The 48515-nt window shown below is 53.0% G+C and carries 48 protein-coding genes; 10 read left to right on the forward strand and 38 right to left on the reverse strand.

Annotated features, from left to right (window positions below; translation table 11 throughout):
• Positions 1-68 precede the first annotated feature (68 nt).
• The 20 genes from ftsZ to DEP07_RS21215 all read right to left on the reverse strand — a co-directional run bounded on the left by ftsZ (position 69) and on the right by DEP07_RS21215 (position 23020).
• A complete protein-coding gene (ftsZ, locus tag DEP07_RS21120) occupies positions 69-1217 on the reverse strand; it encodes a cell division protein FtsZ (protein ID WP_122965013.1) in 1149 nt (382 codons plus the stop codon).
• A 147-nt stretch (positions 1218-1364) separates the two neighbouring features.
• The gene (gene ftsA, locus DEP07_RS21125) at positions 1365-2618 is read right to left on the reverse strand and encodes a cell division protein FtsA (protein WP_122965012.1); all 1254 of its coding nucleotides are present in this window, start codon (positions 2616-2618) and stop codon (positions 1365-1367) included.
• A 140-nt stretch (positions 2619-2758) separates the two neighbouring features.
• Positions 2759-3106: a small basic family protein gene (locus DEP07_RS21130; protein ID WP_005832967.1), complete on the reverse strand. Its 348-nt coding sequence runs from the start codon at positions 3104-3106 to the stop codon at positions 2759-2761.
• Between the two features lie 2 nt (positions 3107-3108).
• The gene (locus DEP07_RS21135; protein WP_122965011.1) at positions 3109-3855 is read right to left on the reverse strand and encodes a DUF881 domain-containing protein; all 747 of its coding nucleotides are present in this window, start codon (positions 3853-3855) and stop codon (positions 3109-3111) included.
• A 24-nt stretch (positions 3856-3879) separates the two neighbouring features.
• Positions 3880-4590, reverse strand: coding sequence for a DUF881 domain-containing protein (locus tag DEP07_RS21140; RefSeq protein ID WP_063230397.1), 711 nt, complete (start codon positions 4588-4590; stop codon positions 3880-3882).
• 21 nt (positions 4591-4611) lie between these two features.
• A complete protein-coding gene (locus DEP07_RS21145) occupies positions 4612-5406 on the reverse strand; it encodes a cell division protein FtsQ/DivIB (RefSeq protein WP_122965010.1) in 795 nt (264 codons plus the stop codon).
• 143 nt (positions 5407-5549) lie between these two features.
• Positions 5550-6806 (reverse strand): UDP-N-acetylglucosamine 1-carboxyvinyltransferase, encoded by a 1257-nt coding sequence (murA, locus tag DEP07_RS21150; protein WP_122965009.1) that lies wholly within the window; start codon positions 6804-6806, stop codon positions 5550-5552.
• A gap of 15 nt (positions 6807-6821) precedes the next feature.
• Complete coding sequence (gene murB, locus DEP07_RS21155; RefSeq protein WP_287102984.1) at positions 6822-7727, reverse strand: UDP-N-acetylmuramate dehydrogenase; 906 nt, start codon at positions 7725-7727, stop codon at positions 6822-6824.
• 105 nt (positions 7728-7832) lie between these two features.
• Positions 7833-8936 carry an undecaprenyldiphospho-muramoylpentapeptide beta-N-acetylglucosaminyltransferase gene (gene murG, locus DEP07_RS21160; protein WP_287102985.1) on the reverse strand — a complete coding sequence of 368 codons (1104 nt, stop codon included), beginning with the start codon at positions 8934-8936 and terminating at the stop codon, positions 7833-7835.
• A gap of 75 nt (positions 8937-9011) precedes the next feature.
• Positions 9012-10109 (reverse strand): stage V sporulation protein E, encoded by a 1098-nt coding sequence (spoVE, locus tag DEP07_RS21165; protein ID WP_122965006.1) that lies wholly within the window; start codon positions 10107-10109, stop codon positions 9012-9014.
• Between the two features lie 66 nt (positions 10110-10175).
• The gene (gene murD / locus DEP07_RS21170) at positions 10176-11540 is read right to left on the reverse strand and encodes a UDP-N-acetylmuramoyl-L-alanine--D-glutamate ligase (RefSeq protein ID WP_122965005.1); all 1365 of its coding nucleotides are present in this window, start codon (positions 11538-11540) and stop codon (positions 10176-10178) included.
• Complete coding sequence (gene mraY / locus DEP07_RS21175; protein ID WP_122965004.1) at positions 11537-12508, reverse strand: phospho-N-acetylmuramoyl-pentapeptide-transferase; 972 nt, start codon at positions 12506-12508, stop codon at positions 11537-11539. The genes murD and mraY overlap by 4 nt, the downstream gene beginning before the upstream one ends.
• Positions 12509-12552: 44 nt before the next feature.
• Entirely contained in the window at positions 12553-14031 is a 1479-nt protein-coding gene (locus DEP07_RS21180) for a UDP-N-acetylmuramoyl-L-alanyl-D-glutamate--2,6-diaminopimelate ligase (protein ID WP_122965003.1), read from the reverse strand.
• Between the two features lie 147 nt (positions 14032-14178).
• Complete coding sequence (locus DEP07_RS21185) at positions 14179-16107, reverse strand: stage V sporulation protein D (RefSeq protein WP_122965002.1); 1929 nt, start codon at positions 16105-16107, stop codon at positions 14179-14181.
• Positions 16108-16171: 64 nt separating this feature from the next.
• Complete coding sequence (locus tag DEP07_RS21190) at positions 16172-18628, reverse strand: penicillin-binding protein (protein ID WP_173599290.1); 2457 nt, start codon at positions 18626-18628, stop codon at positions 16172-16174.
• Positions 18629-18704: 76 nt separating this feature from the next.
• Complete coding sequence (gene ftsL, locus DEP07_RS21195) at positions 18705-19115, reverse strand: cell division protein FtsL (RefSeq protein WP_122965000.1); 411 nt, start codon at positions 19113-19115, stop codon at positions 18705-18707.
• Positions 19116-19154: 39 nt separating this feature from the next.
• Positions 19155-20099, reverse strand: a complete 945-nt coding sequence (gene rsmH / locus DEP07_RS21200) for a 16S rRNA (cytosine(1402)-N(4))-methyltransferase RsmH (RefSeq protein ID WP_122964999.1) — start codon at positions 20097-20099, stop codon at positions 19155-19157.
• 17 nt (positions 20100-20116) lie between these two features.
• Positions 20117-20548, reverse strand: a complete 432-nt coding sequence (mraZ, locus tag DEP07_RS21205) for a division/cell wall cluster transcriptional repressor MraZ (RefSeq protein WP_063230384.1) — start codon at positions 20546-20548, stop codon at positions 20117-20119.
• 151 nt (positions 20549-20699) lie between these two features.
• On the reverse strand, positions 20700-21959 hold the full coding sequence (locus DEP07_RS21210) for an adenosylhomocysteinase (RefSeq protein ID WP_122964998.1): 1260 nt from the start codon (positions 21957-21959) through the stop codon (positions 20700-20702).
• Between the two features lie 134 nt (positions 21960-22093).
• The gene (locus DEP07_RS21215; RefSeq protein ID WP_122964997.1) at positions 22094-23020 is read right to left on the reverse strand and encodes a LysR family transcriptional regulator; all 927 of its coding nucleotides are present in this window, start codon (positions 23018-23020) and stop codon (positions 22094-22096) included.
• 126 nt (positions 23021-23146) lie between these two features.
• Here DEP07_RS21215 and DEP07_RS21220 point away from each other — a divergent pair, with 126 nt between their 5' ends.
• From DEP07_RS21220 to DEP07_RS21235, 4 genes are all read left to right on the forward strand, one after another.
• Positions 23147-24415, forward strand: a complete 1269-nt coding sequence (locus tag DEP07_RS21220; RefSeq protein ID WP_122964996.1) for an APC family permease — start codon at positions 23147-23149, stop codon at positions 24413-24415.
• A gap of 176 nt (positions 24416-24591) precedes the next feature.
• Positions 24592-25293 carry a FadR/GntR family transcriptional regulator gene (locus DEP07_RS21225; protein WP_287102986.1) on the forward strand — a complete coding sequence of 234 codons (702 nt, stop codon included), beginning with the start codon at positions 24592-24594 and terminating at the stop codon, positions 25291-25293.
• Positions 25290-26501, forward strand: a complete 1212-nt coding sequence (locus DEP07_RS21230; protein WP_173597033.1) for a CynX/NimT family MFS transporter — start codon at positions 25290-25292, stop codon at positions 26499-26501. Before DEP07_RS21225 ends, DEP07_RS21230 begins: the two co-directional genes overlap by 4 nt.
• Positions 26502-26636: 135 nt before the next feature.
• Entirely contained in the window at positions 26637-27218 is a 582-nt protein-coding gene (locus DEP07_RS21235) for a hypothetical protein (protein ID WP_122964993.1), read from the forward strand.
• An 81-nt stretch (positions 27219-27299) separates the two neighbouring features.
• Here the strand turns inward: DEP07_RS21235 and DEP07_RS21240 are convergent, their stop codons facing one another.
• The 10 genes from DEP07_RS21240 to DEP07_RS21285 form a co-directional block, all read right to left on the reverse strand.
• The gene (locus DEP07_RS21240; protein ID WP_173597032.1) at positions 27300-28355 is read right to left on the reverse strand and encodes an S-layer homology domain-containing protein; all 1056 of its coding nucleotides are present in this window, start codon (positions 28353-28355) and stop codon (positions 27300-27302) included.
• Positions 28356-28596: 241 nt separating this feature from the next.
• A complete protein-coding gene (gene bshC, locus DEP07_RS21245; protein ID WP_280648424.1) occupies positions 28597-30216 on the reverse strand; it encodes a bacillithiol biosynthesis cysteine-adding enzyme BshC in 1620 nt (539 codons plus the stop codon).
• Between the two features lie 114 nt (positions 30217-30330).
• The gene (locus tag DEP07_RS21250) at positions 30331-30888 is read right to left on the reverse strand and encodes a helix-turn-helix domain-containing protein (protein WP_122964990.1); all 558 of its coding nucleotides are present in this window, start codon (positions 30886-30888) and stop codon (positions 30331-30333) included.
• Between the two features lie 53 nt (positions 30889-30941).
• Positions 30942-31340 carry a DUF3397 family protein gene (locus DEP07_RS21255; protein ID WP_063230374.1) on the reverse strand — a complete coding sequence of 133 codons (399 nt, stop codon included), beginning with the start codon at positions 31338-31340 and terminating at the stop codon, positions 30942-30944.
• Entirely contained in the window at positions 31341-32303 is a 963-nt protein-coding gene (locus DEP07_RS21260) for a ketopantoate reductase family protein (protein ID WP_173599294.1), read from the reverse strand. It abuts the gene before it with no gap.
• A 203-nt stretch (positions 32304-32506) separates the two neighbouring features.
• Positions 32507-34045 carry an acyl-CoA carboxylase subunit beta gene (locus DEP07_RS21265; RefSeq protein WP_122964987.1) on the reverse strand — a complete coding sequence of 513 codons (1539 nt, stop codon included), beginning with the start codon at positions 34043-34045 and terminating at the stop codon, positions 32507-32509.
• 16 nt (positions 34046-34061) lie between these two features.
• On the reverse strand, positions 34062-34835 hold the full coding sequence (locus tag DEP07_RS21270; RefSeq protein ID WP_173599295.1) for an enoyl-CoA hydratase-related protein: 774 nt from the start codon (positions 34833-34835) through the stop codon (positions 34062-34064).
• 14 nt (positions 34836-34849) lie between these two features.
• Positions 34850-35764: a hydroxymethylglutaryl-CoA lyase gene (locus DEP07_RS21275; protein WP_122964985.1), complete on the reverse strand. Its 915-nt coding sequence runs from the start codon at positions 35762-35764 to the stop codon at positions 34850-34852.
• 49 nt (positions 35765-35813) lie between these two features.
• Positions 35814-36026 (reverse strand): biotin/lipoyl-containing protein, encoded by a 213-nt coding sequence (locus DEP07_RS21280; RefSeq protein ID WP_122964984.1) that lies wholly within the window; start codon positions 36024-36026, stop codon positions 35814-35816.
• A gap of 14 nt (positions 36027-36040) precedes the next feature.
• Positions 36041-37390 (reverse strand): acetyl-CoA carboxylase biotin carboxylase subunit, encoded by a 1350-nt coding sequence (locus tag DEP07_RS21285; RefSeq protein ID WP_280648423.1) that lies wholly within the window; start codon positions 37388-37390, stop codon positions 36041-36043.
• A 275-nt stretch (positions 37391-37665) separates the two neighbouring features.
• Between DEP07_RS21285 and DEP07_RS21290 the strand changes: the two genes are divergently transcribed.
• Positions 37666-38133 (forward strand): N-acetyltransferase, encoded by a 468-nt coding sequence (locus DEP07_RS21290; protein ID WP_063230368.1) that lies wholly within the window; start codon positions 37666-37668, stop codon positions 38131-38133.
• A gap of 71 nt (positions 38134-38204) precedes the next feature.
• Here the strand turns inward: DEP07_RS21290 and DEP07_RS21295 are convergent, their stop codons facing one another.
• The 3 genes from DEP07_RS21295 to DEP07_RS21305 all read right to left on the reverse strand — a co-directional run bounded on the left by DEP07_RS21295 (position 38205) and on the right by DEP07_RS21305 (position 40243).
• The gene (locus DEP07_RS21295; RefSeq protein WP_217021548.1) at positions 38205-38849 is read right to left on the reverse strand and encodes an RsfA family transcriptional regulator; all 645 of its coding nucleotides are present in this window, start codon (positions 38847-38849) and stop codon (positions 38205-38207) included.
• Between the two features lie 140 nt (positions 38850-38989).
• Positions 38990-39748, reverse strand: a complete 759-nt coding sequence (locus tag DEP07_RS21300; protein ID WP_122964980.1) for an enoyl-CoA hydratase/isomerase family protein — start codon at positions 39746-39748, stop codon at positions 38990-38992.
• A 117-nt stretch (positions 39749-39865) separates the two neighbouring features.
• The gene (locus DEP07_RS21305) at positions 39866-40243 is read right to left on the reverse strand and encodes a Spx/MgsR family RNA polymerase-binding regulatory protein (protein WP_063229687.1); all 378 of its coding nucleotides are present in this window, start codon (positions 40241-40243) and stop codon (positions 39866-39868) included.
• A gap of 338 nt (positions 40244-40581) precedes the next feature.
• On the opposite strand from DEP07_RS21305, the gene DEP07_RS21310 reads away from it, so the two are divergent.
• Together DEP07_RS21310 and DEP07_RS21315 are read left to right on the forward strand one after the other, a co-directional pair.
• Positions 40582-41280 (forward strand): helix-turn-helix transcriptional regulator, encoded by a 699-nt coding sequence (locus DEP07_RS21310; protein WP_122964979.1) that lies wholly within the window; start codon positions 40582-40584, stop codon positions 41278-41280.
• A 150-nt stretch (positions 41281-41430) separates the two neighbouring features.
• The gene (locus tag DEP07_RS21315; RefSeq protein ID WP_063229689.1) at positions 41431-41697 is read left to right on the forward strand and encodes a DUF2626 domain-containing protein; all 267 of its coding nucleotides are present in this window, start codon (positions 41431-41433) and stop codon (positions 41695-41697) included.
• A gap of 33 nt (positions 41698-41730) precedes the next feature.
• Here the strand turns inward: DEP07_RS21315 and DEP07_RS21320 are convergent, their stop codons facing one another.
• Positions 41731-42870 (reverse strand): class I SAM-dependent methyltransferase, encoded by a 1140-nt coding sequence (locus tag DEP07_RS21320; RefSeq protein ID WP_242770956.1) that lies wholly within the window; start codon positions 42868-42870, stop codon positions 41731-41733.
• A gap of 111 nt (positions 42871-42981) precedes the next feature.
• Here DEP07_RS21320 and DEP07_RS21325 point away from each other — a divergent pair, with 111 nt between their 5' ends.
• Positions 42982-44055 carry a hypothetical protein gene (locus DEP07_RS21325; protein WP_173597026.1) on the forward strand — a complete coding sequence of 358 codons (1074 nt, stop codon included), beginning with the start codon at positions 42982-42984 and terminating at the stop codon, positions 44053-44055.
• A 13-nt stretch (positions 44056-44068) separates the two neighbouring features.
• Here the strand turns inward: DEP07_RS21325 and DEP07_RS21330 are convergent, their stop codons facing one another.
• The gene (locus DEP07_RS21330) at positions 44069-45355 is read right to left on the reverse strand and encodes a CapA family protein (protein ID WP_287102987.1); all 1287 of its coding nucleotides are present in this window, start codon (positions 45353-45355) and stop codon (positions 44069-44071) included.
• A gap of 96 nt (positions 45356-45451) precedes the next feature.
• The gene (locus DEP07_RS21335) at positions 45452-46099 is read right to left on the reverse strand and encodes an MBL fold metallo-hydrolase (RefSeq protein WP_217021552.1); all 648 of its coding nucleotides are present in this window, start codon (positions 46097-46099) and stop codon (positions 45452-45454) included.
• A 65-nt stretch (positions 46100-46164) separates the two neighbouring features.
• On the opposite strand from DEP07_RS21335, the gene DEP07_RS21340 reads away from it, so the two are divergent.
• Positions 46165-46665: a hypothetical protein gene (locus DEP07_RS21340; protein ID WP_122964974.1), complete on the forward strand. Its 501-nt coding sequence runs from the start codon at positions 46165-46167 to the stop codon at positions 46663-46665.
• Positions 46666-46740: 75 nt separating this feature from the next.
• Here the strand turns inward: DEP07_RS21340 and DEP07_RS21345 are convergent, their stop codons facing one another.
• Together DEP07_RS21345 and DEP07_RS21350 are read right to left on the reverse strand one after the other, a co-directional pair.
• Entirely contained in the window at positions 46741-47277 is a 537-nt protein-coding gene (locus DEP07_RS21345; RefSeq protein WP_122964973.1) for a hypothetical protein, read from the reverse strand.
• A gap of 75 nt (positions 47278-47352) precedes the next feature.
• Positions 47353-47799 carry a hypothetical protein gene (locus DEP07_RS21350; protein ID WP_122964971.1) on the reverse strand — a complete coding sequence of 149 codons (447 nt, stop codon included), beginning with the start codon at positions 47797-47799 and terminating at the stop codon, positions 47353-47355.
• Positions 47800-47933: 134 nt separating this feature from the next.
• On the opposite strand from DEP07_RS21350, the gene DEP07_RS21355 reads away from it, so the two are divergent.
• Positions 47934-48413 carry a DinB family protein gene (locus tag DEP07_RS21355; RefSeq protein ID WP_122964969.1) on the forward strand — a complete coding sequence of 160 codons (480 nt, stop codon included), beginning with the start codon at positions 47934-47936 and terminating at the stop codon, positions 48411-48413.
• The last annotated feature ends 102 nt before the right edge of the window (positions 48414-48515 follow it).

Below are 48515 nucleotides of genomic sequence, written 5' to 3' on the forward strand. Positions count from 1 at the left end.
TATTACAATCCTTCACAAAAAAAAGCCTTGTCTCCGAAAAGAGAACAAGGCTTTTCCACTTTTGTGGCCTATTTTTTGTTGCGACGACGATTTCGCAGGAATGCTGGAATATCGAGGTTGTCGAGATTGCTCATGGAGAAGAAGGACTTGTCATCCTCTTCTTCTTTGGCACGGCCCGTATTCGTGTTGGAAATCGGTGTCGGACGGTTGCCAGCGGTATTGATCGGTTGTTGCTGGCGGCGCGGTGCTTCCGGTACGCGCTGGGAATGCTCGAATCCCGTTGCAATGACCGTAACTACCAGTTCATTTTTCAAATCTTCGTTGATGACCGCACCGAAGATCATGTTTACATCTGGGTCTGCTGCCGAAGAAACGATATCTGCTGCTTCGTTTACTTCGTACAAGCTCAAGTTGGTGCCGCCTGTGATGTTCATCAGAACGCCGCGAGCACCGTCAATCGATGTTTCCAAGAGCGGGCTGGAAATGGCACGGCGAGCTGCTTCAGCCGCACGGTTTTCCCCGCTGCCTACGCCGATCCCCATCAAAGCGGAGCCGCGCTCGGTCATGATCGTCTTCACGTCTGCAAAGTCCAAGTTGATCAGACCCGGTACAGCGATCAGGTCGGAAATCCCTTGAACCCCTTGGCGCAAAATGTTGTCCGCTTCACGGAACGCTTCGAGCATAGGTGTGTTTTTATCTACGATTTCCAGCAAACGATCGTTAGGAATGACGATCAGCGTATCCACTTTTTCCTTGAGTGCCGCGATACCAGCCTCACCGTGCTGGGAACGCTTGCGCCCCTCGAAAGAGAAAGGACGAGTCACGACACCCACCGTAAGAGCGCCCATCTCCTTGGCGATCTCAGCGACAACAGGGGCTGCACCAGTACCGGTTCCTCCGCCCATTCCCGCCGTAACGAATACCATATCTGCACCGCGCAGAGCATTTTCAATCAAATCGCGGCTCTCTTCCGCCGCCTTTTTGCCGATTTCCGGATTCGCACCTGCTCCGAGACCGCGTGTCAGCTTTTCCCCGATTTGCAGTTTAATCTCGGCACTGGACAATTGGAGCGCCTGTGCATCGGTGTTCAGGGTGATAAATTCTACCCCTTTCACGCCGCCTGCAATCATGCGGTTTACGGCATTGCTGCCGCCGCCGCCGCACCCAATTACTTTAATTCGTGCAAAGGATTCCATGTCCATATCAAATTCCAGCATATTGCTAGTCCTCCCCAATTCAACATAAAAACTTGTGGCCCAAGAAGCCGATTGACAAACGAATGGGACATCCCGTTATTCTCTTCCATGATTTCAAAAGAACGAAACGTTCCAATTTTCGCCATTGTGCTAACTACGGCAAAGCGACTAAATAAATTCGCTAAACCAGTTTTTCACTTTTTCCATCAAACCGCCGCCTTCTTTTGGCTGCTTGGCAACGGTTTGCTTCTGAGTGCCCTTGAATGAGGGGGTGACGCGTACGCTGCGGCGCTCCATCAACTGCAAGGCATATTGAATCAAACCTACCCCTGTGGTGTAGGCAGGATCCCGCACTCCGATGTAATCAGGAATTGCGATGCGAACAGGTGCGTCCAATTCTTCTTTTGCCAATTCCAGCATGCCAGGCATTGCTACTGTACCGCCAGTCAGGACGTAGCCGCCTGCAATCTCGTCGCGGAAGCCCATCTTGTAGACAGCATCCTCGACTAATTGGAATATTTCTGCAGCGCGCGGCTCAATGATATTGGCCAAGTCTACTTGGGTAAACTGCTTTTCTACTTCACTGCCAATCCGGTTCACCTTGAATTTCACATCTTCAGAAGCTTCATCGATCAACGCACAACCGTTTTTTATTTTCACGCGGTCTGCCACATCCGTATGGGTACGCAATCCTAGTGAAATGTCGCTTGTGATATGGTCGCCACCGATGCCGATCACGGTGGTAGCGGCCAGCTTACCTTGCTCGAATACACCGATCGTGGTAGAACCCGCACCGATGTCGACAAGAACGACACCCATATTTTTGTCATCTTTGGATAGGGCAACCGTGCTAGCCGCAAGCGGTTGCAAGAAAATTCCAGCTACACGCAGATTGGTTCGTTGAGCACAGCGAACGATGTTATGTACAACCGTTTTCAATCCGGTTACAATGGTCCCTTCCATTTCCAGTCGGACACCAATCATCCCGCGAGGGTCTTTGATACTACCCTGCCCATCTACGATATACTCCTTTGGAACTACCTCGATGATTTCACGGTCCGGCGGAATCGCTACAACCTTCGCTGCCTGAATGACGCGTTGGATATCTTCTTCTCGTATCTCACGGTCTTCGCTGGATACAGCGACAACCCCTTGGGTTTCATGCAACTCGATATGGTTTCCAGTGATCCCCACATACACTTCTTCGATAGAAACGCCAACCATGCGTTCAGCATGATCGACTGCTTCCCGGATGGCATGCACGGTTTGGTCGATGTCAACAATCACGCCCTTCTTGATGCCTTCTGAGTGTGATTGTCCGACGCCGATGATGTTGATGGAACCGTTGTTGATCTCGCCGATCATGACGCGTACTTTGGATGTTCCAATGTCTAGGCTGACGATGAGTTCATTACTTACCAAACCTGTGACACCTCCCCTGCTACGTCTTTTGTCTTGCTAAAATGAGAACACCTGCATAAATTATTCCACACAGGACAACCATTCCCTTTTTTTCATCTAGAATTTTTGTAAAAAAATGACCATCTTCCCATTTGTTCGGGCTATTCTTGCTGATTGATCCAACGGGATAGAACTATTCTCCTAATCACAGCCAGGTTATTGAAGAGACGCACCCCGAAAGCCACGATGGCTGCCAGGTACAGATCAATCCCGAGGAAACCTCCGATGAAGGCCAGCCCAGCTGCAAAGAGCGTATTGAAAAAGAATCCGGACATGAAGATCCGAACGTTGAAGGTGCGTTCCAAGAAGGAGCGAATCCCCCCAAAGATCGTATCCAATCCAGCCAACAGAGCTATGGAAAGATAGCTGCTATACTCCTGGGGCACGCGCCAATCCAGAAGGAAGCCGACAGCGAGACCGACAATCAGTCCGATAAGCGGGAGCCACATGGTTACGAATCTCCTTTTTCTTTAACAGGTTTCATAAATTGGATGACACGTGTTTCTTTGTTTGCGGAAATCAACAGCTTGTCCCGTTTTTCGGCCAACACTTTTTTGTTCGCCAGCTGAAAGTTCTCTTCGACACCCTCCAGCTTCATCGCGGACAAAAGCACGTCAGGCTCTCCCAATGCTTTTATTTCATATGGAGGCTGTATCGTCCTCGTATCAATCTGGATGACAGCCCCTACATTGCGGATCGCGGAAGTGGCAATCAACCGATGATCGTTAATGGACACCGCTTGCGCTCCGTTCGCAAACAGGATATTGACCAGCCAACGCAAATCTTCATCGTCAATCGTGTATTCACCTACAACAGGCACCTGCATGTGTTCGTCCAGAATCGGCTCTGTAGGCGTGTGGGCATCGACAACTTCCAGCACGATGCCTTCCCCCTCGACCTCTACCATTCCAGCCATTCGACGGTTTCGCTCCAGCTCTTCCTTCATGACCGAAATGCTCTCGTCTTCACTTAATGCGGTTTCGTATTGGTAGTACAGCTGATTGTACTTGGAAATATCTGCAAGCAGGTTTTTGTGTTTCTCCAGCTCTTTTTGCAGCGTGGTCCGGAGTTCCGCAATGCTGCGAGACTCCTTATGTACCGGATGGAGGCTGCTGCGCAATTGCACAGCCAACATCACACCTATGATAGCACTAATAATGGCAAGAATAAACGTGATTTTACGGCTTTTTTGTAACATAGGGCAAACGCATCCTTTTACCTTTTAGGAGTGTTTCGTTTTGGCGTCACCAACGAAGGCCGGGAGCTGCACCTTCTCTTTTTTCGCCAAGTCGATTTGAACAAAGTCTTGCAGAGATTGCAATACTCCTCCTGGCAAATGGAGGGCACTCTCCATCGTCTCCGGATTGCCGATTGCCGAGATGACAAAAGGAGCGGCAGACTTGATTCCGTTGACGATGATCGTCGGACCGACACAGCGGATGGAAGAGTTGCTTACCAGTCTCTGGCCGTTGATGCTGATCGCCTCGGCTCCCGCTGCGCGCAGTTCATTGACGACCAGACGCACATCTTGCTCATGCACGATGTAATTGGCGATGTCCGAGCTGCTTGCTGCCGATTGGCTGTCCTGCATCGTGATGACAAGACCAGGGCCTTCTACAGCGACCACGCCGGAGAGCATACGCGCAGCCTCCAGCTGGGCGAGTGTGTCGGCTGCCTCAGATTTTTGCTGAGCCATCGCTTCCTCGACTTTGCCTACCTGGCGCTGCAAATCAATCAGCTGGTTTTCCAAATGCCTGTTTTGTTCTTTTTCGGATAAAATCCGGTCATTCAATTGCGTTTCCTGCTGGAACAGCTGATCATTCAACCGCTCTTTGCGCGTGAGCTTGGTAGTCTCAAACGAGGTTGCTACCAGAAAGCCTGTACAAAGCGTCACGACGGTTAAATAAAGATGAAATTTGCGGCGACGACTCATTGTCTGCTACCCCTTTTTTCTTTACTGCGGCTTTTCTGTCTGCTCCTGGCTGCCTGCTATCGGAATGGCATCACTTCCCGCACCGTACGGAACAAACCACGGCTGCTCGAACATGGAGAGCACCCCTTTTGTTCCTGCCGGCAGCTCTGCCACGATCGCCGGATACCAGTTCAGCATTTTATCCAGCTTGTAGACCACGCTGCGCACTTCGTTTCCGTCGCGCATGTACAAGGTTACCCGCTGCTTATCGTACACCGTTGGCGTCAGAGTTATGTCCGAAATTTCGGCGAGCACATTCGGTGTGAGGCGAGACAACGCTTTGGCGAGATTGGGGAGCAGCTCAGGCGCTGCCCAGGAGCTGATCAAGGGCCTGTCCACCACGCGATCGGCAAAATTCACCTGCTTCAGCACCTTGCCGTTTTCGAGCAGCGGATAGCGGCTGCCGTCTTGTCCATTCCAGAAGGCGACGCGCTTTTGCTCCGTTACGTGCAGCCGGATCACTCCCGGAAAAGAACGGCTGACCGTCACGTTCTTGACGCCCTCAAGCGGCGCCAGATTGCTTTGCACGCTGCTCTCCCACACATTGAGAAATTGCATGTCGCGTTGCAGACCCGATTGCTGGACGATTTGCTCTGTGGTGTAAATGTCGTTTCCGATAACCTGGATTTCCTGCACCTTGCTGTACGGTGAGCGAATAAAAACAATGATAAGTACAGTAAGAAAAAACAGCACGAGCCAAAATACCAGTTTACGGTTTCCTTTTCGTCTGGGACGTTGCTGCTTGACTTGCGGAATGCGTTCCTCAATTACCGCCATGGCCGAATCCTTCCTCATGCATTCTAGGCTCATCGCCCGCAAGATAATTCATTCAAAAGGGAATAAATGGATTTCTTCCAAATAAATGTAACTATACAAAACAGGGAAAGCGGCATAGCACTATGCCGCTTGACTTCCCTCGATCATATCGAAACCCTCGTGATGTCGGCTCCCAGCCTGCGCAATTGCTCTTCCAGGCGATCGTATCCACGATCGATATGATGAATCTGATTCACCGTCGTAATGCCTTCTGCCGCAAGCCCTGCCAATACGAGAGCAGCGCCTGCTCGCAGATCTGTCGCTTCCACATTCGTGGCGGTCAGCTTCCCGACGCCGCGAATGATAGCAGAGCCGAGATCTACGTATATAGAGGCGCCCATTCGCGCCAATTCATTCACATGTTTGAATCTTCCTTCAAAAATCGTTTCCTTGATGACGCTGGTTCCCCTCGCCTGTGACAGAAACACCATCAGCTGCGCCTGCAGGTCAGTCGGAAACCCTGGATACGGCGAGGTGATGATCCGGTCGTAAGCACGAGGACGGGAGTTGCTTTTGATTTCCATTATATCATGGCGGGTCTTGATTTCAACACCACAGCTACGGGCAACCTCAATCAATGCCGTGAGTTGCTCAGGCAATGTATTGGTCAGCTCCACATGCCCTTGGGCAATGCCGACCGCCAGCACATACGTCCCCGTCACAATTCTGTCGGGAATGATCCGGTAGCTGACGGAGCGAAGCCGCGGTACGCCGCTGATTTCAATCGTATCGGTTCCTGCCCCTCTTATTCGCGCACCCATGGCGTTCAGGAAGTTTTGCAGGTCGATAATCTCCGGCTCCCGAGCCGCATTACAGATGCGTGTCGTCCCTTTTGCCAAGACTGCCGCCATCATGATATTTTCCGTCGCGCCCACGCTGGGGAAGGAAAGAAAGATGTTGGTCCCGCGCAATTGCTTTGCCCGAAAAGTAATGTAGCCTTCGGATTCTTCTATTTTAGCCCCGAGTGCCGTAAGACCAGACAAATGCAGGTCAATTCGGCGTTCACCAATGTCGCAGCCACCGGGACGCGATATGGTGACTTCACCCAACCTGGCCAGAAGCGGCCCGGCGAGAAAAATAGAAGATCGCATCTGGCTCATTAAATCATCTGGCACATGCGGGACGGAGACAGACGTTGTATCCAGATCGACGCAACCGTCCACGTGCTTCGTGTTGGCCCCCAGTGCCGTCATTATCTCCAGCATGACTTTGATATCTTTCAAATGGGGGACATCGTAGATATAGAATTGCCCTTCCGCAAGAACAGCAGCGGCAAGGATGGGAAGAGCAGCGTTCTTAGCTCCTTGGATCCGAAGCGAACCGGACAGAGGTCTTCCGCCTTCGATCGCAAAAGTCTCCAAACTTTCACCTCCGTGTTACCCCTCGCCCACCACCAGAACTTCCGGATGCAGATCAATTCCGTATTTCGCAAGAATTGTGCTCCGAACATGCTCAATCAAGGTGAGGACGTCGGTAGCCGTGGCTCCCCCGCAATTCACGATGAAATTCGAGTGTTTTTCTGAAACCTGAGCTCCACCGATTTGATAGCCTTTCAGCCCCGCTGCTTCTATCAGACGCCCTGCGTGATCGTTCGGCGGGTTGCGGAACACACTGCCCGCACACGGCATTTGCAACGGCTGTGTCTGGCGTCGCCGATCCTTGTTGGTCGCAAGTGTCGCGGCAATCTGCTTGCGATCGCCTGTACGCAGTTGAAAACGGGCTTCCAGCACAATCCCTTTTTCTTTTTGCAAAAGAGAAGTCCGATAGCTAAAGCTCAGTTCGTCGTTACTCAACACCTTACATTCGCCGTTTGCGAAAAGAATCTCGGCTTCAATAAGAATACGTGAAAGATCAGATCCGTGTGCCCCTGCATTCATATAGACGGCTCCGCCTACCGTACCAGGAATCCCTCCTGCGAATTCCATCCCTGTTAATCCCATCTTGCCTGTCTCCACCGCCAGGCGGATCATGGAATATCCGGCACCCACACACACCTCTTCACCCCTGAACTCGCAGTGGCTCAAGCCCTCAGCCACTTTGAACACGGCTCCGCGAATCCCTCCGTCCCTCACCAGAAGGTTGGAGCCGCGCCCGATAACACTCCAAGGAATTTCATGACGATGGATGATCTGCAAGGCTTTTAGCAAGGATTCTTTGTCCTTGGGCTGGATTAACAAATCAGCAGGACCGCCAACCCGCCATGTCGTATGATTGGCGAGAGGCTCATTGGTCCACACTTTTCCGATCCCTGCTTGCTTCAGCTCATCTGCAATATTTATCATTTGTGAACCTCCTGATACGTTTGCTAGGTCGGACCTGTAAGTCTTCTCACGTGTTTGCTCCATACTATGCGATCGCCCAGATCGGCGTGACAATCGCCCATCTGATCATTTTTTTGCGGAGACTTCCTGCAAGGTGCGCACGATTTCCGTGGCTGCTTTCGGCATTCCCAGCGACAGGGCGCTCTCTTTCATTTGCTTCCACAGCTCATCGCTGTGCAGCAAGCTTTCCACTTCCTGAAGCAGGCGCTCTCCTCTCAGCTCCTTCTCCACAATGACTCGCGCTGCACCTGCACGTTCAAGGCCGCGCGCATTTTTCTCCTGATGGTTGTTTGTCACATACGGAGACGGAATCAAAATCGACGGAACGCCGAGAGCCGTCACTTCTGCCAAGGTAGATGCACCTGCACGTCCGACCAGTATATGTGTCGCCGCCAAAACGTCCGGCATGTTATGGACGAATGGAAGCACGGAAATGTTCTCGGGAAGCTTCCCTTTTGCGGCAAGCTCGCTGGAGATTTTATCAAAGTGAACATCTCCGGTTACGTATACAAAATGAGTATCGGCATATTTGCCCAACTCGGTAACAACAGAAAGCACCGCTTCATTGATCGCCCTCGCTCCCCGGCTGCCGCCAAAGATCAGGACGATTTTTTTGCCTGCGTCTACCCCCAGAAAGCCACGGCCCGCCTCCGCGTTGCCATGCATCACTTCTGTCGCCCGTGGATTGCCAGTAAACACGGTTTTCCCCTCTGGAAAGTACGCGAGAGACTCTGCAAAAGATACGGCCACCCGAGTAGCCGAGCGCGACATAAATTTGTTGGTCAGACCAGGAACGACGTTTTGTTCGTGGATCAAGGTCGGGATGCCCAAGCGCGAGGCTGCGTAGACGACTGGCCCGCAGACGTATCCCCCCGTGCCCACGACGACATCCGGTTGAAAATCGCGCAGCATTTTTTTCGCATCCGACACGGCCCGGACGAATTTCCACAAGGTCTTCAGGTTGTCCAGCGACAGCTTCCGCTTCAACCCGCTGATCTCGACGGACTGAAAAGGAATTTCTGTTCGCGGTACGAGCTGGGCTTCCAACCCTTTTTTACTGCCGATATACAAAAAGGCAGCCTGCGGAGTTTGGCGAGAAATTTCCCTCGCCACCGCAAGCGCCGGATAAATATGTCCACCTGTGCCACCGCCTGTAAGGACGACGCGCATACTCTCACACCCTTTTTATGCAGAGAAAACAGATTGCCCACGTGCGAAGCATCGCACCTTTTTCCTGCTGTTCATTCATGATCGAGAAAACCGAGATATGTTCAGGAGAACGCCGACACCTGTGAGCATCAGTGTCAGGGATGATCCTCCATAGCTTAAAAACGGCAGCGTGATCCCCGTCACCGGAAACATGCCTGTCACGACCCCGATGTTGATGACGACCTGGATCGCAATCATTCCGATGATCCCGAGCGCCAAAAGGCTGCCGAACAGATCGGGGGCCGTGATCGCTGTGCGCATCCCTCTCCACAAAAGCAGCAGGAACAACAGCAAGATGAGCGTACCGCCGATGAAGCCGAGTTCTTCCGCCACAATGGAGAAAATGAAGTCATTGTACGGTTCCGGCAAGTACAGATGCTTTTGCCTGCTTTGTCCCAAACCGAGGCCGAGCAAACCGCCCGGACCGATCGCATACAGCGATTGAATGATTTGGTAGCCTGTATTGAGCGGGTCAGACCAAGGATCGAGAAAAGAAGTAATCCGCTTGATGCGGTAAGGAGCTGACAGTACCAGTCCGATGAAGCCAACCACCCCGATCATGCCCAAGCCGACAAAGTGGCTGATTCGCGCTCCTGCCGCGAAAATCATCACAATCGCCGTGCCTGTCAATACTGTGCCTGTACCCAGGTCGGGCTGAAGCATGATCAGGCCGAAACAAACCATCGGAATCGCCAGAGCGGGCATCAATCCTTTGCGGAACTGCACAATTTGCTTCTGGTTGTCGGACAGCCACCGCGCCAAAAACGCGACGACGCCGAGCTTGGCAAACTCGCCAGGCTGGATTCCGAAAGCCCCGAAGCCAAGCCAGCTTTTCGAGCCGTTCACTTCAATCCCGACGATAAGCACCAGAATCAACAGCCCGATACTGGCGTAAAAGCCCGGCTTGGCCCATTGTTTCCATACCCAATAGTCAATGTTCATCGTGATGTACATCGATGTGATGCCGAGCAAGGCAAAAATCAGCTGCCGCTTGGCAAAAAAGTACGGATCGGAAAAGGGTGGCTTCTGGGCGACGATCGCACTGGCGCTGTACACCATCACGATGCCAATTCCCAATAAAAAAAGTGTTGCAAAAATAATTACGAAGTCGGGGGCAGAGCGTACCTTGCTCATAGTGCCAGGTCATCCTTTCTCATGCCGTCCCGTTTCACGCTGTATTCATGAAGCTTTTGTGGGACGTTATGCTAGGCTTGTTTTAAGTCTATGCACGCCGTCCTTAAACATGCTCCCCCGTGCTTCAAACGAAGGGAACATATCCCAACTCGCACACGCCGGGCTGAGCAGCACCACGTCACCTGATTGCGCCAACCGGGAAGCAGCAAGAACGGCTTTCTCCACAGTATCGACATGGATTCGCTCGTTAATCCCTGCTTCTTCCGCCCGCGCAAGCAAAATCGGTGCGGTCTGGCCCAATGCGATGACCGCTTTTACCCTGCCCTTGATGACAGGCAAAAGCTCCTTGAAATCAACACCGCGATCCAACCCGCCGCAAATCCAGACGACAGGCTCCTGGCACGCCTGCAAGGCACGGGAAGCCGCCTCCGGATTGGTCGCTTTGGAATCGTTGAAATACTTCACTCCGGCGATGGAATCCACGTATTCCATGCGATGTTCTACCCCGGCAAAAGTCGAGAGCACCTGCACGATCGCACGCGTATCAGCGCCAGTCAGCTTCGCTACCAGAATCGCGGCGAGCGCATTGTCCAAATGCGGGACCGTGATCTCATCGACAGCGATAATCGCCTCTGTCCCGCCCTGTCCATCGGCGAACAAAATGACGCCATCCTGGACGAATGCCCCGCGCGGAACTTGCTGCGTTTTGCTGAAATAGTACGTCTGTGCGGGAAGCTCGCCGCATTTCGCGAGAATGTCCGGCTGGTCAAACGGCAAAATCGCCATATCGTCTGCGGTCTGATTGGCGAACATTTTCAGCTTGGCGTCGAGATACTCTTCCAGCGTATGGTGGTAGTCGAGATGAGCAGGGTACAGATTGAGCAAAACACCGATGTGCGGGCGAAATTCTCGCGTTCCCATGAGCTGAAAGCTGCTCAGCTCTGCGACCAGCCACTGGTCTGGCCCAGCTTCCTCCGCAAGACCGCAAAGAACGGTTCCGATGTTGCCGCCAACGAGCACATCAAGACCCGCTTCCTTGAGAATTTGTCCAACGAGCGTCGTCGTCGTCGTCTTTCCGTTGGAGCCCGTGATGCCGATGATCGGTGCCTTGGCAATCTGGGAGGCAAGCTCTACCTCCGTCACGACAGGAATACCGAGCGCAAGCGCCTGCTTCACTGGCGGCGCTTCATAAGGGATTCCCGGATTTTTTACAACGAGAGACACTCCCGGATGAATCAAATCTTCCGGATGGTGCCCGCAAATGACGGTAATCCCGAGCGCTTCCAGCTCCTCGATCCCGCTCGCTTCTTCCCGCGGCTTTTTATCGTTAACCACGACATGAGCGCCAAAGCGGTGCAGCAGTTTTGCCACTGCTACACCGCTTTTCGCCATTCCTAAAACGACTACGTGCTGATTATGATAACGCATCATCTGATTGTCACCACCTCAAGGTATACACCCAATCCGGCAAAGAACATGCCGACCAGCCAGAAGGTGACGACGACACGCCACTCGGACCAGCCTGTCAATTCAAAATGATGGTGAAGCGGGCTCATGCGAAAAATTCGTTTGCCCCGTGTCTTGAAGGAAACGACCTGCAAGATGACAGACAGTGTCTCCACGACAAACACCCCACCGACAATCGCCAAAAGCAGCTCTGTTTTCGTCATGATCGCAATTCCGGCGAGTGCTCCCCCCAAACCGAGCGAGCCTGTGTCCCCCATGAACACGCGAGCCGGATGGGCATTGAACACGAGGAAGCCGAGAACCGCACCGACGACGGCTGCACTGAAAATCGCCGTGTCGTAATCTTGCCCGAACCAGGCAATGATGGCGTACGCCCCGAAAGCGATGGCTCCCGTACCAGCCAAAAGGCCGTCCAGACCGTCCGTAATGTTTACGGCGTTGGTCGTGCCGACGAGCAAGAACAAGAGGAACGGGAAGTAGAAATAGCCCAGCTCCAGCTTCCATGGCGTGCCTGGCAAATGCAGCGACGTGTCATGCCCCATCATCAGCAGCAAAATATACGCGCCGATAGCCAGCACAATCTGACCGGCAAACTTTTGTCTGGCGGTCAAGCCGAGGTTGCGCTTCTTCCTGATCTTGATAAAGTCATCCAAAAATCCGATCAAACCGTAGCCGAGTGTCACCAGTAACAGGAAGTAAATTTCCATTGTAGCATTGGCAAACTTCAACACGGTAAATATAAGTGCCAGCAGAATGATGGTGCCCCCCATCGTAGGGGTACCAGCCTTCTTGAAGTGGGATTGCGGTCCTTCCTCCCGAATTGCCTGCCCAAATTTCAGGCGGCGAAGGAAGGGAATAAACAGTGGGCCAATCAGTACGGCAATGAGAAACGCGGCGACGATCGTGACGATTAGGACGTTGTCAGCGAACATGCCCGAGCCTCCTTTCTTTCGATGCCAATGTGTCGCATCTGTCTCTATTCTTGGTTGTACCGGGCAATCGCTTCCCGCGCAACTTCACGGTCGTCGAAGGGCAGTACTTGATCTTTGATGATTTGATACGTCTCATGGCCTTTTCCGGCGATCAAAATGACATCGTTCGGCTTCGCCAAGGAAACGGCATAATGAATCGCTTCACGGCGGTCCGTCACTGCCGTGTAACGCGCAGCAGACACATCGCGCACGCCTGCGAGCATGTCGGCAAGGATCGCCTGCGGCTCCTCGGAGCGAGGATTATCTGATGTTAAGACGGTCATATCCGCATATTTCGTTGCGATTTGCGCCATAATCGGGCGCTTCGTGCGGTCGCGGTCTCCCCCGCAGCCCACGATGCAGAACACGTTGCCTTTGGCAAATTCCTTGACGGTCATCAAGGCGTTTTCCAGGCTGTCCGGCGTATGCGAGTAATCGACGAGAACAGCGAACGGCTGACCCGCATCTACGGCTTCAAAACGTCCGTTGACACCAGCTACTGCTTCCAAGCTCGCCTTGATGTCTTCGAGGCTCACGCCTTCTGCAAGTGTAACCGCCATGGCTGCCAATGCGTTATACACATTGAATTTCCCCATCAGCTTCAGGTTGAGGTCAATCGTACCCGCAAAGGTTTCCGCCGTAAACGAGGTTCCTTTGCTCGTAATCTCGATGTTTTTAGCCTGGACGTCTGCCGGCTGGTCGATGCCGTACGTCACGACGCGCGCAGGTGTCACGGTTGCATACAGCTTCGATGCCTCGTCATCTGCGTTCAGCACGGCTGTCTTCAGGCAATTCGGATCGTAGTGGTTCCCGAGCTGGGAAAACAGCAAAGACTTGGCGTAGCGATAGTTTTCCATCGTTTTATGATAGTCGAGATGATCTTGCGTCAAATTGGTAAAGACCGCGGTATGGATGTCGCAGCCGCGCACCCGTCCCAACTCAAGCGCATGAGAGGACACCTCGATGATCGCATAGTCTGTGTTCACATCGCACATGCGACGGAAGCTTCTTTGCAGATCCACGGCATCGGGAGTCGTATTTTTCACTTCTTCGATAACATCCCCGATTCGCATGTGGATCGTGCCAATCAAGCCTGTTTGCTTGCGCCGATCGCGCAGGATCTTGTCGATCAGATGAGTGGTGGTCGTCTTCCCGTTTGTACCCGTAACCCCAATCACCTTTAACTCTCTTGTGGGAGATCCGAAAATACGATCAGCCAGCATAGCCATTGCCCGCCGGGTATCCGGCACCCTGACAATAGTCGCTGGCACGTCCAGATCTTGTTCGGATAACACGGCAACGGCGCCATTTTTCACCGCCTGGGCCGCGAACGTATGACCATCCACGGTATACCCTGTCAGACATACAAACAAGTAGCCCGGTTTAACCTGGCGCGAGTCTGCTGTCAAACCCGTAATCTCCATACTGTCATCCCCCGAAACCTTCACTGGCAACAAAGGCATGAGCAGATCCCGTAGAAACATGAAACAGGCACCCCATTCTCCAACTTAGTATAGACAGAAATTTGCCCTTTTTTACCGAAATGACACGAATCCGTTTTGGTGACGAACAAAGGCAGAGCGATTGTAGACAAGCCTACTTCCCTCCGCCTTCGAAATCTCATTTTATAGCTAATTGCTCAATTTGTCACCAAGATGTATGCGAATTTTTCCGCCCTCTTCAATTTTTACTCCCGGTGCTGGCGACTGCGCAATCACATAGGTGCCTTTGCCCGAAACGACCAGCGGAAGCGTCTCGTACGTCTGGACGACATCTTTCATCGTCTGCCCGACCATATTCGGTACTTCGATCGGTTCCCGCTCGCCCAAAGCTTTGTTGATTTCCTTGGCAATCCCGTCTTTGCGCTTGGGCACATTCAGGTGCTGCAAGGAAGATTCAATGATGCTCTTGACGCTGGGCGCGGCAATCAGTCCGCCAAAAGCCAGTGCTTTCGGATTGTCGACTGCAAAATAAACGACAATTTGCGGATCGTCTGCCGGAGCAAAGCCGATGAAGGATACGATGTACTCCCCGTCCATGTATCGCCCGTTCTTGACCTTTTGCGCGGTTCCTGTCTTCCCGCCGACACGGTAGCCTTCGATGTACGCCTTGTTCCCTGTCCCTTGGGCGACGACACTCTCCAGGGCGTACCGGACTTTTGCGGAAGTCTCTGCCGAGATGACCTGCCGCACTTCCGTCGGCAGCGTCCGCGCTACGATATCGTGTGTGACACTATCGCGCCATTCCTTGGCGACGAACGGCTTCATCAGCTTCCCGCCGTTGATCGCTGCCGAAACAGCCGCCATTTGCTGGATGGGCGTAACGGAAACGCCTTGCCCGAACGAGGTCGTGCCCAGCTCAACCGGACCGACGCGGTTCAGATTGAACAACAGCCCGTTCTCTTCTCCGATCAAATCGATTCCTGTTTTTTGTCCGAAGCCAAATTTTTTGATGTATTCAAACAGGCGTTCTTTTTGCAGCCGCTGGCCCATCGTCACGAAACCCGGGTTGCACGAGTTCTCCACGACTTCCAGCATCGTCTCCTGGCCGTGTCCTTGCCGTTTCCAGCAGCGCAGCCGCTTTCCCGCGACCGTAATGAAGCCGGGGTCGTAGAAGCCTTCATCGAGCGATACGACGCCCTCGTTCAACGCCGCAGCGAGCGTGACAATCTTGAATGTCGAACCTGGCTCATACGTTTTCCAGATGGGCAAATTCCGGTTGTACACTTCCGTCGGGTAGTTCTGATATTCGTCCGGCTGGAACGTCGGACGGCTGCCCATCCCCAAAATTTCCCCCGTCTTTGGATTCATCGCGATCGCCAGAACATCATCGGGCTGATAGGCGACCACAGCCTGATCCAGCTCCCGTTCGATGAACGACTGGATCGCACTGTCGATGGTCAGATACATGTCCATTCCGCTTACCGGAGCTACGTAATCTTCGGAGCCGCCGGGCATCACGCGTCCTTTGGCGTCAGAGGGAAACGAAATGTGTCCGTCCGTTCCTTTTAAAAATGGATCGTAAATCTTTTCCAGTCCGGTCAACCCTTGATTGTCGATCCCGGTAAAGCCCAAAATATGCGCGGCCATGGAGCCATTCGGATAAAAGCGCTTGGAATCCCCGGCCAAGTAAATCCCCGGCAGGTTCAGCTCCTGGATTTTTCGCGCTTTTTCGATCGGCAGCTTTTTCCCGCCCGGAATCTTGTCATTGCTCATTTGTTTCTTCGTGATCGCCTGGTACACATCTTCTTCTTTTTGCTCCAAAATGATCGCGAGCTGCCGGGCTGTCTCCTTCGCATCCTTGATTTGTGCGGGAACGGCGACAACGGTTGGCACTGTCATGTTGGAGACCAGCTCATTGCCGTTCCGATCGAGAATCCGGCCGCGATTCGGCTTGAAGTCGATTTCCCGATTCAACAGCTGGTCAGCCATTTGCGCCAGCTTCGGCCCTTCTACCAGTTGCACATACCCGAGTCGGGTGATGAGCGCCGTATACAGGACAATGCCGATGACAAGCGATATAAAAATGCGACGGCGTACAGTAGCATTGGATACCCGCAAAGCGAGTCCCCCCTCGAATAGGTTGTCTCTTCCTTACCTTATTCGTCGGGGGGACGGGATAGAACTATGGAGTTGGACTTGTCTGACCTGCTTGTGTGCCAGCTGGAGGAGCTTGCTGGTTGGACCCGGTGCTTCCCTGCTGTCCGCCCTGCTGACCCGCAGGCTGCTCTCCAGTCGGATTCGTCGGCGCAGTCGTTCCAGTTCCAGACGCGGGCGGCGGCGTAGCGCCATCAGGTGACGCTGTGCCTGCTGGCGCTGTGCCTTCCTGCGGTTGTGGCGCGGGCGGCGGCTGCGACTCTGATTGCAGCGTAATCAGCAGCTTCTCTTTGCCTGTGAGCGCCGTGCCCGGAGCGATGCTCTGCTGTACGACAAAGCCTGTTCCTGCGGCTTGCACGTCGATATTCAAAAGCGAAGTAAATTCCATGACTTCGCGCAGCGACTTCCCTTTGAAATCAGGCATCTTCGCCCCATCCAGACGATCCGTCACCAAAATGATTTGCTTGCCAGGCACTGTTTGCTCGTAAGCGGCAGGATATTGCTCCACGATTTTCGTGCCTGTTCCGAGCACCGTCACCGTCAGATTGTCCTGCTTCGCGCGCAGTTGCGCCGCCGTCGTCGACATCCCTTCAAACTTGGGCAAAGTCTGACTCGCTACAGGCTGAGCCGCCAATACTTGTGCTTGTGATTTCTTGTCGTTTTTCCCGTTTCCTTTATCCGCTTCCACCCGCGAGAAATCCGGCTGCTGTTGCAAATATTGCAAACTGCGCTCCATGATCGTCTTGAACGTGGGCGCAATCATCGTTTTTCCCCAGTATATATACGAATCACTCGTTTCTGGGTCATCAATGACAACGTACACGAGCAGACGCGGGTTGTCTTTTGGCGCAAAACCGATAAAGGAAGCGATGTAGTGGCCGTCCATGATTTTGCCTGTGTTCGGGTCGTACTTTTGCGCCGTTCCCGTCTTCCCTGCGACGTGGTAGCCGTCGATCGCGTACAGCTTCCCTGTTCCGTGCTCGCCTGTCACGACCGTTTCCAAAATATCGCGGGTTTTCTTCGCGGTCGCTTCTGAAACGACCCGTCTCTGCACTTCGCGTTCACTGCGCTTCACAACCGCTCCGGTGTGCGGGTCGCGCAATTCTTTGACGATATGCGGCTTCAACAGCTCGCCGCCATTGGCAATCGCCCCGACTGCGGCGATCTGCTGAATAGCTGTAACTGTCACCCCTTGTCCGAAAGTCGACGCTGCCCAGTCACGCGGAGAGCGCGGCTTCTCCAGGTTGATCAGGTTTCCTTCTTTCTCGTAAGGCAGTTCGATTTCGGTCAAAGAACCTATCCCGAACTTTTTAAAGTACGCCCTGAGCTTTTCCAGCTTGAGGCGTTCGTAGCCGAGCTTCGCGAACATTACGTTACTGGAACGCTGAACCCCTTCCAGAAACGTAATTCTTCCCCAGCCCACCCCGTTGTTGTGGTCGCGGATCGGAACTTGTCCCTTGATCGTGTACTTACCAGAGTCGTACGTCTCATTTGGATTGAACAGCCCTTCTTCAATCGCGGCTGCAAGCGTAATGATCTTGAACGTAGAACCAGGCTCGAACATGGAAGTGATCGCATGGTTTGTATAGTTGGTAATCCCGTTATAGTACGTATTGGGATTAAATTGCGAACGATTGCCCATCGCGAGAATCTCGCCCGTCTGCGGATCGGAGACGATGACCGTCATGCCTTTTGGCTTGTACTGGCGATCGACGACATCCAGCGCTTGCTCGACGTAATCCTGGATTTGCCTGTCAAGGGTGAGGTAGACGTCGTAGCCGTCTTTTGCCGGGACGTATTGGCCCTGGCTGTCCGGAAGCTGATAGCCTGCCCCGTCTCTTTTATACTCCATCTGCCCTTGTTCTCCGGCCAGTTCCTTGTTGAGCTGAAGCTCGATTCCCATTTTCGGCTGGTCGTACAGGTCCAAGTACCCGATTACGTGTGAGGCAAAGCTGTTGTTCGGGTACACACGTCTGGTCGTTTCATTTAAAAAGATCCCCGGAAGCTGGTTTTCTTCCACTTGCTGCCCACTGGGAAGCTTGGGAAATTGCAGCGCCAAAATCCGGTTTTTTTGTTCCTCGCTAATTTTTCTGCCATAGCGGCCCAGCTCGACTACCGTGTTCGGCTTGGTCAGCATTTTCACAAGTTCAGGAACCGGAGCGTTGAGGATCGGGGCAAGAGCATTCGCTGTATAGTAAGGGTCCTTGACGAAATCCTTGTCCTTGTCATCGCGCCCCTTCAACCTGGCGTTCACCGTGTACGCCTTGCCATCGAAAGCGAGAATTTCGCCGTTTCGATCCTTGATCGCTCCGCGCATCGGTTGCAGCGTCCGGGCCCGATCCCATTGTTCCGTAGCCTTATCCATAATTTTGCTTGCTTCCACCGTCTGAATCCAGTAAATCCTCAGACTCAAGGTGGAAAAAATCAAGATCAGGCACAACGCACAAATAAGGATGCGCCAGTTCACCAGTCGTTTCGTATCCATTTCCACTCACTCCATCACGTCATTGATCGGGGGTAAGAAAAAAATGTTACCGCACAATAGACGCAGTAACATTGATTTAAGGCTGGTTTGGCTTTTGTTGAAGCGAACTCGCCTTTCCGTTCTCCTGACCAATCGTATGTACGGCATTCGCATTGTACACCATGCCTTGTCGCTCGGCTTCTCTCTGGATGCGATCGCGGTTGCTGAGCTGCTCGATTTGCAGTTTCAGAGTGGCGTTGTTTTCGGCTATCAGGCGATTCTCTTTTTTGGTGCTCTGGATTTCATAGTTCATTTGGGAAATTTGCGAGTATCTTACCCCGACCATTCCCAGACCGGTCACTGTCAGCGAGATAAACAAGAGATAGAGCAACTTTTCGCCTGTCGGAATGGTAGGCTTGATTCGGACTGTTCGTTTTGTTGTTTTGGTGACGGAGCGGGATTCCTTTTCCAGTTCCATTGCCAGATTGCCTTGGTAGTAATAGCTCAACGTTTTCTCACCCCTTCTTCCTCGTCGCTTTTGCTCACTCTAGACCTTTTCCGCTACCCGCAGCTTCGCGGAGCGTGCGCGCGGATTGACTTGCAGTTCTTCTTCTGACGGCAAGATCGGCTTGCGCGTGATGATTTTGACGATCGCTTCGTTTCCACATGTGCAAATCGGGAACGCTGGCGGGCATGTGCAGCCTTTGGCATAATCCTGGTACACTTGCTTGCAAATGCGATCTTCCAGCGAGTGGAACGTGATGACACTCACGCGGCCAGCCGGATTCAAAAGCTCGATCGCATCGATGACGGCTTCTTTGAACGAGTCCAGCTCGTCGTTGACGGCAATGCGGATCGCCTGAAACGTTCGCTTCGCAGGATGTCCGCCTGTGCGTCGCGCCGCTGCCGGAATCCCTTCCTTGATCAGCTCGACCAGTTCGCCTGTTGTTTGAATCGGCTGCTTTTTGCGCTGCTGCACGATTTGCCGGGCAATTCGCCGGGAAAATTTCTCTTCTCCGTACAGCCAGATGATCTTGGCAATCTCTTCTTCGTCCCATTCGTTGATGATGTCATAAGCGGACAAGGGCGCTTGCTGATCCATTCGCATGTCGAGCGGCGCATCGGCGTTGTAGCTGAAACCGCGCTCCCCCTCGTCAAGCTGTGGCGAAGACACTCCCAAATCGAACAGGATGCCGTCTACACCTGTAAGCCCCAAATCTTTGACAATCTCCTTCAGATGGCGAAAATTGCTTTTGACCAATGTTACCTTATCCATATAGGGAGCCAGGCGTTCCCGGGCATTTTCATGCGCCCAGTCGTCCTGATCAATGGCAATCAAACGACCGCCATCGGTCAAACGGGAAGCAATCAGGCTGCTGTGACCAGCTCCGCCAAGTGTGCAATCCACATAGATGCCTCCAGGCCGAATGTTCAGGCCGTCTACAGCCTCATCCCTCAATACTGTTACATGATGAAACGACAATGTCGTCACTCCTGTTCTTCTCGCTGCTACAAATTAAAATCAACCAGTTTCTCAGCAATTTCTCCAAAAGAGCCTTCCGACTGGGCGAAATAATCTTCCCAACGTTCTTTGCTCCACACCTCTACGCGGTTGGACACACCGATGATCACACATTCTTTTTGCATGCCCGCATGCTCGCGGAGATTGGGCGGTATATTTACCCTTCCCTGCTTGTCCCACTCGCATTCGGTTGCACCGGAAAAGAAAAACCGTGTAAAAGCGCGTGCATCTGCTTTGGTGAAAGGAAGCGTCTTGAGCTTTTCCTCCAGCTGCTTCCACTCTTCCAGCGGATAAGCGAACAAGCATTGGTCAAGTCCGCGGGTAATGACAAAGGAAGCTCCGAGTCCTTCACGGAATTTCGCAGGGATGGTCAGGCGGCCTTTTTCGTCGATGCTATGCTGGTATTCCCCCATGAACACGCCCTGGTCCCCCACTTTCTTGTCCTGTGGCTCCACTTTCCCCCACTTTTCCCCACCTTGTCGCCTACTTGCTATTATAAAAAAAAATCCTGCGTTTGTAAGCAGGATTTTTTCGCTGATTTTTTTGCCGGGAAAGGACGGGTTTCGCGTCTTATTCGACCCAGCTATCGAGATACGATTTTTGCTCATCGGTCAATTTGTCGATACCGATGTTCAATGCTTCCAATTTGTACTGGGCAACCATGGCATCCAGCTCGTAAGGCACGTTCAGTACCTTCTTGCCGATTTGCTCGTACTGCTCATTGACGTGCGCCAAGGAAACAGCTTGCAGCGCGAATGTCATGTCCATGATTTCAGCTGGGTGACCGTCGCCTGCTGCCAGGTTTACGAGGCGGCCTTCTGCCAGAAGGTACAGTTTTCGACCGTCTGCCATGACAAATTCTTCGATGTCTTTGCGCACGATTCGTTTCGATGTCGACAAAGCGCCAAGCTCGACTTTGTTCACTTCGACATCGAAGTGGCCAGCGTTGGACAAGATTGCGCCATCTTTCATCACTTCAAAATGCTCTTTGCGGATTACATCACGGTTTCCGGTTACGGTCACGAAGTAGTCGCCGTGTTTTGCAGCTTCGCTCATCGGCATCACTTCGAAGCCATCCATGTACGCTTCTACCGCTTTGATCGCGTCGATCTCGGTTACGATTACTTTCGCGCCAAGACCTTTCGCGCGCATAGCTACCCCTTTGCCGCACCAGCCGTAGCCAGCAACAACGACCGTTTTGCCTGCTACTACGAGGTTTGTCGTGCGGTTGATGCCATCCCATACGGATTGGCCTGTACCGTAGCGGTTGTCAAACAAATATTTGCAGAAAGCGTCGTTCACCGCTACCATCGGGAACTCCAGCTTTCCTTCTTTTTCCAGTGCCTTCAGGCGCAGGATACCTGTTGTCGTTTCTTCTGCCCCACCGCGCACTTGAGCCAGCAGATCGCGGCGCTCGCTGTGCAGGATGGTCACCAGGTCGCCACCGTCGTCAATGATCAGGTCAGGGCGAGTTTCCAGCGTTTTGATCAGATGCTCTTTGTATTCAGCAGGGTCTGGATTGTACTTCGCAAAAACGCGAATGCCGTCTTCAACCAGAGCCGCGCAAATGTCGTCTTGGGTAGACAATGGGTTGGAGCCAGTGATGGTCACTTCTGCGCCACCAGCTTGCACCACTTTTGCCAGGTAGGCTGTTTTTGCTTCCAGGTGCAAGGAGATTGCCACTTTCAGTCCCGCAAACGGCTGCTCTTTTTCGAAGCGCTCGCGAATGCGGTTAAGAACTGGCATATGCTCTTTTACCCAGTCAATTTTCAAATGGCCGCTATGGGCAAGCGACATGTCTTTTACAATGCTTTCCGAAACCGTGTTCATGTATGGGTAACCTCCTTTATCTCATAACACAACCTTGTCTATCATATCATACGCAAGTACAACCATCATCTGTTTTTCCTATTCCCGCCAATTTTGTCGCACATCGCTTGTAAGCGCATCGTCTCGCCGCTTCCCTAGCGCGCAGCGGGCAAGTCGCTTTTTCCTGGCAGCGGCTGCGGCGGAGCACTCGCCGTCAACAGTTCGAGGAAGCGCAGCAAAGCTTGCGGCATCCATTTTTTCTTATGATAAACCAACTGTCGGTAAACGCGGACATCCGGGTGGGAAAAAGGCAGGATGACAAGCGTTCCGTTTTTCACCTCTTCGCCAACCGCGATAGCAGGGATGAGCGCAATCCCTAAATCATATGCGACGCATTGCTTGATCGCTTCCAGACTCCCGAACTCGGAGGAAGACTCGATCGCAGCCCCGGCATCGCGCAAAACCGATTCCATGATCGAGCGATAGCTGCAACCTGCTTCGGTAAAAATCCAGTTGGCTCCGATAAAATCGCGCGCTTCGATCTTTTCTACCTGTGCCAGCGGATGGTTGGGCGCAGCGATGACGACCAGCTTTTCTTCCCCCAGATTCACGTTGACCAGCTCGGGATGGTCTTGCAGCCAATCCAGCACAAAGGCAAAGTCGTGATGCCCTTCCTTGACGCCTTGCCGCAAGTCGTGACAAATTCCCGGCTTCAGCAAAATCCGCATGCGCGGGTGTTCTTGGCGAAATTTTTGCAAGAAAGGAGGCAGAAAAAACGCCGCAAGCGATTCAACCGTTCCGATGCGCAGCGTGCCAGCCAACTGAGCCTGCTCGGACAAGTTGGCCCTCGCTTCATCGAGAACGGCCAACAGCTGTTCACTGTACGCAAGCAGCGCTTCTCCGGCGTGGGTCAGCCTGATTTTCCGCCCCCACCGCTCAAACAGCGTCACTCCAAAATCCGCCTCCAGGTTCTGAATCTGCGTCGTGACGCTTGATTGCGCGTAGCCCAGCACCTCTGCGGCACGGGTAAAACTTTGGCATTTTGCCACCTCGCGGAACGTCAGCAAGTAGCGCGTATCCATGAACGGCTCCCTCCTTTTTCATCGAAAAATCCGATTTCAATTATCTAATATTATAGATAACTCCGATGATAATGTCTATGCTACACTACCTCTACAAACAACCGAACATAAAGAGAGGGAACATTCATGGAAAAAGCAACTGTGCAAACTGCGGGCTTGGCCAAAACGTTGCGGCTGCCGCAAATCGTCGCCCTGTACATCGGCGCTGTCATCGGGTCCGGGGTCTTGCTGATTCCCGGATTGGCAGCGGAAAAAGCAGGCCCAGCCTCGATTCTCGCCTGGCTGGTCATGTCGATTCTCGTTTTGCCGATGGCGATTACGATGGGACTGCTATCCGCCCGCTATCCAAGCTCCGGCGGCGTCTCCACTTTTGTCCGCACGGCTTACGGCGATCGTTTCGGCAATATCGTCGGCTGGTTCTTTCTATTATCTGTGCCCATCGGCGCCCCGATCCTCGGCGTGACCGGAGCGAACTACCTTGCCCTGTTGCTCGGCTGGGGCGACACGCAAATTTACACCGCTGCGGCACTGATTTTGACCGCAGTCGTGATCATGAATATTCTCGGAATGCACGTAGCGGCACGCGTCCAGACCATCGTCGTCTCCCTGATTATCGCCATCCTGATTTTGGCCGTAGTCGCTGCCCTGCCCCACGCTTCCGTCAGCAACTTCACCCCTTTCGTTCCCAACGGCTGGCTGAGCGTCATCCAGGCGGCAGGTCTGTTATTCTGGTGCTTTATCGGCTGGGAGGCGGTTACGCATTTGTCGGAAGAATTTGTCGATCCGGCGAAAAATGCCATTCGCGGTGTGCTGTGGAGCGCCGGAATCGTCGCCTTGCTGTACTTTTCCGTAGCGTTCATGACCGTAGCCACCCACAGTTACGGGGCAGGCATCTCGGCTGCTGCGCTCTCTGTCATGGTTCAGCTCACACTCGGCCCTTTAGGCGGCTGGATCGTTGCCGTGACGGCTTTGTTCATCTGTATTGCCACGACCAACGCCTACATCGGCGCAGCGTCGCGCATCGCCTATTCTCTGGCGCAGGAAAAGATCGCTCCGCGCTGGTTCGGGCTGCTGCACGCCAAATACCGGACACCGCTCGGCGGGCTTTTGTTTCTCTCCCTCTGCTTTGTTGTCGTACTGACGGTTTTGTACCTCGGACTGATTGATTTGGCACGACTGATCGAACTGCCCAACGCGACTTTTTTCGCCACTTACATCGGCGGCTGTCTCGCTGGTGTGCGGCTTTTGCGCGATCATCGCTTCGGGCGGCTGGCTGCCTGGACGTCGCTTGTTTTCACCGTCGGCCTGTACCCGTTTCTCGGCTGGTCTGCGCTGTACCCGCTCGTCATCGCTGCCGTCTTGCTCGTCTGGCAAAAACAAAAGCAAAAAGCTTGATGATCCAAAAACATGACTTTCGCAACAGCAGCGACAGGCTGCCTCTTCCGCTCCGGGAGAAGCGCCTGTCTTTTTTTCGCTTTAAACAGTTTCCTAGCTTATGAATCTTGTGCACCTGCTTTCTCCGTGCTACAATGACGACATTCCCAATCATCGGATGTTTGGAGGTTTCGTTCATGACATTGCAAAAACCCGTTCGTTCCTCGCTCGTCAAGCAAATCGCGGAGCAGCTCGTCGAACGAATCGAGTCTGGCAACTGGAAGGTCGGGGAACGCATCCCGCCTGAACCTGAATTGGTCGAACAGTTGGGCATCAGCCGCAATACGCTTCGCGAAGCGGTACAGGCGCTGATTCACACTGGCATGCTCGAAGCGCGGCAAGGGGACGGCACGTACGTCCGCGCAGCGAGCGAGTTTGGCGCGGCGATGCAGCGTCGGCTCAAGCGCTCGACTTTACTGGAAATTTTGGAGGTGCGCTACGGACTGGAGCGCGAGATCGCCAGACTGGCGGCAAGCCGCAGGACAGAGGCCGATTTGCAGACGATCCGGCAAAAGCTGGACACGTCCCTCTCGCTCAGACACGACCCCCAGGGCTATATCTCGGCGGATGTCGCGTTCCACATCGCGGTTGCCCGCGCGACCCGCAACAGCGTGATGATCGATCTGTACGAGCAAATGACCGAGTCGCTGCACATGTCCGTAGGCGGTACGGTCGATGTAAAAGAGTTGATGGACGAACAGGCGCAGACACATGGAGCGCTGGTTCAAGCGATTGCGGAGCAAAATGCAGACGCAGCCGAGGAAGCGGCAAGGAGCCTGATTCAAGCAAGCAAGACCGCTCTTTTGGAACGGATACAGAAAGGAAGTCTTGACTTATGAGTCCGACAGCATTGGCAACTGCGAAAAGCAACGCGCAGCCAGCCACCCCCAAACCGTTTCTGATCATCGCCGGAATCATTCTGATTACGTTCGCCATGCGCTCACCGTTGACTGCCGTCGGGCCGTTGGTCGGCTCCATTCAAGGCGATCTCGGACTGTCCAACAGCATGTCCGGGTTGTTGACGACGGTTCCTTTGCTCGCCTTTGCGCTGCTCTCCCCTCTGGCTCCGGGGATCGGGCATCGGCTCGGCGCAGAGCGAACACTTTTTGCCGGACTGCTTGTCGTTCTCATCGGTCTGATTTTGCGCTCGTCCGGCTACGTCTTCACCTTGTTTGCCGGAACCGCGTTGGTGGGAGCTGGCATCGCGATTTGCAACGTGCTGCTGCCGGGGCTGGTCAAACAGCGTTTCCCGCAAAAAGCCGGCTTGATGACCAGTGTGTACACGACGACGATGTCCATGTGCGCCGCTCTTGCTTCGGGCATCAGTATTCCGCTCGCCAGTACAGGGAATTGGGGCTGGCAAGGCTCGCTCTTTTCCTGGGCGCTTCCCGTCCTGTTCGCCATCGCTGTCTGGCTTCCGCAGCTGCGCTCTGCCGGAAGTGCTTCTGTCAAACACGCCGGGCAAAAAAAGCAGCCAGGGCTGTGGCGTTCCCTGCTCGCTTGGCAAATCACGCTGTTCATGGGGCTGCAATCCTTTTTGTTTTATTGCACGATCGCCTGGCTGCCCGCTATTTTGCAGCAGCACGGCATTAGCCAAGCCAGCTCCGGGTGGATGCTCTCGCTTGTTCAGGCCATCAGCTTACCCGCGAGCTTTTTCACCCCGGTGATCGCTTCCCGATTGTCCAATCAGCGTCTGCTGGCTGCCGTCATCGGGCTTTGCTCTCTCTTCGGATTCGCCGGGCTTTTGATCGGAAACAGCACGGTCTTGCTGTATGCCTGCCTGCTCTTGCTCGGCGTCTCGCAAGGCGCAGCAATCAGTCTCGCCCTCACGTTTATCGTCATTCGTGCACAAGACGTACGCCAGGCCGCCCGCTTGTCCGGCATGGCCCAGTCCATCGGTTACTTGCTGGCCGCGGTAGGACCGATTGTCGTCGGACTCGTCTACGACTGGCAGCAATCGTGGACATTGCCCCTCACCATCCTCTGCTTCGTCAGCCTGTTCGTAATCCTGAGCGGAATCGGTGCCGGGCGTAATCAGACGGTGTAAAAACAAGCTTCAAAAAAGCGTGCAAGAGCCCTTCGAAGGCTTGCACGCTTTTTTGTTCGGGGAGCAGAGTATCGACCCGCCCTGCCCGCATGGTAAAATATAGAAAACGATCCTTGCGAGGAAGGAGCCTGGAAAATGAAACGTCTGCTGCTATGTACCGCGATGACTCTGTCGCTTCTGGTCGGCTGTGCCGAACCGCAATCAAACACGCTTCCCTCGGCTATCGAAAAGCAGATGGAGGAGCAAATCGGTATGGATATCGCTGTTCCTTCAAACGACAAGCTGGTCGTCAAGTATGCAGAAATTCGCTATCCGCCCATCGTAAACGGGCAACAAATCGCTGGCCCCTCTATCGCAACCATCGTGTATACCGATGAAAAGGGAGAACTTTTGCCAATCACGGACGAGCAAAAAGCGGAAATGCGCAACAGGCAGCAGCGTGAAATCTTTTATGGCGAGTACGCGGGCAGGCCAATCATCATCATGGAAATCAGCACGATGAAAAACTCCTTACATGACGCCAAGACAGCCGAAATAGAAGGAATCACAGTCGAATACGGGCAAAAAGAAGCCGCCTCCGGAACGTATGCGTTTTATTCCTTTCACCATCAAAACGCCTCTTATATGACTACCTTCCTGCTCAATGACACGACTACGACTGATGACGCCGTTGCCTTCAACCGGAAACTCATTCGTCAGCTTCAAGGAAAACAGTAGCCCCTTTTGCAGGCAACAGCAACAGCGCTGGCAGCAAAAAAAGCAGGGAAGGCCCCCTGCTTTTTCGCTTTTCCACACCCGCTATTCATCTTTCCCAATCAATCGGAACGTCTTCCCATCCTGGGAGGACAGGTAAAAGGTCTTGTCGACGCTTCCGCCAAGCTCTCCGGCATAGTATTGCACGGTCAGCCTGTATTTGTTCGTGCCGATTTTGGCATAGTACATCAATTCATTAAATCGCGGGAACCGCACGTAATCGTAGACTTCGTACTTCATAAAAGAGAAGTGCTCGCGCAAAAACGGTTCGCTGACATTCAGCTTGTTCTCTTTGACGTAAGCTTGCAGATCAGCATAGCGTCTGATCTTTTTTTGCTCCATTACTTCGCGGACAAACGCCGATACCGCATCGCTCATCCCTTTTTTCTCGCTCGCCGTCACTTCGCCCGGGAACAGCTCTTCGATTTTGCTGTCCAGACGCGTCAGCATCACGACCGCCTGTGCCCGACTGATCGCACTATTGGGACGGAAAGAGCCGTCCGGGTATCCGGCGAGCAAGCCCATCTTGTACGCAGGGTACACGGTCATGACTTCCTGTTCGTTGGCGGTAGACAAATCAGAGAAAAAGCGCGTGGTCGTTCCCCGATACTTCTCCCCTTCGGATTGATGTCCGAGCGCCGCCAAAAGAATGCGGGCCGCCTCCAGTCTGGTCATCCCGTCTGTCGGTTTGCCTGTCGACATAATGCCTGCTGCCGCCAAATGACGGTACGTCTGCTCTGACCAGCGACCTACGGAAGGAGCCAAATACGTCTCTTTGACAAAAGCGTCAGGCTCAAATCCGCTATAGGATGGCAGCACACGCTCCACCAAGGCAAGAAATTGCTCTTGCGTAACGGTTTTTTCCGGCTGAAAAGTGCCGTCCGGAAAGCCTTGGATCAACCCGCTTTTCGCTGCCAATTCAATCTCTTTTCCTGCCCAGTGTCCTTTTGTGTCGAGGAAAGAGCCTGCGGAAGCCACGGGCTTTTCCTCCCTGGCCTGTGCCCGATTCCACTCACCAAATGCCGCGCCCGCCCATGCGATTGACCAGGCAAGCGCCAAAACAGTGGCTTTTTTCCCGACTTGTCGCAACTTGTTCTGCATCTCGAGTACCACCTTTCCTCACAGGAATTGCCTTATTCGTAGGACGCAAAATTTGTCGGAAAAGTTTCGGTCTATTCGCTAGAAATTTTTCCCACACGCGGCGCAACAAACAAAATGGTCATGTCCGTTTTGTTGACCGCAAGCCAAGCGGGCACATCCCATTTCCTGAAAAACATCGAGACGTTTTTCATAGAAAAAAGCCGACGTTTCGTCCAGGACGAGCAGTCGGCTTTGGCGATTTCTAGACAAAAAACAGTTGATGAGTCCCGTCATGGGTGAATGGCGCTTCGACCATGCGATCGATTAATTCCAATCCGTACTTGTTTGCAAAAGGGAAAAAGCACAGCTTGCGTTCTTGCAGACCGCCCTCCGGCAACAGCGTCGTCTCGATTCGCTTGATCCGGTTATAGGCCACGTCTTCTTTTTGCTGCAAGGAACGAATCAGCCGCTCCTCCAAAAAGGAGACTTGTTCGAGCAAGAGCGTGCTGTTTTTCTCCGACAGCCCGCGCATTCCCGGGTCCAGCCGGATCACTTCGTCCACGAGCGGACGGTAGAGCTGCTCAATCGATTGGCGCACTTGGGCGAATTGTTCGTGCAGCGGATGCGGGCCTTGTTTCTTCTCCCAGTCAGCTTTCCATTCGGTGAAGCCGGTCAAAACCTGCTCGACAGACAGCTCCAGACCCTCCAGCAAGCGCAAATGCGCCCCTTCCACCAAAGTGATCGACATCCGCGGCAAAACGATCGGCATCTGCATCCCGAACAACGCAAAAACTTCGCGGTAATACGCCCAGTAGGCGATTTCACCGGGTCCGCCAATGAACGCAAGCGTCGGGAACAGCTGCTCCTGCATCAGACCGCGCGTGACCACATTGGCACTGAACCGCTCCGGCTGTTCCTGGACAAGCGCAAGCAGCTCGTCGCGGCTGTACGACTGCCGTCTGTTGACAAAGCGATCCAGATGGCGGGAAAGCAAAAGGCGATCCTCGCCTTCATAAATAAACAAGTTGGCCTGATGTTCGTCGACTTCAAGCTGCAACGGGTAGCCTGCTGTGGCAAGCCGCTCGGAAGCCTGCACCAGCAACTGGGCCATTTGCTCATTTTTCTCGATCACCTGCTGAAATACGGGACGTTCCAACTCCCGGACAAAAGGCAGCGATGACTCGACAAGGATCAAGCCATGCTTGCCAAACAACTGCGCCAAAAGACGCGCAAACCACTCCACTACCGTGGATGAGCTTTTCGCCGTTTGCGTCAGCAATTCCCGTACGTTTTTCGTTTCCGCCGTCTCGGTTTGTTCCTGGAAAAACGTTTCCAGGAACTGCATACACACTTCCTCTTCCAAAGGAAGCTTGCTTGCAGAGGCACGACCTTTCTTTTTCAGCGACAGCCGCTCTTTGTGCAGACGCGTATCGCCATCCGTCGTCCAGTACACGTGGTCGATCTCATCGATGTCGTGATCTTCGCCCGCGATCCAAAAGACCGGGACGACGTTTACTTGCAGCTCGGCAGAGAGCTTTTTGGCCGCCTGAATCAAATGGACGGCCTTGTTGATCGTATACAGCGGGCCTGTCAGGACGCCTGCCTGCTGACCGCCGATGACGACATATGTATCCTGCTGCTTCAACAACTCGATTTTGTCCAGCGCTTCGGGGTGGTTTCCGATCGCCTGATTAAAGTTATGTAAGCCTTCCGCCAGTTGGAGCCGATTGAAGGTTTGGGTGGACAGCCACTCCAGCCGCTCCCGGTATGCCTGATCTCGGTAGGGATTATGGGCAAAAAATGACAGGGCAGACTCGTTTTGCTGCTGGTACTCTCGCGCCAGCCGATTTGCCAATGGAAGCGCAACGCGTTCAACATTCATGCTAGCTCACCTTTCTTAGGGCGATGGTCACTGCAAATTATACCACGCCAGGCATTCACAAAAAACAAGACAACCCGCTTAAATGGGTTGTCAAAGTGTAGAGCTGGCATCTTTTTAAAATTGCGGCGGAGTAACAGACCAGATCAGGACAGCTTCCACCTCGCCGCTGTTTTCAATCGTGTGCGACTTGCTGCTGTCAAACGAGATGCTGTCTCCCGCCTCCAACACGTGCTCTTCATCATTGAACCTCGCTGTCACGCTACCCGATATGACGGTAAAGCACTCCTCGCCTTCGGACTGGACGAATTTGTCTGTGACCATTTCCTTCGGCATCAGACGCACTTCCAGCATGCCCAGCTTGGCGCTTCCTCCCATCGAGAGCAACGAATACGTGCCGGTCGATTCGGGAAAAACCAGCTGTCTGCGCTTTTGCAGACGTGTCACGTGTACTTGCTTTTGATCGATGTCTTCGAAGAAATGAATGATCGGAGACTCCAGGGCCTTTGTAATTTTCCAGAGAGAATCCAGTGACGGTTGGGATATCCCCCGTTCCACCTGGCTGAGCAGCCCTTTGCTGAGCCCTGTTTTGCCTGCCATGATCTCCAAAGTAAATCCACGTTCTTTTCGAATCATCCGAATCTTATGTCCGATGCTCTCGATGGGAAGTCGCATAGTTCCAACCTTCTTTCTTATCGGAATAAATACGATATGTATCAGTCAGTGCGTTACACGACACCCATCGTCTTGATTATGCCGGTCGTAAACAGCACTATATAGACAAGTCCAAACCAGAGAAACGACAACCGCCAGGCGGAAAACCCGACCTTTTTCAGAGATAGCTTTCCTTTCAGCTTGACCTGGAGCCATCCCAAAAGCACAATGGCGCCGAGGAAAAAGCAGCTCACCCACCACCAGGCTGACATCGCCTCAGGCCAGATGAGTTCGTATGCGGAAACAGCGGAGCGAATCACCAAAAAATTCGTGATATTCACCGCCCAGCGACCGGCCAATCTCTTGTTCCGCTTCCACATGTACACGATCAAGTAAACAAGCGGAAACCCCAAGAAAGGCACTACGGTCAGCGTACCCCAAAAATAGGACCAGAAAGTTGTCCACACGGCCATCTACTGTCGCCTCCCCTCCTTCCCTATTCCCATGCTTGTCTTGAGAAGAATGACGCGAAGCAAGGTTTCGTGCAACGGAGTAGGAATCCCGGCTTCTTTTCCCCGCTTCACGAGGTAGCCGTTGATTGCTTGCACTTCCGTCGGTTTTTGCCGCTTCACATCCTGAAGCATGGAGGAAAGATTACGGGAAGTATTTCGGCAAATGGCGACAATTTCCTGCCATTCGGGATCGCCGATTTTCTGTCCGGAAAAAGCAGCTACCTCCACAGCTTCATTAAATAAATCACGCATCAGTCCTTGCGTATATGAACTGTCGAGGAGGGCGCCATTCGGAATCTCAAACAATGCCGTGAGCGGGTTGATCAAGGCATTGGCCAACAGCTTTCTCCACGCATGCGGTTCGATTGCTTTTTCATAAAGCGCTGTGATGCCTGCCTCGACTGCCCATGTGACGAATGCGTCAATCAAAGCATCGCGGTCTGCCTTTTCCTGCCAGGGACCAACGCGAAGCGTCCCTGTTCCGGTATGCTCCACTTCCGTAGCAGAATGCCTTCTGGCTCCTTCTGTATGAATGGCGAAGTAGCATTGCGCATCCTCCAGTACAGATGCGAGCAATTCCTGGTGTCCCATGCCGTTTTGCAAGGCAATGACACGCGCGTACGGAGGGATTTCGGCAAGAGCCGGGAGTAGCAAGGGCAAATCGGGCTGTTTAACAGTGAGCAAATACAAGTTCCCTTCCGGCAATCCATCTGCAATCGGTTGGGCTTGTACGTTTACTCTGTTTTTTTGGCCGTCCAGACTGTGGAGCCACAGTCCTTGCTCCATGAGTTGATTCGCCTGTAGTGAACTGCGCGTTACGACGGTCACGGACTGACCAGCGAGCGCAAGCCTTGCTGCATACAGCAAACCAACGGAACCTCCGCCAACGACAACCACTTGCAAAGCGCTTGTATCGGGTTGCATTTGTTCACCTACATTAATCAATACTTATTTTATAAGAATAGCAGAGTTTAGGAGATTGTTCAATTGATTGGAACAAAAAAGATCAAAATTATCGAAAAATTTCTATCAGCCACGTTCCTTTGTTTTTCAAGCGGTCAACTGCTCGCCGTTTTCAATCTGCTCAAAAAAGACTGCCGCGGGATAGCGACAGTCTCAACGAATATTTATACAGGATAAACGGGATGCTTGCGGTCAGAGAAAACTTGCCGTTTCCCCTTGTAAATCTCGTAGCGCGAAATCAGATCATGGCGCAAACCGCTCGGCGGCACAATCGCGTCGACGATCAGGTTGGAAGCCAGCAAATACAAGTCGATGTCCTCCTGGTATTCCTTGCGCTTCTCCTGAATGAACGCCTGACGTTCTGCCGGGTCCTCGATCGCCTGAATTTTGTTGCTGTACACAGCGTTTACGGCAGCTTCCGGGCCCATGACCGCGATTTGCGCTCCAGGCAAGGCGATGCACGCGTCCGGTTCAAACGCCGAGCTGGCCATGGCGTACAGTCCGGCTCCATACGCCTTGCGCACAATCACGGAAATTTTCGGTACGGTCGCCTCGGCCATAGCGGAAATCATTTTCGCCCCGTGACGGATGATGCCCGCTCGCTCTACTGCGGTGCCGATCATGAAGCCTGGGACGTCGGCCAAAAACAGCAGCGGGATGCCGAACGCATCGCACAAAGTAATGAAGCGCGCCGCTTTGTCGGCGGAATCGACGAACAGGACGCCGCCTTTTACCCGTGGCTGGTTGGCGATGATCCCGACCGGCTTGCCATCCAGACGGGCAAGACCCGTAATCAGCTCTTGCGCGAACAGCTTCTTGATCTCGAAAAATGAATCCGCATCAACGAGCGATTGAATGAGATCGTGCATGTTGAACGCGGCATTTTGGTTTTCCGGTACGATAGTAGTGATGTCTTTGGCCGTCTCGATCGGCGCTTTTGCCGCCTGGAGCGGAGGCTGCTCGCTGTAGTTCGCCGGGAAAAAGCTCAAGTAGGTGCGCGCAGACTGAATCGCTTCCTCTTCGTTTGCTGCCAGCACATCGCCGCAGCCGCTCACCGAGCAATGCATCCGGGCGCCGCCCAGCTCTTCCAGACTCACCTTTTCCCCGATCACCATCTCCGCCATGCGCGGCGAGCCGAGGTACATGCTCGCGTTTTTGTCGACCATGATCACAATGTCGCAAAAAGCCGGGATGTACGCGCCGCCCGCAGCAGATGGGCCGAACAAAATGCAGACTTGCGGAATTTTGCCGGACAGCTTCACTTGATTGTAAAAAATGCGTCCCGCTCCCCGTCTGCCGGGGAACATTTCCAACTGGTCGGTAATGCGAGCGCCTGCCGAGTCCACGAGGTAAATCAGCGGTACGCGCATTTTTTCCGCCGTTTCCTGGATGCGAATGATTTTTTCTACCGTTCGCGAGCCCCAGGAGCCTGCTTTGACCGTAGAGTCATTGGCCATGACGCATACCGTCTGGCCGTTTACTTTTCCAATCGCAGTCACGACGCCATCCGCAGGCAAATCTCCCGCCATGACATTGGCGAACAGCCCGTCCTCGACCATGAACTCATCGTCGAACAACAGCTTCAGCCGATCACGGACGAACAGCTTGTTCTGCTCCTTGAGCTTTTCGTGGTATTTGGCATCGCCACCTTGCTTGATATGCGCGATCTTCTCCTGCAACGTCTCTTCCAAATGCTTGGTCATCGGCTACTCCCCCTCGTCACTCTCCGCGATAGATCGGTTTTCGTTTTTCCGCAAAAGCTGCCAGTCCTTCCAAACGGTCCTTGGTCGGAACGAGCAGCTGGTACGCATTGCTCTCCATCATCAATCCGGTTGCCAGCTCTACTTCGCTGCCGCAGTCGATGGCAAACTTGGCCTGAGCCAACGCCAGCGGAGCATTGCTCGCAATCTGCGCTGCCAGCTCCATGGACACATTCATCAGTTGCTCGTGCGGCACGACGCGGTTGACAAGCCCGATCGCCAAAGCTTCCGCCGGGAAAACGCGCCGCGCTGTAAAAATCAGTTCTTTGGCGATGCCCTTGCCGACTAGCCGCGGCAGCCGTTGCGTGCCGCCCGCTCCCGGGATAATGCCGAGAGAGGTTTCCGTCAAGCCCATTTGCGCCTGCTCGCTCATGATTCGCAAATCGCAGGCGAGCGCCAGCTCCGTACCGCCGCCAAGCGCCAAACCGTTGAGGGCAGCAATGACCGGCTTTTGCAGTTTTTCAAGTTCACTGAACGTGTCGCGAATCGTCCGAATGTACACTTCCACCTGTTCGGGCGACATGCCTCGCCGTTCCTTCAAATCCGCGCCGGAGCAAAATGCCTTGTCTCCCGCCCCGGTGACGATGACGACACGCGTGCTGCGATCGCGGGCAAGTTCGGCGATAAGCTTGCGCAGTGCCGTCAAAGTCTCCAGGTTCAAACAGTTGAACACATCCGGCCGATCAAGCGTCACGACACCGACCAGCCCGTCTTTTCGATAGGAAATCGTCATGTGGCCCTTCCTCTCTACGTATGCTCCTCCTGCTTTTGCTTTGCCAGGTTTGCTTTCAAAACTTTGGAAGTCAGCTCCCTGCCCAGCTGTTCCTGGATGTAGGCACCTGCCTCTGTCAGCCGATTCAGGTCAACTCCGGTTTCATAGCCCATTCCGTGCAGCATGTAGACCAAGTCTTCCGTCGAAATGTTGCCTGCCGCCCCCGGTGCGTACGGGCATCCGCCCAAGCCGCCGATGGAGCTGTCAAAAATCCGGATGCCTTCCGCCAACGCTGCCGCGACATTCGCCAGCCCGGTTCCTCGCGTGTCGTGAAAGTGCCCGGCTAAGCGCTCGGTCGTAACATCTTTCACAAGCTCCTGAAAAACCTCGTGCACTTGCTTTGGGGTTGCCACGCCGATCGTATCCCCGAGCGAAACTTCGGACACGCCCATCTCGACGAGCGCATGGGTCACTCTTCTCGTGTTGTCAACAGGGACGGCTCCCTCATACGGACAACCAAACACGGTGGAGACGTACCCGCGCACGCGCATGCCGAGAGCGAGCGCTTCCTTCGCCGCTTCCGCCAGCACAGGAAATGTTTCCGTGATGCTTTTGTTAATATTTTTGCGGTTATGGCTCTCCGAGGCAGACATGAACAGGGCAACTTCGCTCACGCCGCACAGGCGCGCCCGCTCCAGCCCGCGAACGTTTGGCACCAGCGCACTGATGCGCACGTCCTTTTTGCTGGCTGGAAGTATTCCTTGCAAAACTTCCTCGGCGTCCGCCAATTGCGGAATCCAGCGCGGATTGACAAACGAGCTGGCCTCGATCCGCACAAGCCCGGCGTCGATCAGCTTCTTAATCAACTCGATTTTTGCTTCTGCGGGTACGATGACGCTCTCATTTTGCAGCCCATCGCGTGGGCCAACCTCTACGATTTGCACGTTCACAATCTTCCCGCCCCTTTCCTAGCGACCGCTCAGTTTGGAAAGAAAAAAATTATTCGAGAACGACGATAATGTCGCCATCGTTGACAAAATCACCGATATTCGCTTTCACTTCCACGACTTTTCCCGCTTCCATCGACTGGACAGGCACTTCCATTTTCATCGATTCCAATACGATGACATCTTGCCCCTCGCTGATCGTGTCACCTGGCTGCACCAAAACAGAAATGACGGTTCCTGCCATATTCGCTGCTACTTGTTTCATCCAAGACCCTCTCCTTACTTGTAGTTGGTTTTCGTTGTTCGCTCCGTAATAAACCAGGTGGTGTAGTCTCCGCCCCGGAACTGTTCATCCGCCAATACTTCCTGCAAAAATGGAATATTCGTTTTAATACCAGTAATCAGAAAATGATGCATAGCTTCCTGCGCCCGCTCCACAGCTTCTTCCCTTGTCTCGCCGGAAATGATCACTTTGGCAATCATCGGGTCGTAAAAAGGCGTAACCTGTGTTCCCGACTCTACCCCGTCATCGATCCGCACATGCTCCATGGCAGGCGGCTGATACAGGCTGATCGTGCCTGGCGACGGCAAAAACGTCACCGGGTCTTCCGCGTACACACGCAGTTCAATCGCGTGCCGCTTCGCCTGAACATCGCGCTGTTCGACTGGCAGCGGCTGTCCATCGGCAATCGCCAGCTGCATAGCGACCAAATCGTATCCGGTCATCTCTTCGGTCACGGCGTGCTCCACTTGCAAGCGCGTGTTCATTTCCAAAAAGTAAAAATTTTTGTTTTCATCTACGATAAACTCGACCGTTCCCAGCCCTGTGTAGCCGACAGCCTTCGCTGCCTTGACGGCTGCCTCGCACAATTGTTCTCTCGTGGCAGGATCAAGAAAAGGCGACGGGCTTTCTTCCAGCACTTTTTGATGACGGCGCTGAATGGAACACTCCCGCTCCAGCAGATGAATGACATTGCCAGCGTTGTCGGCTGCAATCTGCACCTCGATATGCCGCGGGCGCTCCACATATTTTTCCACGTACATCGCATCGTTGCCGAAATACGCTTTGGCGCGACCCTTTGCCGACTGATAGGCTTGCAACAGCTGCGACTCTTCACGGCATATTTGCATGCCGATCCCGCCCCCGCCAGCACTGGCCTTCAACATGACCGGATAGCCGATTTGAGCGGCCTGCGCTGTCGCATCTTCCACTGTCGCAAGCGAATCTTCGCAGCCTGGCACGACAGGCACGCCTGCCTCCTGCATGATTCTGCGGGCCGTCAGCTTGTCGCCCATTTGCCCGATGACCTTTGGCGAAGGTCCAATGAATACAAGCCCTTCTTCTAGAACGCGCCTCGCGAACGCTTCGTTTTCCGAAAGCAGTCCGTAGCCGGGATGAATGGCATCGGCATTCGTGCTTTTCGCCGCCGCGATGATAGCCTCTACGTTCAAGTAGCTGTGCGGCACTGGCGGCGGGCCGATATGGACGGCTTCATCCGCTTCACGGACAAACGGCAGGTCGCGGTCGGCATCCGAGTAGACGGCTACGGTTGCGACTCCTTTTTCGCGGCAGGTGCGCATAATTCTTCTGGCAATCTCACCACGGTTTGCGATCAATACCTTACGCATGGCAACGCTCCCCTCTTTGACAAACCGACTCCAATCGAAAGCGTTTCCAAATTGTTTGCTCGGTTTGTTTCATGTGATGCTTACTTCTATTTTGCCATGAGAATGAACATAGTTCTAGAAAGAATTTTTAAATTTTTTCCATGAACCTTTTTTCGCTTTCTGACAATTCCGCAACGCGGCAAAGAAAACGCTTCGGAAAATCCGATCATGGTGTATAATAAAGGGGAGTGGCCTAAGCCGGCCAAGGCAAAGAGCTGTGAGAGGAGTGGCTGACCATGTTTGAAGTAAGACGTTTACAGATCAACTACAAGACACTGGAGGAATTTCAAAAGTTTCGCGAATTTGGCCTGGAGGAGCTTTCGATGAAGGAAGACCTGGAGGCGAACATCGTGGAGAACGATTCGGAATCTCCTTTTTACGGTATTTATGACAACGATCTTCTGGTAGCACGCATGAGCCTCTATAAAATCGACGGGAAATACGACCGTTATTTCCAACCAGCCCAAGATTACTACGAGCTGTGGAAGCTTGAAGTCCTGCCTGATTACCGCAGCAAAGACTACGGCACGGCTTTGGTTAACCATGCAAAAAGCTTTGGCGCTCCTATTAAAACAAACTCCCGCTGTCGTGCGGACGAATTTTGGCTGAAAATGGGCTTTACCCCTGTCAAATACAATCCGATGCGCGATCGCGGCGAAAACCCTTACGTCTGGTTGCCAGAGAATGTGGAGCTGCAAGACTAGCTCTTCCTTTGGACAGGACAGAAAAAAGAAGCGGAATGTAACCGCTTCTTTTTTTGTTTGCTGCGCAGCATTTATTTTTCCACTCGCTCCAGGTTGCCGTTCTCATCCATTTTGAAAATAGCTTTGGAGGACTCCTCTTCCTGCAAAAAGGCCAGCTTGCGCGCGCGATCCATGATCTGAACAAGCGCGCGGTAATCGTCATTTACTCCCTGCACCTGCTCCAGTTCTTTTTTGGCTCGCTCATGCGCATCCTTCAATTCTTTTAACTCCAAATCTTTGCCTTCCAACTCTTGTTCCAGTTGTCGCAAGCGCCTCGCCATTTCCTTCTGGTTGACGAGCATGCGAATAACCGATTCGATTTGCTCTTCTTCCACCGATTCCAGTTCAGAAGCCTGCACCTCGGCAACAGCAGGCGGCAATTGCCTTTGCGGCAACAAAACAGCCTCTGTCTCCACAGTGGTAGCTGGCGTTTGTATCCTGCCCATCTTCTTCAATTGCTGTCTCTGACTTTTGGCTATCGAGATTGCCGCATCGTAACGTTTGCGCACGCAACTATTCCAGCGAAATCCGCACGCAGCTGCTGTCCTGCCCAACCTTTGACCCACTTCTTCAAATGCGGCAAGTTGTGTACCGCCTTCGCGTATGTGGCGCAAGGTGACTTCCGCCAACACGAGATCGTCATCTTCGGTCCATGCGTCTTGTCTGGAAGCTACCATATGAGTCCCTCCCGTTACCTTTAAAAAGGATGATGTAGTTCATCCTATGCTTTTCCCTACTCTTGTAGAATCGCTTTCTACTAGAAAAAGTATGTCCAAGCAAATAAATGTTTAAACGAGAAGAACCATCTGGCGGGCGGTTACTGCTTGTTCAGAAATTTTTCCACGACGGCGACATGCGCCGGACTTCCCCATAGTTTTGCGCATTGATCCACTTCGCGCTCGATGCGCTCGGCCCGCACGATTCCTTCCCGCTTCCAGCGAACGAGCTGCATGTACGCTTCGATCCCTTCCAACGGCTGCGCGGCGATTTTTTTCGCGAACGCGTGCACAGCCGCTTGCAGCTGATCGTGCGGGTAGATTTCGTCCACGAAGCCGTACGACTTGGCCTCTTGCGCCGTCAGCCTTTCTCCCGCCAGCAAAAGAGCCAACGCTTTCGACTCCGGGAGCATGTCCAGAAGCCTGCTTCCCCCGCCCCAGCCTGTCGTAATATGCATGCCGATCTGCACAAAGCCGAACCGCGCCTGCTCGCTGGCGAAGCGAAAATGGCAAGCACCTGCAAATTCGCATCCGCCTCCGACAGCAGCGCCGTTGATCATGGCAATGACAGGCTTGGTGAACGTGTCGATGGCAGACAACAGTCCCGCCACCTTGCTCAGCAGCGGATACGCCTGATCATGTCCGCGCGCCGCGATAAACTGGTTCAAGTCTCCCCCGGAGACAAAACTTTTGCCTGTACCTGTAATGATGAGCACCTTCACCTGCGAATCTGCCTGGCAGTCCGCCAAAACATGGTGCAGCTCGTCGACCAGCTCCATGCTGACCGCGTTATGTACGTGCGGCCGATTCAGCGTAATCGTGGCAATGCCCGCTTCTTTTTGCAGCAGTACGGTATCCATGAGCGCAATCTCATCCTTTGCTTCGATTTTGTTTGCTTTATTTTACTGGTTTGCGCGACAAAATCATATCGGATGCGGGCAAAAAAAGAAAAGAGAAGGCAATATGCCTCCTCCTTTTTAGGACAACAAGTTTTTCATCGCGGAAGAATTGAAGCCGACAATCAAATTCTCGCCATCTGTCAAAATCGGGCGCTTCAGAAGCTGCGGCTCTTCGCTCAGCATCTCCAGCAACTCTTTGACAGACATGTCATTAATATCGACGTCCAAGTTTTTGAAGCGTTGGCTTCTCGTGGACAAAATCTCGTCCAGTCCGTTTGTCGTCATTTTGATGATGTCGAGCAGCTCTTCGGCTGTCGGCGGGTTTTTAAACAGGTGACGCTCTTCGTAATTGACGCCATTCTCTGCCAGCCATGCTTTGGCTTTGCGACAGGATGTGCAGCTCGGATACGTGAAAAACGTTAATTTTTGTGTTTGAGTACGTTCAGCAACTGCCATCGGTTACCCCTCCATCTCATCTATACCCATTTGGTTTCGTGTATTCTTGGTGTTTCCGTATGCTCTTTTGCCAATTGCCGGATGCAATTGCTTTGAGCTATTAACTCACAAAAAGTAAGCTAATAAAAATTCTTTCCTTACTTTGGATTATAAATCTACAATAAACACTATGTCAATAGTAGTTAATCTAAAAACTAGGCAGAAAATTTGGGGGATGTGTTGTTATAGCACACTGCCACCTTAACAAGCCAAACAAAATCGGATACACTTATGTGGATGTGAAATTTTTTCAAACAAATATGGAACACGGTTTGTCACTTGAGAAAGGGGTATCCGGCATGGACCACGACGCGCATAAGTTAACCAGTGCTTTGGCAGACCCCACCCGCTTCTCCATTTACCAATTTGTCGCGTACAGCAAAGATCCAATCACTGTCCAGGATGTCGCAGACCACTTTTCCATCCATCCGAATGTGGCCCGCCTGCATCTGACAAAGCTGGAGGACGTGAATTTGCTCACAGCCGTCTCGGACAAAAGTGGCAAAGGTGGACGTCCCAGTCGATTGTATTCCCTGTCTGAACAGGTAGTGAGCCTCCAGTTCCCACCTCGCGACTATCAGCTTCTGGCCGATATCGCAATCGAAAGCCTGCTGTCGCTCGGCGAGGCGGGCGAAGCCGCTCTGATCAATATGGGGCATCGCATTGGTACAGAGATGGCGAAACGGGCGGTTGTCCAAAGCGGATTGAATCTGCAAACGGCTACTTTGGAAGAGAAATTGAACCTGATCCATCGACTCGTCGTTGCTCAGGGATTGAAACCCGATATTGAAAAGCTGGACGAAGGCACCCTTCGTTTTCGTGTAAACAACTGCACGTTTTCCGACACGGCCAAAAAATATCCGCGCGCGGTTTGCGAGATGCATAACGCTCTGCTCATGGGAATATTCGAAACGTACTTAGGGAAGATTGAATTACGTGAGGATGGCTCGATGATCAGGGGCTGCAAATCGTGCAACTATACGGTTATCCATTATTGAGAATGATCCTCACCCGGACGGTGATTTGAAGCGTTTTCCTTCGCCCCAAATCCGTCATACCTTTATCGTTTACACGTCTTCGCCTGTCCTTTATAATGGGGTAGGAATCTTGTAAATCTTACCGATCTAGGCAAAAAGGGGGGACAACAAATGGATCGTATGTATCGCGTGCTTGGTTTCTGGACCATCGTTATCGCGCTGATGGCGTTCTGGGGCGGTCTGTACCCAATGTCGCTCATCTTCTTCGGTCTTACAGCATTCTTCGTAGCGTTGAGCTACATGAGCCTGACTGAGCGAGTGTATCTGAACATTTTTTTCGGCTTCATGTTCCTGTCTTTTGTAGGGTTCACGTACTACACGTTCTTCGTAATGCCTGTAGGCCCGCAAGAACACGCTTTCATGCAACTGATGATGTAAGAAAAAAAGATGCTCATCTGCGAGCATCTTTTTTTATGCAAACGACCTGAAAAAGCTTGCCGTATCCAGGCTGTTCTCCACGCCTTTTTGCTGGATCATGACTCGAAACCGTCCGCCCAGCCCGGCAGGATCAATCAACTGGAGCAACGCCCGGTTGCGTTTCATCGCGACACTTGTAAACGGGTCTGTATCGTGATGGACGACCGCTTTGGTCAAAAGGCCGCTCTGGAGCAAAAATTTATCCTGGCGCATATACAAAACCTCTCGCAACCCCGCCGCTTCGCCAAAACGGCTCCATGCGGAAAAATTGACGTGCGCCGTTATATCTTGTTCGCCGACGTGAATGTACGGATTATCGTGGGCTTGATGGCGGTAGTAGCACATCAGTGTCCCGTTTTTCCGGCTGGCATGATACAACTCCTCTTGTCTGTCGCCGTAATCGATCGTTATGACATATCCTTTGGCAAGCAGGCGTCCGACCTGCTGCGCCGCCTGTTCCAACGCGAGATTCACTTCGATGCGCATCCCGTTTGGCATCGCGGTAGCAGCCTCGATTTCTGTCAGGCTGTTCAAAAGCGTGGCTCCCGGCTCTTGCAGCACCTCCGTGAACTGCCCCTCCTCGCATGTCACCGCTACTTCCTTCCAACCCGTTTTCGTCTTTTGCGCCAAGTGGACGGGAAAAGCATCCAGCCATTCATTGGACACGATCACTCCTTCTAGCCCGCCTGCTTGCGCTGCTTCTTCCAGTGACGAATACCATATTTTGCGCACCTCGTGCTCGCAAAGGGCCTCTTGCTGTTTTTGGCGATGATACGGGCTTGCTTCTATCAACACAACCGTAAGCTTGGCGTACACATCTGGCGCTGCTTCCTGTATGCGGGCAAGCATGCTTTTGCACAAGGAGCCAGTCCCGCCTCCGATTTCAACGAGCACAGGCTGCTCAATCGCCGCGGTGCTCCACAGCTTTATCACGGCATCCGCCAATGTTTCCCCGAAGACAGCGTGTACGGTCGCGCTGGTAAAAAAATCGCCATCTTTGCCTACCTTGGGCAAGTCCGACATATAATAGCCGTAGGAGTCGTGGTAGAGGGCCAGTTCCATAAAGCGTGCGAACGGGATCGCGCCTCCCTCCTGGCTTTCCATTTCACGGCGAATCATAGCGTTTATATCCATGGGCTCTTCTCCTGCTATCCAAATTCAACCTGATAAGGCTATAATACGAAAAAGAAGTCATACAATGTGGAAAGGCAAGCGACTTCCATCATGAAAGCAAAAGGTGAAAACATGCGTAAATTTTTGCTCGTCTTGTTCCTGCTTGTATGTCCGCTGACTGTGTTCGCCCAGGAAGAGACTGCAATTCCGCTGGAGCAGTTGATCTTGCAGCAGCATTTTACCCAAAAAGAACTGGAGCGAACTCTCACCTTGCTCAAGGATGAAGAGACGCGAACCTATCGGGATATCGCTCAAATCGATCTGGACCTGCAACGCCAAAAGCTGGTGATTGAAGCGATGCAGCGCCATGCCGGCGAGGTGGCACGGGCTTATTACATGGGTGAACGCGCCAATCTTCTCACGCTTTTACTCAATGCGGAAAATTTCAATGAGTTTTTATTGATGTTCGATTTCTACCAGCTCGTGTACGAGTATGATATGAATCGGCTCCAGACGTACCACGCGGAGCGAGTGAAGCTTGCCACGATGCAGACAGACAAGCAAGCACGACTCACTCTGCTCCAGGACCTCCGCAAAAAATACGAGCTGCAATTGGCGGAGATGATCGCCATTCAGGCGGAAAAAGAAAAAAACGTGCAAAAGCTTGACGATCCTACCACCGTGGAAGCGCTGATGGATCATCTGATCAATGATTGGGAAAAACGCGGCTTGCCCGCTTTCCAGACGTTTTTTGGCATGCTGGCCAAAGTGATGGTGCAAGTACCGGAGTTGGCCACGCCTGACCGGATTCAGTCCGACGGCTTCTTCTCGCACACGCTGACGATCAAGCAGAGCGATTTCAACCAGTTTTTGATGCAAAAAGACGAATTGTTCAAGCAATCCCGTTTTTCTTTTGAAAACGACAAGCTGACTGTCGAAGGCACGTATGACCACATGGAGCTTCGGCTGGTCGGCAACTACGAGCTTGTCTCTCCTACCCAGTTGAAGTTCCACATCACGGAGCTTTATTTCGACGGGTTCGCCCTGCCGCAAGCAACTGTCGACGAAATGGAAAAGACGTACGACCTCGGCTTCTACCCCGAGCTAATCTCCCCGAATATTCAGGTGCAAGGAATCAGCCTGCAAAACGAAGAGCTGAAGCTTCAACTGAAATTGAATCTCCCCTTCGGCTTCGGAAAGAAATAAGGCCAGCTAACGGTTAGCTGGCTTTTTTCTTGGAAACAGCCAAATTCATGTGAACAGGCATCTCCTTTTGCAAGCGGGTCATGTACTGGATCGCTTCTTTCGTGAGGCCCGGATACTTCTCCCCGCGCTGCAATCCCTCCAATGTCTCCGCCACGGGATAAACGACATAATTGCGCTTGTTGTTTTTGCGGAAAAAATGAACGTAGGTCGGCAGCATTTCCGCCTGTTCGATACTCGCCTTTCCAGACTCGTCCTTGTGCAGCGTAAGCTTGAGAATCGCGCCGACATCTTTGTAATCCCATCTCTGGGCAGAGACGAAGTTCCCCAGCGAATACGTAATCAAGCCTTTGTGTTGTGTGCCGTCCTCCCGCGTAACGGTTTTCCATTCGTACGGCTGAACCACGTGCGGATGCGCCCCCAAAATCAAGTCGGCTCCGTAGGTCAAGCACAGCTCGGCTGTCTTGATCTGCTCCGCATTCGGCAACCGCTGATACTCGACCCCAAAGTGCAGGGCGACGGCAACGAGATCGGCTCCCTTTTCTTTCGCACGGGCAATGTCCTGTTTCATCAACTCAGGCGAAATCAGGTTGACGAGGTATGGTTTGTCCTTGGGGATGGCGATTCCGTTCGTCCCGTACGTATAGGAAAGCAGAGCGAGCGTAAATCCGTCCTTGTTCAAAAGCAGCGGCTCTTCGCGCTCTTTGGCACTGGCAAACGTCCCTGTGTGCAAAATTCCCGCCTGATCGAGGTACTTGAGCGTTTGCAGCACGCCTTGCTCTTTGCGATCCATCGAGTGGTTGTTCGCAGTCGTTACCGCAGTGAAACCGACTTCCTTCAATGTCTGCCCCAAAGATTCCGGGGAATTGAACATCGGATATCCCGAGTAGCGGGCCTGACTGCCGCTCATCGTCGTTTCCAGATTGCCGATTACCCAGTCAGCCTGCTGAAACAGCGGCGTGACGTAAGGAAAAAACTTGTGGAAGTCATACGTTTTGGTCGCCGGGTTCCAGACGGCATCCATTTGCTCCTGGTGAACCATGATATCCCCGACCGCGAGAAGCGAAATCCGCTGTTCCGGAAAACGGGATGGCGGCTCTTCCCCAGTTGGGGGGACTGTATCGGATGGCGAGTCAGTAGTCGGTTCCTCTGCTGTCTGCGGCGTGGCATTGTCGGACGGACTCACTTGCAGGACAGGAGCCTTGGAAGCGTGGCTATCAGGGGCTGCTGGCGGGACACATCCGGCCAGACTCATACAGCCTAATGCTGTGATGATGACCCACTTGTTCCATGTTTGCTTCATGACAATAGCTCCTTTGGCGATAATGTAACCCACTTCCTTTTCGCCGTCTGCAAGCCATTTCCTCTTCTTTTGCCTCATAAACAATCGTGAAGTCTTTTAGCGCAGCATGCCTGTCACGAACGGATTGTACGTTTTTTCGTAGTCAATCGTCGTCTTGGGACCGTGTCCAGGGTAGACGATGGTGTCATCTTCCAGCTCAAACAGCTTGTCTTGAATGCTGATCATCAGCGTCTCGTAGTCGCCTCCGAACAGATCGGTACGGCCGATGCTTTGCTGGAACAGGACGTCCCCGCCAAAGCAATGCTTTCCGATCACAAAGGAACAGCTTCCCGGAGAGTGCCCGGGCGTATGCAGCACCTGGATGTCGAAACCAGCCAGAGCAAGCGTTTGACCGTCGGCAAGCTCATGCTCTGCCCGCTCGCAAACAATCGGCTCAGGCAGTCCCCAACGGCTCGACCCGTTCAGATCAGGATTGGTCAGCCACTCTTGTTCCAGCGGGTGAATGTACACCGGAGCTTTGGTCAGCGCTCTTACTTGATTCAGCCCTCCGATATGGTCGAGATGCGCATGGGTCAACAAGATCGCTACGACGTTTTTACCGGCAATTTCCTGGAGCAGCCGCTCTGGCTGCATACCTGGATCAATGACAATCGTTTCGTTTGTTTCTTTGTTGGTCAAGACGTAGGCATTCGTTTGAAAGCCTCCCAAGGCAAAAGATTGGACGGCGAGATGTTGGTCGCTCATAAGAATAGGAACCTCCCTGATTTTTTGATACGATAAAAAGAAAGCTTGCGAAAAGGATGAAGGATATGCGACATATGTACGGAATCGAGCTTGCGATCCCCGCCGGGAAACTGCCCGGGTTCTATGCTCAAGTCATACATAAAATCGGAGACCATGTCAATGTCTTTGCTCGGGACAAACTGCTTTTTATTGTCGAGAGCGAAGAAGAGCGGGACAAGCTTGCGGCGATCTTGCAAAAATCCAACATGCTTGGGGAGGAGTTCTCCTTGCTGCTGCTTCCTCCCCAAGCCGTAATAGACGAGGGGGCTGACATCGGCTTCGTCACGGAAAATGGCCATACGTTTGTTTATGCAGATCAAGTCGCGCTGTTTACGGCAGATAAAAACTCCGGCTCGCCCGACGATCGCTGGGCAGCGGCCGAGCAATGGAAAGAGCATGTCAAGGGCACGATCCCCCAGGCGGATCAAGCGGACACCATCTACCTCATCGACAGCAATCTGGCGGAGCTTGCCGCAGGGATCGCCAAGGCATACAAGGTCAAGCTGGACTTTCTGGCTTTGTCGTAACGTGCCTTCGCGCCGCGCATAAAAAAGCAGGCGGGCTCCCTTTTGGAGAACCCGCCTGCTTTTTTGCCGAGACGACTACTTGCTGTCAAAACGGAACCAGACTACCTGACCGCCCGAGACGCCGAAGTTGGCCGTATATTTGCTGCCTTCGTACACAACCTCGGTTTCTCCGGACCCTTCGCCGTACAATTTTTTCAGTTGTTCCTTGCTGTCGTACATGGACAGCCCGCGGAGCGTCTGAAAGCGTGCCGCATCTTCTTTTGCCACGCCGCCCAGCATGATCGAGATCAGTTCGCCTTTTCTGACCTTGACGAGCAGCTGTGTGCGATCGATCAAAAGCATGCCCATGACCGCCTCGCCCTCGCCTTTTGCCATTCTCTCCACCGTATAGCTTTCGCGGGAGATCATGTCCATAAAATCGGCTTTGGTCGGCTTTAGCAAGTCCATCGCTTCCTTGATGTTTTGGCCGAGGTAAACCCCGCTGACGCCATATTCCTGCTGATTTTCCGGATCAAACGCCCCGGCTGGCCCTGCTTGCGACGAACAGGCTGCCAGCATACAAGCAAGCAGTACAAACAGTCCAAGCATTCGGAATGAATTTTGCCGTTTCATCGTGCCCACCTACTTTGCGGTATGTACTTTTGCTATCTTACCGCACGCTGCAAGCACGGTTCAACCAGGTTGTGCTCACTCCCGCGGACCGCTTACCTTTTGCCGCGGGCGATTGGGTGGCTGATTGTGATTGACCGATTGCTTGAAGCCTTCCAAAATTTTCAGGACGGAAGCGAAAAACGGCGAGCCGAACACCGCGACGATGCCCCACAGCCACGTTCCCACTTGCCACGGGTCTTCGACATACGCCGTCTGTGCGCCCGTCAAGATCAGAGCGGGGTCCAGACCGAGCATGCCAAAAATGACGCCTGCCGCCAAAACAGAGATGAGCAGGTTGAAAAATCGCTTGTAATTCATCAGCCGCGCCGCATGGTTTTGATCCTCCCAGCAATCTTCCTTCGGCTCATAGTCCGTCGACAAGAACGGAATAATCGATTTGAACGCTTCCGTCACACCTGCCGCCGCACTGGAAACAGCCGTCACATACACAAAAAAGGCGATGGATGAGTCCAACGTGACCATATGCGCTCCCTCCTTTTTACATGTGTATGAAGGCAGCGGGACAACCTTGCAAAAAATAGCGGACGCTTGTTTTCTGAATCGTCTTTTTACGGTAACATGGAGAAGAATGGAAATGGATGAAAGGTGGTTTTGTCATGCAGGATTACTCATTTGTATGGAATCAGTATGATATGATTCGCGGCATGTTTCTTGAAGGCTTGTCCAAAACATCCGAGCAAGAGGCAGAGATTGTTCCGGCAGGATTCAAAAACAACATTCACTGGAATATCGGCCACATCTTGCTCACGCAGGATTACTTGCTGTTCGGACCAGCCGAAATGAAATGTCCTCCGTCGTATGCCGCTTTGTTCAGCCCCGGCACAAAGCCCGCAGACTGGCAAGGCGATGTGCCATCCATCGAGGAGCTGGCGGCACAATTGAAGGAGCAGCACGCCCGGGTAAAAGAACAGTTGCAAACGAAACTGAATGACCCGCTGCCCAAACCGTTCCAGTTGGGTGACAAAGGTGTCATGAACACGTATGGCGAGATGATGGTCTTCACCCTGTTCCATGAGGGCATGCACATCGGCACCATTTCCGCTTTGCGCAAAGCAATCGCCCATTCCAACGCTTAACTTTTTGACTCATTCGCCAACAAAGCAAAACGCGGAACCATTCCCACGGTTTTTCGCGTTTTTTTATGGCCCTCTTACCAAGATCGGGTAGGAGGCTACCCA

This window comes from Brevibacillus sp. (assembly GCF_003521185.1).
Taxonomy (GTDB): Bacteria; Bacillota; Bacilli; order Brevibacillales; family Brevibacillaceae; genus Brevibacillus; species Brevibacillus parabrevis.

Coding starts and splice junctions, on each gene's coding strand:
- DEP07_RS21145 (WP_122965010.1), bottom strand. CDS start 5,406: ATGGCGGTAATTGAGGAACGCATTCCGCAAGTCAAGCAGCAACGTCCC.
- DEP07_RS21240 (WP_173597032.1), bottom strand. CDS start 28,355: ATGCAGAACAAGTTGCGACAAGTCGGGAAAAAAGCCACTGTTTTGGCG.
- DEP07_RS21260 (WP_173599294.1), bottom strand. CDS start 32,303: ATGCAACCCGATACAAGCGCTTTGCAAGTGGTTGTCGTTGGCGGAGGT.
- DEP07_RS21130 (WP_005832967.1), bottom strand. CDS start 3,106: ATGTGGCTCCCGCTTATCGGACTGATTGTCGGTCTCGCTGTCGGCTTC.
- DEP07_RS21210 (WP_122964998.1), bottom strand. CDS start 21,959: ATGAACACGGTTTCGGAAAGCATTGTAAAAGACATGTCGCTTGCCCAT.
- DEP07_RS21300 (WP_122964980.1), bottom strand. CDS start 39,748: ATGGATACCGTACTGCTGCAAAAAGAAGCGGGCATTGCCACGATTACG.
- DEP07_RS21280 (WP_122964984.1), bottom strand. CDS start 36,026: ATGAAACAAGTAGCAGCGAATATGGCAGGAACCGTCATTTCTGTTTTG.
- DEP07_RS21310 (WP_122964979.1), top strand. CDS start 40,582: ATGGACCACGACGCGCATAAGTTAACCAGTGCTTTGGCAGACCCCACC.
- DEP07_RS21340 (WP_122964974.1), top strand. CDS start 46,165: ATGCGACATATGTACGGAATCGAGCTTGCGATCCCCGCCGGGAAACTG.
- DEP07_RS21325 (WP_173597026.1), top strand. CDS start 42,982: ATGCGTAAATTTTTGCTCGTCTTGTTCCTGCTTGTATGTCCGCTGACT.
- DEP07_RS21265 (WP_122964987.1), bottom strand. CDS start 34,045: ATGACCAAGCATTTGGAAGAGACGTTGCAGGAGAAGATCGCGCATATC.
- DEP07_RS21235 (WP_122964993.1), top strand. CDS start 26,637: ATGAAACGTCTGCTGCTATGTACCGCGATGACTCTGTCGCTTCTGGTC.
- DEP07_RS21190 (WP_173599290.1), bottom strand. CDS start 18,628: ATGGATACGAAACGACTGGTGAACTGGCGCATCCTTATTTGTGCGTTG.
- DEP07_RS21140 (WP_063230397.1), bottom strand. CDS start 4,590: ATGAGTCGTCGCCGCAAATTTCATCTTTATTTAACCGTCGTGACGCTT.
- DEP07_RS21250 (WP_122964990.1), bottom strand. CDS start 30,888: ATGCGACTTCCCATCGAGAGCATCGGACATAAGATTCGGATGATTCGA.
- DEP07_RS21225 (WP_287102986.1), top strand. CDS start 24,592: ATGACATTGCAAAAACCCGTTCGTTCCTCGCTCGTCAAGCAAATCGCG.
- DEP07_RS21285 (WP_280648423.1), bottom strand. CDS start 37,390: ATGCGTAAGGTATTGATCGCAAACCGTGGTGAGATTGCCAGAAGAATT.
- DEP07_RS21220 (WP_122964996.1), top strand. CDS start 23,147: ATGGAAAAAGCAACTGTGCAAACTGCGGGCTTGGCCAAAACGTTGCGG.
- murD (WP_122965005.1), bottom strand. CDS start 11,540: ATGATGCGTTATCATAATCAGCACGTAGTCGTTTTAGGAATGGCGAAA.
- DEP07_RS21335 (WP_217021552.1), bottom strand. CDS start 46,099: ATGAGCGACCAACATCTCGCCGTCCAATCTTTTGCCTTGGGAGGCTTT.
- DEP07_RS21355 (WP_122964969.1), top strand. CDS start 47,934: ATGCAGGATTACTCATTTGTATGGAATCAGTATGATATGATTCGCGGC.
- DEP07_RS21270 (WP_173599295.1), bottom strand. CDS start 34,835: ATGACGATTTCCTATCGAAAAGACGGGCTGGTCGGTGTCGTGACGCTT.
- DEP07_RS21320 (WP_242770956.1), bottom strand. CDS start 42,870: ATGGATATAAACGCTATGATTCGCCGTGAAATGGAAAGCCAGGAGGGA.
- DEP07_RS21295 (WP_217021548.1), bottom strand. CDS start 38,849: ATGGTAGCTTCCAGACAAGACGCATGGACCGAAGATGACGATCTCGTG.
- DEP07_RS21215 (WP_122964997.1), bottom strand. CDS start 23,020: ATGGATACGCGCTACTTGCTGACGTTCCGCGAGGTGGCAAAATGCCAA.
- DEP07_RS21315 (WP_063229689.1), top strand. CDS start 41,431: ATGGATCGTATGTATCGCGTGCTTGGTTTCTGGACCATCGTTATCGCG.
- DEP07_RS21350 (WP_122964971.1), bottom strand. CDS start 47,799: ATGGTCACGTTGGACTCATCCATCGCCTTTTTTGTGTATGTGACGGCT.
- DEP07_RS21345 (WP_122964973.1), bottom strand. CDS start 47,277: ATGAAACGGCAAAATTCATTCCGAATGCTTGGACTGTTTGTACTGCTT.
- spoVE (WP_122965006.1), bottom strand. CDS start 10,109: ATGAGCAAGGTACGCTCTGCCCCCGACTTCGTAATTATTTTTGCAACA.
- mraY (WP_122965004.1), bottom strand. CDS start 12,508: ATGTTCGCTGACAACGTCCTAATCGTCACGATCGTCGCCGCGTTTCTC.
- DEP07_RS21230 (WP_173597033.1), top strand. CDS start 25,290: ATGAGTCCGACAGCATTGGCAACTGCGAAAAGCAACGCGCAGCCAGCC.
- murG (WP_287102985.1), bottom strand. CDS start 8,936: ATGCGCGTCGTCCTTACAGGCGGTGGCACAGGTGGACATATTTATCCG.
- DEP07_RS21290 (WP_063230368.1), top strand. CDS start 37,666: ATGTTTGAAGTAAGACGTTTACAGATCAACTACAAGACACTGGAGGAA.
- murB (WP_287102984.1), bottom strand. CDS start 7,727: ATGATAAATATTGCAGATGAGCTGAAGCAAGCAGGGATCGGAAAAGTG.
- DEP07_RS21255 (WP_063230374.1), bottom strand. CDS start 31,340: ATGGCCGTGTGGACAACTTTCTGGTCCTATTTTTGGGGTACGCTGACC.
- DEP07_RS21305 (WP_063229687.1), bottom strand. CDS start 40,243: ATGGCAGTTGCTGAACGTACTCAAACACAAAAATTAACGTTTTTCACG.
- bshC (WP_280648424.1), bottom strand. CDS start 30,216: ATGAATGTTGAACGCGTTGCGCTTCCATTGGCAAATCGGCTGGCGCGA.
- ftsZ (WP_122965013.1), bottom strand. CDS start 1,217: ATGCTGGAATTTGATATGGACATGGAATCCTTTGCACGAATTAAAGTA.
- DEP07_RS21135 (WP_122965011.1), bottom strand. CDS start 3,855: ATGTTACAAAAAAGCCGTAAAATCACGTTTATTCTTGCCATTATTAGT.
- DEP07_RS21330 (WP_287102987.1), bottom strand. CDS start 45,355: ATGAAGCAAACATGGAACAAGTGGGTCATCATCACAGCATTAGGCTGT.
- DEP07_RS21180 (WP_122965003.1), bottom strand. CDS start 14,031: ATGTTTCTACGGGATCTGCTCATGCCTTTGTTGCCAGTGAAGGTTTCG.